We start from the raw sequence: 57,671 nt of genomic DNA, 5'->3' as shown, positions 1-57,671 counted from the left end.
GCGCCCGCAGCCCACCGCGGCCGGGTGACATGGTCCGGGAGAACCTGCACCGGGAGGACCCGGACCGGTTGTACACCGTCACCGGCGGGCGCAGCCGCGCCGACGAGAGCGCGCTGGACCTGGTGACGCTGATCGTCAGCGAAAGCGATCCGGTGCCGGGCATGCAGTCCGAGCACGTCCGGATCCTGCGGCTGTGCCGCCACCCGACGGCAATGGTGGAGGTCGCGTCGGAGCTGGGTCTTCCGGTGAGCGTCGTGAAGATCCTGCTGTGCGACCTGCTCGACACCGGCCGGGTCACCGCCCGCCACCCGTCGTCGGCGCCCGCCGACACCGATCTGCCCGATCTCGAAACCCTGAAGCAGGTACTCGTTGGACTGCAGAAGCTCTGACCAGGACGTCCGCACCCCGCTGCCGAACACCGCCCGCGAGGGCCTGAAGATCGTGATCGTCGGCGGGTTCGGGGTGGGCAAGACGACGATGGTCCGCTCGGTCAGCGAAATCCGCCCGCTGAGCACCGAGGAAACCATGACGCAGGCGGGCGTCGGCATCGACGAGGGCGCCTCGCCGGGCAAGACGACCACCACGGTCGCGTTCGACTTCGGGCGGATCAGCCTGAACGAGCAGATGGTGCTGTACCTGTTCGGCGCGCCGGGCCAGGAGCGGTTCTGGTTCCTCTGGGACCGCCTGTTCGCCGGGACGCTGGGCGCCGTCGTGCTGGTGGACACCCGCCGGCTGGCCGACTCCTGGTACTCCATCGACCGCCTCGAGCACCACGGGACGCCGTTCGTGGTCGCCCGCAACAACTTCGGCGAGCCCGAGCACAGCCTGGACCGGATCCGCAAGGCGCTCGACCTGTCCGCCGACGTGCCGCTGATCGACTGCGACGCCCGGCGGCGCGATTCCAGCAAGACCGTGCTGCTCTCCCTCGTCCACCACCTCTTCGCCCTGTCCGCCGCCCGGGAGACCACGTCATGACCACCTCTCAGCCCGCCGTCGCGATCCCGTTGTCCGGGCCGGGGTTCCAGCAGAGCTCCGCGGAGCTCTACGCGGAGATGCGGCGCTCGCACGGGCCGGTGGCCCCGGTCCTGCTCGACGGGGACGTGCCGGCGTGGCTGGTCATCGGCTACCGCGAGCTGCAGTACGTCGTGACCAACCCGGAGACCTTCGGCCGGGATTCGCGGCGCTGGAACGCCTGGGACCGCGTCCCGCCCGACTGGCCGCTGCTGCCGCTGCTCGCCCACCAGCCGACGATGATGTTCGCCGAGGGCGCCGAGCACCGGCGGCGGTCCGAGGCCCTCGACGAGGCACTGGGCGCGGTCGACCAGTTCGACCTGGGCGCGCGGGCTCAGCAGGTGGCCGACCGGCTCATCGACGCCTTCGCCGGCAGCGGCGAGGCCGACCTGATCACCCAGTACGCCGACGGCGTCCCGCTGCCGGTGGTCACCCGGATGATCGGCGTGCCGGAGGCGGAGACCGCGGACCTGGTCCACGACGTCTACCAGACGCACGCGGCGGGCGAGGGCGCGAACGAGGCGTACGCGCGGGTCCGCGACAAGGTGCGGAACCTGGTCGCCGCCCGCCGGCGCGACCCCGGGCCGGACGTCACCTCACGCCTGCTGGCGCACCCGGCCGGGCTCGCGGACGAGGAGATCACCGAAGACCTGCTCCACCTGATGAACGCGGGCCAGCTCCCGACGGCCTACTGGATCGGCAACACCCTGCGCCTGATGCTCACCGACGACCGGTTCGCGATGACCCTGTCGGGCGGCCGCCGCAGCGTCGGCCAGGCGCTGAACGAGGTGCTGTGGGAGGACACGCCGACGCAGAACTTCCCGGGCCGGTTCGCCGCCCACGACCTCCAGCTCGGCGGCAGCCGGATCCGCAAGGGCGACCTGCTGATCCTGGGCCTGGCGGCGGCCAACCAGGACCCGCTGGTCCGCCCGGTCCCCCAGGCATCGACGGGCAACCAGGCGTACCTGTCGTTCAGCCACGGGGAACACCGCTGCCCGTACGCGGCCCAGGAGATCGCGAAGGTGATCGCCGAGGCGGCGATCGAGGTCCTGCTGGACCGGCTGCCGGACGTGTCGCTGTCGGTGCCGGCGGAAGAACTGGCCTGGCGGCCGTCGCCGCTGTTCCGCGGCCTGGCGGCGCTGCCGGTGCGGTTCACGCCGACCGCCTGATCGCCGCCGGACGGTCCGGCCCGGGGCCTGCGCTGGGTTCATACCGGCCTTTTCGGACATCTTGCTCGCCGCCTTCGGTTTCCGGGCGGCCACTTCGGTGCCCTGTGTCACGGACGTCACCTCCCCCGGTGGCGCCGCGTCACCCGCCGGACGACCCGGCTCCGGCGTTCGGGCTGGTCGGGCTCGGTGCCCGGTTCGCCGCCGGGCGGTGGCGAACCGGGCGGCGGCTTTGCCGTCGGCGAAGGGACTTCCGGGCAAACTTTTGTCAGCTCTCGTCATCACCCGATGGTGTGGTGTTAACTGGCGCGACAGACAGAGAGCGTTTCCCCGACTCGGCTGCGACGGCACAAAGCAGTACCGGTGCGCCCGCCCCGCCTGGAAAGGCCGTCCTCGATGCGTGTGTCCGCCCCGCTGTCGTCCGGTCAACAGCGCCTTTGGACCGTCTCCCAGCTGGACGGGGCCGGCCCGGCCTACAACGAGACCATGGCCTTCACCCTGCGGGGACCGCTGGACCGCGAGGCGCTGCAGCGGGCCTTCGACGCGCTCGCCGACCGGCATGAAGCCCTGCGGACCCGGATCGTGGTCGAGGACGGCCGGCCCGTGCAGGTGGTCGAACCCGCCGGGCACGGGTTTCCGTGCGTGGTCACCGACGTGACCGGGCGGCCCGACGAGGCGGCCGAGCTGCGACGGGCCGAGCCTTCGGCAGCCTTCGACTTGACGCGGGCGCCGCTGGCGCGGGCGCGGCTGCTGGTCGGGGCCGATGGCGGGCCTCTGCCCCCCGGTCTCCACGTTACCGGCGAGGACCGACGGTTTTCGGATGACCGGTACGTCCTGCTGATCACCGTCCACCACGTCGTCTTCGACGGGTGGTCGCGGACGCTGCTGCTGCGGGAACTCGGTGTCCTCTACGCCGTCCAGCTCGCCGGCACCGAGTCCGGCCTGTCGCCCGCCCGGCCCTACCGGGACCACGCCCGCGCCCAGCAGGCCTGGCTGGCCGGCGACGGCCCGGAACGGCACGAAACCTACTGGCGCGCGCAGCTCGACGGGGTGCCGCCCGTTCTCGACATCCCCGCCGACCGGCCGCGGCCCGCCCAGCAGGACTTCCGCGGGGCGCGGGTGCCCGTCGCTCTCGGGCCGGAGCTCACCGGGCGGCTGAAGGCGGTGGCGCGCGAGCACCGGGTCACGCTCTACTCCACCATTCTGACCTGCTGGTTCATTCTCCTGAACCGGCTTTCCGCGCAACCTGACATCGTTGTCGGCGTGCCCACCGCCAACCGGGGCGCCGGCGGCGAGCACCCCGGCACGCTCGGGTTCTTCGTCAACACCCTGGCCGTGCGGGCCGACCTCTCCGGGGCGCGGACCGGGAACGTCCTGCTCACCGCAGTCCGCGCCGCGCTGCGGGGTGCCATCGAGCACGCCGAGCTGCCGTTCGAACGGGTCGTCGAGCTGGTGAACCCGCCGCGCAGCCCGGCGCACACCCCGCTGTTCCAGACCATGTTCGCCTGGGTGCCGACCCAGCACGACCTGCTCGACCTGCCCGGTGTGGCCGTCGCTCCCCTCGACGTCGAGCACGCCCCGGCGAAGTTCGACCTCGCGCTCGGCCTCGCCGACGAGGACGGCGACGTCCTCGGGCACCTCGACTACGCCGTCGCCCTGTTCGACCACGCCACCGCCGAACGGTACGCGCGCTACCTCGTGCGGCTGCTGGAGCAGCTCGCCGCCCGGCCGGGGGCCGACGTCGCGAGCTACGAGCTGCTCGACGACGCCGAACGCCGCGAAATCCTCTCCTCCTGGAGCACCGGTCCCGAGCCGCGACGGCGGCCCGGCGGGCTCGTCGAGCGGTTCACCGCCGTCGCCGACGCCACTCCGGACGCCCCCGCGCTCGTCTGCGACGGGGAGACCCGCAGTTACCGCGAGCTGGACCGGCGCAGCACGAAGCTGGCCAACGCCCTCCGGGCGCGCGGGGCCGGGCGCGGCCGGGTCGTCGGTGTCCTCAGTGGACGGTCGGCGGAGCTGGTGACCGCCGTGCTGGCCGTGCTGAAGACCGGGGCCGCCTACCTGCCGCTGGACCCCGCCCAGCCGGCCGCCCGGCGGGCGGCGATGGTCGAGGACGCCTGCCCGGTCCTGGTCCTCGGGGAGAGCGGAAACACCGCCGCACTCGAAGCCGAAGGCGACGAGACCCGGCTACCGGTCACCACCGGGCCCGCCGACACCGCCTATGTCATCTACACCTCGGGCTCGACCGGCCGCCCCAAGGGTGTCGCCGTCACCCACCACAGCGTCCTCGCCCTCTTCGACCAGTGGCTCGACCGCTTCGGCGCCACCCCGGGTGAAGCGACGTCGGCCTGGTCCAGCATCGGCTTCGACGCCTCGGTGCACGAACTCCTCCTCCCCCTGACCACCGGGGCCGTGCTGCACGTCGTCCCCGAGGACGTCCGGCCCGACCCGGCCGCGCTGATGGCGTGGCTAAGGGAACACCGGGTGGTCCAGGCGTTCCTGCCACCCGCCTACGTCCGGTGGGTCGACGAAGACCCCACCCGCGTCCACGGGCTGGCACTCCGGCAGCTGCTGACCGGCGTCGAACCGCTGACCGGCGCCGCCCTCGCCCGGTTCGCCGCCGCGCTGCCCGGGCTGCGGATCTGCTTCGGCTACGGGCCGACCGAAGCCACCCTCTACGCCACCGCGCACTTCGACCCCGAACCCGTGGACCGGCCGGCGCCGATCGGGCGGCCGCTGCCCGGCTCGCGGCTCTACCTGCTCGACGAGCGGCTGCGCCCGGTGCCGCCGGGGGTGGCCGGCGAGGTCTTCCTGGCCGGCGACTGCCTGGCCCGCGGGTACCTGCACCGGCCGGACCTCACCGCCGAACGGTTCGTCGCCGACCCGTTCGCGCCCGGCGAGCGCATGTACCGGACCGGGGACCTGGCGCGGTGGCTGCCCAGCGGCGAAGCCGAGTACGCGGGCCGCCGCGACGACCAGATCAAGCTGCGCGGCTTCCGCATCGAGCCGGGCGAGGTGACGGCCGCGCTGCTGGCCGTGCCCGGTGTCCGCGAGGCCGCCGTGCTGGTGGACCGCGAAGGCGAGCCGCGGCTCGTCGCCGGGATCGCGGGCGGAAGCCGGACGCCGCACGAATGGCGGGCCGCACTGGCCGGCCGGCTGCCGGACTACATGATCCCGTCGGTGTTCGCCGAGTTCGACCGGCTGCCGCTGAGCCGCAGCGGCAAGCTCGACCGCGACGCCGTCCTGGCGCACGCCCGCACCAGCGCCCCCACCGCGGTCAACACCGCCGCCCCGCGCGACCACGTCGAGCTGGCGCTGCTGACGATCTGGCGTGACCTGCTGCTGCACCCGTCGATCGGGGTCTCGGACGACTTCTTCGCCGTCGGCGGCACGTCGATCTCGGCGATCAAGCTGGCCCACGCGATCGGCGCGGAGTTCGGCCGCGAGCTGCCGATCCGGGACGTCATCCTGCACCCGACCATCGAGGCGCAGGCCGCGCTGGTGCGCGCGGACCGTCCGGCGGGCGGCGGCAGCCTGATCGAGTTCCGCCGCGGCGACGGCGCGGGCCGCGTCGTCTGCGTGCACCCGGCGGGCGGCACGGCGTTCTGCTACCTGCCGCTCAGCGCCCTGCTCCCGGCGGAGGCCGGGGTGCTCGGCATCCAGTCCCCCGGCCTCGACCCCGGCGAAGAGCCGCTGCCGAGCGTCGAAGCGATGGCCGAGGAGTACCTGCGGCTGGTCGACCCGCGGCCCGGAGAACCGCTGGTCCTCTGTGGACTTTCCTACGGCGGCCTGGTGGCCTACGAGATGGGACGGCGGCTGGCCGGGCACCACCCGCACGTCAGCGTGGTCCTGCTCGACACCGCGGCGACCGACGACCCGGCCGCGAAAGCCGCGATCGAACCCGTTCCGGCGGCCGAGTTCCGGGAGAAACTGGTGCGGTTCAACGGGATGTACCCGGGCATCGAGGACGCGCAGATCGAGCGCTACCACCGCACCTACAACCACAACCGGCTGACCGCGCGCGAGCACGACCCCGGCGAGTCGGCGGCGCGGGTGGTGTTCGTCCAGGCCGTCGGCGAGGACCCGGTACCCGGCGCGGTGGAGTTCTGGCGCCGCCGCGCCCGCGGCGAGTTCGAGGTGGTTCCTGCCGACTGCGGGCACTGGGACATGCTGGAAAGCGACGCGCTGCCGCTGGTCGCCAAGATCGTCACCGCCGAACTGGTGGCCCGATGACCTCGATCGCCCGCCGCGTCCACGACCGGGCCCTGCGGCACCCGGACGCCCTCGCCGTGTCCGACGGCCACCGGCAGCTGACCTACGCCGAGCTGAACGCCGGTGCCGCCGCCGTCGCGGAAGCGTTGTCCCGGCGGGGAGTCCGCCCGGGTGACGCGGTCGCCGTCGGCCTGCCGCGCTCGCTGGAGCTGGTCCAGGTCATGCTGGGCGTGCTGCGCCTCGGCGGCCAGGTCGTCCCGCTGGACCGGCAGAGCCCGCCCGCGCGCCGGGACGTCATCCTCGCCGACGCGGGTGCGGTCGCGGTGATCGAGGCCGAGCTGCCCGGCTTGACGCCGGTCGAGGCCGGGCTGCCCGCGGAGCCCGCGCCGGCGTCGTTCCTCTTCTCCACCTCCGGCACCACCGGACGGCCGAAGGGCGTCGAGGTGCGCGACGCCGGGATCCTGCGCCTGGCCGAACCCGGCTGGCTCGACATCGGCACCCGGTTCGCCTGCCTGGCCAACCCCGCCTTCGACGCGATCAGCTTCGAGGTGTGGGTGCCGCTGCTGACCGGCGGCACGTGCGTGATCCTCGACGACGAAACCGTCCGCGACCCGCAGGCGTTCGCCGACGCACTGGTGGCCGAGCGCATCGACACGATGTTCGTCACCGCGACCCTGTTCAACGCGGTCGCCGAGACCGTGCCGGGCAGCTTCTCGACCGTGCGCCGGGTCGTCATCGGCGGCGAGCAGCTCAACGCCCCGCTGATCCGCCGCTGGTACCGGGCCAACCCGGACTCCCCGACGCGGCTGCAGAACGGCTACGGCCCGACCGAGACGACGACCTTCGCGCTCAGCTACGCCATCCCGCGCGGCTTCGACGGCGACGTCGTGCCGATCGGCCGCCCGCTGCCGGGCACCGGCGCCGTGGCGGTCACGGCCGACGAGCGCGTCGCCACCGAAGGCGAGGTCGCCGAGCTGTACCTCTCCGGCGCGGGCGTCGCGCTCGGCTACCGGGGCCTGCCCGCGGAGACCGGGCAGCGGTTCGTCCGGCTGCCGTGGCTGGACGAGGGCCGCGCGCGGTTCTACCGCACCGGCGACCTGGTCCGGGTGCTGCCGGGCGGCCGGTACGCCTACGTCGGGCGCACCGACCGCCAGGTCAAGGTGCGCGGGTTCCGGATCGAGCCGGGCGAGCTGGAGCAGCGGCTGCTGGCGCACCCGGAGATCCGGCAGGTCCACGTGGCCGTGCGCCGCGCGGCCACGGCCGAGCTGCTCGCCTTCGTGGTGGCCGGCGACCTGTCCTTCGAGGCGTTCGAGGCGCACCTGGCCGCGACCGTGCCCGCCTACATGCGGCCGCACCATGTCTTCCGCGTCGGCGAGCTGCCGCGCAACGCGAACGGGAAGGTCGACGAACCCGCGCTGCTGGGCGGCGGCTTCCCGCCGTGGCGACCGGACACCGGCGGCGAGGCGACGCCTTGGGAGCGCGAAGTCCTGGACGTCGTCACGGCAACGCTCGACGTCCCCGATCTGCGTCCGGGTGACACCTGGCTGCGCTCCGGCGGCGACTCGCTCAAGGCGTTGCGGCTGCGGTTCGCCCTCCGGGAACGCTGGGGCGCGGACCTCGCGCCTTCGGCGGTGCAGCGCGGGACCTTCGCCGACCTCGCCGCCGCCGTCGCGGCCGCGGGCCGGGCGGCCTATCCGGACGTGGACCCGCCGTCCGGCGCGACGGCGGCCCCGGCCACCAGCGAGCAGCAACGGCTTTGGCTGCTGCAGCACCGGAACCCGGCGTCCACGGCCTACCACGTGCCGCTGGCGTTCCGGCTCACCGGCGCGCCCGACGTCGACGCGCTGCGCCGGGACGTGCGGGCCCTGGTGGAGCGGCACCCGGCGCTGCGGACGGCGTTCGAGGCGACCCCCGACGGCCTGCGGCAGGTCGCGAAGGCCCCCTACGACCCGTGGACCGAGCCCGGCGAAGATTTCTTCACCGCGCCGTTCGACCTGGCTTCGGGCCGGGTGCTGCGCGCGGCCTGGCGGCCCGACGGGACGTTCCTGCTGTGCCTGCACCACATCGCGGTCGACGGCTGGTCCTTGAACATCCTCTTCCGCGAACTGTCCGGCGCGCCCCCGCGGCCGGAGGCGCACACGCCGTTCGACTTCGCCGCGTGGCAGTCCCGCTGGTTCGCCTCGCCCGGCTACCGCGCCCAGCTGACCGAGCGGGCCGACGACGCCGAGTCCCTCGGCGAAGCCTCGCCGAAGGGGCGGCTGCACACGACCCGCATCGACCGCGAGCGCGTCGACGAGTGGGCCGCCGAGCTGGGCCTGACGCGCTTCCAGCTCCTGCTCGGCGTGTTCGCCTGGAGCCTCCACGCGGTCACCGGGCACCGCAGGCCCCGGATCGCCGCGCCGGTGGCGAACCGGCCGGTGCGGGAGTTCGAGGACGGCGTCGGGATGTTCGCCAACACCGTCCGGGTGCCGGTCGCGGTGGACCCGGACGAGGACCTCGGCGACCAGCTCCGGCGGCTCGGCGCCGCGGCGGGAGCGGCCCTGGACGACCAGGACGTCGCCTTCGCCGACCTCGACCCGGCGTACGCGGCCTTCGACTACCTGTTCGTCCTGGAGAACACCGACTTCGCCGCGCTGCGGCGGCCCGGCTGCTCGGTCAGTCCACAGTGGATCGAGGCGGCCGAGGCGAAGTGCGCCCTCACGCTGTCGGTGGTCGAACGTCCCGACGGCTTCGACTGCCTGTGGGAGTACGGCGAAGGCCACTTCACCGAAGCCGAGGCGACCGCACTCGGCGAGGTCTTCGACCGCGCCCTGCACGGCGACGCCCGGATCCCGGACCGCCACGACCACGGCCGCGGCGCCGAGGCCGGGCTGACGTGGGAAACCGTCGCCGAAGGCTTCGCGCGGCAGGTCGCACGCACACCCGGCGCGCCGGCGTTGACCGGTGACACGACGCTGACCTACGCCGAGCTGGACGCGCACGCGGCCCGGCTCGCGGCCACCCTGCCCGCCGACGCCACCGACATCGCGCTGTACTTCCGGCCGTCGGCCGAGCACGTCGTCGCGTTGCTCGCCCTGGCCCGGCTCAACATCACCGCCGTGCCGCTGGATCCCGCGTACCCGCCCGAACTGCTGCGCGCCATGCTCGACCGCGTCCGGCCGCGGTGCGTCCTGCTCGCGCCGGGCGAAGCGTTCGAGACCGACGTCGAGCGCCGGTTCGTGACGCTCACCGGCGGCCCGGTGCCGGACGTCCCGGCCCGGCACACCGGACGGCCGCTCTACACGCTGTTCACCTCGGGCTCGACCGGCGTGCCGAAGGGCGTGCGCGTCCCCGACCGCACGCTGGCCAACCTCCTGCAGTGGCAGGACCTGCCGCCCGCGGCGACCCAGCAGTTCTCGATGCTGTCGTTCGACGTGTCGTTCCAGGAGATCTTCACGACGCTCTGCGGCGGCGGACGGCTGCACCTGATCCGCCCGGAGTGGCGGCACGACGTCCCGGCGCTGCTCACCCAGCTCGACACCGCCGGGATCGAACGGATCTTCCTGCCCTACGTGGCCCTGCAGCTGCTCGCCGAGCACGGCGTCCGGCTCGGCCGGTACCCGGCTCGGCTGCGGGACGTCGTCACCGCCGGCGAGCAGCTCGTGTGCACCCCGGCGATCCGGCGGTGGTTCGCCGGGCTGCCGGGCGCGCGCCTGCACAACCACTACGGCCCGACCGAAACCCACGTCGTCAGCGCGCTGACCCTCGACGGCGATCCGGCGGCCTGGCCCGACCGGCCCGCCATCGGCCGCCCGGTGGCGAACGCCGTCCTGCGGGTCGCCGACGCCACGGGCGCGGCCCTGCCGCCGGGACAGGTCGGCGAGCTGCTCATCGGCGGGCTGCCGGCGAACCGGTGCTACCTGGGCGAAGCGGCTCCGGAGAAGTTCGCCGAGCTGCCCGGGCTGCACTACCGCAGCGGCGACCTCGCGCACTTCGACCGCGCCGGGCTGCTGCACTTCGACGGCCGGGCCGACCGGCAGGTCAAGCTCAGCGGGCACCGCCTCGAACTCGGCCAGGTCGAGGCCGCGCTGCTGCGGCACCCGGACGTGGTCAACGCGGTCGTCACGGCCGAAGACGGCAGGCTGACCGCGTTCCTGGAGTGCCGCCGGACGCCGTCGGCCACGGAGCTGGCCGGCTTCCTGGTGCCGTTGCTGCCGCCGCACGCGCGGGTCGACCGCTTCCGCGTGGTCGACACGCTGCCGCGCACACCGAGCGGGAAGCTGGACCGGGACGCCGCGGCCCGGGCTCCGGGCACGGAGCTGCGCCGGACGGCGGTCCGGCCGTCGAGCGAGCTGGCGGCCTTGTTCGAGGAGGTGACCGGCCTGGCGATCGGTCCCGACGAGACGTTCTTCGCCGCCGGGGCCGGCTCGCTGTCGCTGATGCGGTTCCACCTGCGCTGCGCCGAGGCCGGGTACCGGTTCACCGTCGCGGACCTCTTCGAGCACGTCACGCTCCGGGACCTGACGCGCCACCTCGAGAGCGGCCCGGCCGCGACCGCCGCGGCCGCCCGGTCCGCGGCCGACGAGCCGGTGGCCGTCGTCGGCATGGCCGTGCGGCTGCCCGGCGCGCGGGACCTGGCGGCGTTCTGGGACCTGACCGTGTCCGGCCGCCGGGGCATCGAGGAATTCCCGGCCGCCGACGGCCTGGTCGGCGCGCGCAGCCTGCTGGCCGATCCGCTGGCGTTCGACCCCGCGCACTTCGGGATCAGCCCCCGGGACGCGGCGCTGATGGACCCGCAGCAGCGGCAGCTGCTGATGGCGTGCGTGGAGGCGCTGGCGCACGCCGGGCTCACCTCGGGGGACGGCGTCGGGCTGATCGCCGGCTGCGGCGAGGACACCTACCTCCGGCAGCTGCTGCGCGAGGCCGATCCGGCGGCGCTGCCGGACGACTTCCAGCTGGCGCTGCACCACGAGAAGGACTTCCTGGCCACGAAGGTGGCCTACCACCTCGACCTGACCGGGCCCGCGCTGACGACCCAGACGGCGTGCTCGAGCTCGCTGGTCGCGGTGCACCAGGCCGCGGCGATGCTGCGCGGCGGCGAGGCGGAGGTGATGCTGGCGGGCGGCGTGCTCGTCGACGTCACCCTGGCCGAGGGGTACCGGTACCGGCCGCAGCACATCTTTTCCCGGGACGGGCACTGCCGCCCGTTCAGCGACGACGCCGACGGCACGGTGGGCGGCAGCGGCGTCGGCGTGGTGGTGCTCAAGCCGCTTTCGGCAGCGCGCCGCGACGGCGACACGGTGTATTCGGTGCTCACCGGCTCCGCACTGACCAACGACGGCGCGGTGAAGCAGGGCTACAGCGCGCCGTCGCCTGCCGGGCAGCGCGCGGCCGTCCAGGCCGCGCTGCGGCGGGCCGGACGTTCGGGCGCCGACGTCGGGTACGTCGAGACGCACGGGACAGGGACCCGGCTCGGCGACCCGATCGAGGTCGCGGCCCTGCGCGAAGCGATGCCCGATTCGGCGGGCTGCGCGTTGTCGTCGGTGAAGAGCCAGGTCGGCCACCTCGGCGCGGCGGCCGGCGTGGTGGGGCTGATCCGGGCGACCCTGGCGGTGTACCACGGCGTCCTCCCGCCGACGGCGGACTTCCGCGCGCCCAACCCGGCGCTGGACCTGGGGCCGTTCCGGGTGCCGACGGCCGCGGAGCCCTGGCCGGCCGGGCCGCGGGTGGCCGGGGTGAGCAGCTTCGGCATCGGCGGGACGAACGCGCACGTGGTGCTGGAGGCGGCCCGCCCGGCCGCGCCGTCCCGGCCGGATCCGGTGCGGTGCCTGGTGTTGTCGGCCCGCAGCGCCGAGGCCCTTCGCCGGGACGCCTCCCGGGTGGCGGAGTACCTGGCGGCGCACCCGGAGTCCTATGTGGACGTCCTCCGGCACCTGCAGTCGGGTCGCCCGGCGGACCGCTGGCGCCTCGCGGCGGCCTGCGAGGACGCCGCCTCGGCGGTCGAGTGGCTCCGCACCGCCGAACCCCGTGAGGTGACGGCCGAGGAGTCCGAAGCCGCCCTTTCCGCCCCGGCCGAAGCCTGGGTACGCGGAGCGGTCGTGGACTGGGGCACGGCGGCCGGGCCCGCGCCGTGGGACTTCCCGCCGCCCGCCTTCGCCACCCGCGACTTCGACTTCCCGCGGAAGGCCGCCGTCACCCGGCGGCCCGAAACCGAGTGGCTGCACCAGCCCACCTGGGTGCGCCTCCGCCGGGCGAACACCGCCGTCACGACCGAACGGGTCCTCGTCATCTCCGGCGAAGGGCCGCTGACCGCGCCCGCTCTCGACGCCGTCTACGCCCGCGTCGTGCGCGTCCACGCGGCGGACCGCTTCTCGCAGCGAGGTCCCGACACCTTCGACGCCGACCCGGCCGACACCGCGCACCTGCGCCGGATCCTGGACGCGCTGCCGGGCACCGGGATCGACTGGCTCCACACGCTGCCGCTCGGCATCACCGGGCCGCTCGGCGAAACCGCACTGGACCGGGCGAAGTGGGCGTGCCTCGACACCCCGGCCGCGCTCCTGCGGGCCGCCCACGACCGGCCGCTCCGGACGTGGTGGGTCTCCGCCGGTGCCGCGCCCGCGAACACCGCCGTCACCCGGCCCGAAGCCGGGTTGCTCGCCGGGATCACCGCCGTCGGCCCGCAGGAGTCCGGCGTCCCCGGCCACTGGGCCGACCTCGACGGCCCCGATCTCGACCGGCTCGCCGACCTGCTCACCGGGCCGACCCCGCCCGGCCGCGTCGCCCTGCGCGCCGGGTTCTGGTGGGCGCAGGACACCGCGCCGGTGCGCCCCGGCGAGTTCCCGGTGCCGGACGGGACCCACCTCGTCCTCGGCGGCACCGGCGGCATCGGCACCGCCGTCGCCGAAGAACTGCTCACCCGCACCGCCGGCCGGGTCATCCTGCTGGCCCGCCACCCGCACGTGCCCGAGGCGCTCAAGCCGTGGGCCGACCGCGTCGACCTGCTCGCCGCCGACCTCACGAAGGCGTCCGCCGACGACATCCCCGGGCCGCTGGCCGGGATCGTCCACGCGGCCGGGACCACCGGCGGCGGCCTGATCGCCACCCGCGGCGAAGGCACACAGGACGGCAAGCTCGCCGGTGCCCTCCTGGTGGAACGGCTCATCGAACGCGACCGGCCCGCGTTCGCCGTCTACTGCTCGTCGCTGTCGGCGCAGTTCGGCGGGACCGGCCAGCTGGACTACGCCGCCGCCAACGGGTTCCTCGACGCGCTCGCCCACCGCGACGGCCCGACCGCACGGCTCTCCCTCGGCTGGGACGTCTGGCGCGACAGCGGCATGGCCGTCACCGCACTGGAGACCGACGCCCGGCACCAGGCCCACCTGGCCGTCGGCCTCAGCGACGAGGAAGGCAGGCGCACGTTCGCCCGCGCGCTGGGCACCGGGCTCCCCCAGCTCCTGGTCGCGACGACCGGCCTCGAAACCGCCCGGACGTTCCACGAACGCGAAGCCCCGCCGTCGGTGGCACCGGCCGGCGCGGACCTGACCGAGGAGGTCCGCGCCCTGCTGGGGGTCGCCGAGCTCGACCCGGACGTGCCGCTCTACGACCTCGGTGCCGACTCCCTGACCCTGCTGGACGTCGTCGAGTCGGTGAAACGGCTCTACGGCGTCGACCTCGACCTCGCCTGGCTCGGGCCCGAGGTGACGATGGCGGCGCTGCTGGCCAAGCTGGCCGAAGCCGCCGGCCCCGGCGACGTCGAGGTGCAGGTCTGGCGCGAAGGGACCACGCAGGACGCCGTCTGCCTCGTGCACCCGGTCGGCGGCGACGTCCACGCGTACCGCCCGCTCGTCGAGGCGCTGCCGCCCGGGCTCGGCGTCTGCGTGATCGCCGACCCCGCGTTGAGCCGGCCGGAACCGCCCGGCTGGTCCATTGTGGAGCGAGCGCGCCGGTACCACGCCGCGCTGCAGGCGAAACGACCCGGCCGCACCTGGCAGCTGGCCGGGTGGTCGTTCGGCGCCTGGGTGGTGGCCGGCATGGCCGCCGAAGCGGAACGCGCCGGGCAGCCGGTGCGCGCGGTGCACCTGATCGACCCGCCGCCACCCGGCGCGAGTGCCGCGGACTACAGCGACGCCCAGCTGGAAGCGGTGTTCGAGCGTGAGCTGGGTGCTTCCGGCGGCACCGCGGGCGAGCACGCGCAGAAGCTCGCCCGCGCCTGCCGGGCCAACCTGCGCAGCATGGCCGGGCACGCGCTGCCCCGCCTGGCCGCGACACCCAGCCACGTCTGGCTCGCCGTCGAAGCCGAGCCCGGCCTGCCGGTGGCCGGCCGCGACGGCTGGCGCGACCTGCTGCCCGAGCCGAGCCACTGGCACACCCTGCCCGCCACCCACTACGGCATCGTGCGCGCCCCGCACGTCACCGCGGTGGCCGCGGCCATCGAACCGTGAGACCCCACGAGGGAAGGAAACCATGGAGCAGTACGAACTCGACGCCGTCAAGCGGATCACCACCCGGCCGGCGCGCAGCTACCGGACCCTGGCGGTGCGCGGCCTGACCCCGGTGCTCGGCGCCGAGGTCACCGGCCTCGACCTGACCCGGGACCTGACCGAGGACGAGCTCACCGAGCTGAAGACGGCGTTCCTGGACCACCACGTGCTGGTGTTCCGCGACCAGGACATCACGCCGGACGACCACCAGCGCCTGGCCGCGCACTTCGGCGAGCTGCGGCCGGTGAACCCGCCGCCCGAGCACGGGAACCCCTACATCCTGGAGGTCGCGACCGCCCCCGAGGCGGTCACCGTGTTCGGCAACGGCTGGCACGCCGACGGCACCGCGGACGAGGAGCCGTCGCTCGGGTCGATGCTGCACATCACCGAGATGCCCGAGCCGGGCAGCGGCGGCGACACGCTCTTCGCCAACATGCACCTGGCCTACGACATGCTTTCGCCGCAGCTGAAGGAGTTCCTGACCGGGCTGACCGCGATCCACGACGGCGCGCACGCCTTCCGCGGCCACAAGATCCCGGACGGCTACGTCCCGCCGGTCAGCGAGCACCCGGTGGTCGTGCGGCACCCGGAAACCGACCGGCCGCTGCTGTACGTCAACCCGGCCTACACCTCCCGCATCCCGCAGCTGTCGGCCGACGAGAGCCAGGCCGTGCTGGACCTGCTGTTCTCGATCGTGCCGAACCGGCCGATGCTCGCCTGCCGCGTCCGGTGGGAGCCGAACACGCTGGTGTTCTGGGACAACCGCTGCGTCCAGCACCACGCGACCTACGACTACTACCCGCACACCCGCTTCGGTCACCGCGTCGCCATCAACGGCGGCCCGCTCAAGGGCTGACCCCGCTTCCCCGAGGAGCCTCATGTCGTCCGAACCCGTGGTGGACGTCCGCGATCCGGCCGTCCTCGACGATCCGATGCGCGGCTACGACCGCATCCTGGCCACCGCACCGGTCTGCCGGGCCCGGCTGCCCGGCGGCCAGGAGGGCTGGCTGGTCACCGGCAGCGCCGAGGTCCGCGCCGTGCTGGCGGATCCGGCCGTGCGCAACGACCCCACCGGCCTGCCCGGCCAGGGCGCGCAGACGCAGGAGGAGACGTTCCTCGCGCTGGGCACACCCCCGGAGCACCTGCCCTACCTGCGCGCGAGCCTGCTCAGCCTCGACGGCGCCGAACACGCGCGGCTGCGCCGGAGCATCAGCCACGCGTTCGGCGCGGCCCGGGTCGCCACACTGCGCCCGCGGGTGCAGCAGATCGTCGACGAGCTGCTCGACGGACTGGGCGCGACGGCGAACCTGCTCGACGAGTACGCCTACCCGCTGGCCATGGCCGTGGTGTGCGAGCTGGTCGGCGTACCGGAAGCGGACTGGGCGGACTGGTGGCGCTGGGGCAAGGTGCTCGTCGACAGCGACCCGGCGCGGATCACCCCGACGCTGGGCGAGATGTTCGCCTACTGCCACGCGCTGGTGGACCGCCGCCGGGCCGAGCCGCGCGCGGACCTGCTCAGCGAGGTCGTCGCCCAGGACGACCTGACCGACGTCGACGCGGTGGCGCTCGTGGTGTTCCTGGTGCTCGCCGGGCACGAGACGATGGCGAACATGCTGGCCAACGCCGCGTTCGCGCTGATGCGCGACCCGGCCCAGCGGGAGCTGCTGCGGGCGGAGCCGGAGCTGTGGCCGGCCGCGGTGCGCGAGCTGGTCCGCACCGACGGCCCGGTCCAGCTGGCCCGGTTGCGGTACGCGGCCACCGACCTGGAGGTCGGCGGGGTGCAGGTCAAGGCGGGCGACGCGGTGCAGGCGGTGCTCGGCGCGGCCAACCGCGACCCGGCGCAGTTCGCCCACCCGCACACCGCGGACGTGCGGTGGCAGGCCGAACACGGCGGCCGGGAGGGCAGCGTCGGGTTCGGCTGGGGACCGCACTTCTGCCTCGGCGTCGCGCTGGCGAAGCTGGAGGCGGAAGTCGCGCTGCGGAGCCTGTTCGAGCGGTTCCCGGCGGTGGAGCCGCTCGGCGAAGCGGCGTGGGTGCCGCTGCCACGGGCCCGGCACCGGGTCGCGCTCGAGGTGCGGCTGCGGTGAACGCCCCCGATGTTTCGGTCATCCTGCCCTGCGCCGGGTTCGGGACGCGGTTCGGAGCGCCGTACGCGAAGGAGCTGCACTGCCTGGCGCCCGGGGTCACCGTGCTCGACCGCAGCCTGGAAGCGGTGGTGGAGCTGGTGAAGAGCGGGCTCGGCGTGCGCGTGGTCGTCGTGATCGGCCCGCACAAGCTGGACACCGTGAAGTACCTGGCGCGCTACGCCGGGACCTTCCAGCTGGTCTTCGTCTACCAGGACGACGTGGCCGCGCCGGGGCTCGACGGGGCGATCCGGTGCGCCCTGCCGCTGACGTCCGGCCCGGTGGCGCTCGTGCTCCCCGACATCGTCGTCAGCGGCGTGGGCAGCTTGTGCTCCGCGGTGCGGGAGGCGGCCGTGACGGGCTGGAGCGTGGTGGCCGCCGAAGAGCGGGATCCCGGTGTGCTGCGGCAGATGGGCGCGCTGGCGGTGACCGGCGGGGACGGCGTCGTGACCGTCGAGGCCGCCGCCGAGAAGCCGGCCGACCCCGCGGGCTTCAACGCGCTCTGGGGCATGGTCGCGGTCACCGAGGCGCAGGCGCACCGGCTGCCGGACGTGGCGCGCCGCGACGCGGCCAGCCCGCTGGCCGGGGCCCGCGCGCTGATGGTGCGGCGGATCGTCAACTACAACACCACCGAGGGATGAGCATGCTCGACGACGTCATGGCGGCGCTGGAGGCCGTGCTGCCCCGGCTGGCCGCGGTCACCGGCACGCCCGGGGTCGCCGTCGCGGTGGCGACGAGCGACGAGCTGCGCACGGCCGCGACCGGGTACGCGGACCTGGCCACGCGCACGCCGATGACCGCCCGGACCGTCGCGCCCGCGGGCTCGCTCACCAAACCCGTCACCGGCCTGGCGTTCCTGCAGCTCGTCGAGGCCGGGATGGCCGGGCTGGACACCCCCGCCGACCAGGTGCTGCCCGCGGGACTGCGCGGCCCCGATGCGGTGCCCGCCACCACCGCGATGCTGGCCGCCCACCAGGCCGGCTACTCCAGCGACATCGTCACCGCGGTCGCACCGACGGCGCCGGCCGAGCCGATCCTCGACTACGTCCGGCGGCGGCACGAGACCGGCCGCGCCGTCGAGTACGGCGGCGCGCGGCCGCTGGCGACGGCTCCGGGGTCCTATGTGTACTCCAGCTTCGGGGTCGGCGTGCTCGGCGGCGTGGTCGAGCACCTGGCCGGCGAGCCGTACGCGGCCCGCGTCCGCCGGGACGTGTTCGCCGCGGCCGGGATGGCGGACACGAGCATCGACGACGGCACGGGGACCCCCGGCGGTGCCACCGGGTACGCCGCCTTCGGCGACTGGTGCGTGCCGAGCCCGCCCCTGCGGACCGCGGCGCACCCGGGCGTCGGGATGCACACCAGCGCGGCGGACTTCGCGCGGCTGCTGCAGTCCCTGCTGCGCACCGCCCGTGGCGAGCGCGGGCTGGTCGAGCCGGAGTCGCTGGCGGCGATGGTGACCCCGCGGGCCGAGCGCCCGAGCCCGCACGGTGTCCGCTCGTTCTCCGGCCTGACCCTGGAGCTGGCCGATCCGGAGCTGGGCGAGGACTGGTGGTGGGGGCACACCGCCGCGTTCCCCTGGGGCTTCTGGTGGGAGGCGCGGGTCTGGCCGCACCGGGACCTGGCCGCGGTCGCGGTCGGCAACCGGTGGGACATGGCCCGGTTCCACAACCCGGCGACGCGCAGCGCACCGGGGCTGGCCGTCGAGTGGGCGGGCCGCTGGGCGGTGTCCGGCGCGCCGGCGAAGCTCCCCGACATGGACGGGCGGCCCCGGTGGACCGGTCCCCGGCCCACGCCGGAAAGCTCGCACTGGATGGGAGTCCTGCTGGGCGAGCGCACGCACGGCCTGCTCGGCGTGCCCGACCGGCTGCCGGTGGCGGCGCTGGCCGGCGGCGCGCGGTCCCTCGGCGACGGCGACACCGGCGGCTGGGACCCGGCCGCGTTCGAGCGCGGCGTGGACCAGGCCCGCGCGGTGGCGCCGGACCCGGCCGCGCTCGGGGCGCTGGGCCGCGAGCTGGGCCCGGCCGCGGCGCTGTGGATGCTGGAGTGCGGCGCGGCGGGCGCCGACGTCACGATGCCGGTCGGGTTCTACGCGGGAGCACCGCGGTGACGCGGGTGCTGCTGTCGACGTACGGGACACGCGGCGACGTCGAACCGCTGGTGGCGCTCGGCGTCGAGCTGCGGGCCCTCGGGGTGGCCGTGCGGATGTGCACCCCGCCGGACGAGGAGTTCACGGACCGGCTGGCCGGGCTCGGGATCGAGCCGGTGCCGGCCGGCCCGCCGGTGCGGGCGCTGATGAGCGCGGCGGCGCCCCCGACACCGGCGGAACTGACCCGCTACCGCACCGAGCTGCTCGAAACCCAGTTCGACGTCCTCCCCGCGGCGGCCTCGGGGTGCGCTGCGCTGGTGGCGGCCGGCCTGGCGCAGGTCGCCGCCCGGTCGGTGGCCGAGGCCGCGGGCATCCGCTACGTCTACGTGACGTACGCGGCGGTCAACCTGCCGTCGCCGCACCACGCACCGCCCCCGCGGCCGGGCTGGCCGGAGCCGGCGGACGCGGACAACGCGGCGCGGTGGGCGCTCGACGCCGAGCGGGTGAACGAGCAGTTCCGCGAGCCCCTCAACACCCACCGCGCCGCGCTCGGGCTGTCCCCGGTGGTCGACGTCCGCGGCCACGTCTGTTCGGACCGGCCGTGGCTGGCGGCGGACCCGCTGCTGGGCCCGCCGCCCCCGGGTCTGCCGGTCGTCCGGACCGGCGCGTGGACGCTGCCGGACGAGCGGCCGCTGCCGGAGGACCTGGCGGAGTTCCTGGCGGCCGGGCCACCGCCGGTGTACGTCGGTTTCGGCAGCATCATCCCGGCGCCGGACATCGCGCGCTGGGCGGTGGAGGCGTGCCGCGCCCGCGGGTACCGGGTGCTCGTTTCCCGGGGCTGGGCGGACTTGGCGGTGGACGGCGGTTTCGCGATCGGCGACGTCAACCACCAGAGCTTGTTCGCAAAGCTGGCGGCGGTGGTCCACCACGGCGGCGCGGGCACGACCCAGACGGCGGCGCGGGCGGGGGTGCCGCAGGTGGTGGTCCCGATCCGGTTGGCGGACAACCCGTATTGGGCCGGCCAGGTGGCGGCCCACGGGACCGGTGTCGCCCTCGACGGTCCGACGCCTGAGTCTCTTTCCGCGGCTTTCGACGTGGCGTTGGCGCCGGAGACCCGCGTGCGGGCGAAGGCACTGGGTGAGCGGATGCGGGCGGATGGCGCGAAGGTGGCCGCGCGGAGGCTGCTCGACGAGCTGCGCTGAGCCGATCGGGTGATTCCCGGGCGGGCGCCTCAACCGGAGGCGGGCGTCCCGGGTGGACGGTGTGCTCTGCCACCGACCTCCCAGGAGGACGCATGCCGAACCACCGACTGCCCACCCTCGCCGGAGCGGCGCTGCTGGCCGCGTTCGGAACCGTCGCGGTGGCCCCGGCCGCGTCGGCGCACGACGCGTACGCGGACATCGTCAACTGCAGCTACCAGGGAGCGATCCGCTGCGGCTACGGAGGGGTGACGAACGGCCACACCCGCGTGTACGCCTGCGACACGTTCGGCGACGGCTACGGATTCCGCACGGAGTGGCGCACCCGCAGCGGCGGCGGTAGCGGCGTGGACGACGCCAACGGGAGCAGCTCGGGCTGCAGCGCCAAGGTGCCGGGCACGTCGGCCAACCCGGTGACCATCTTCCGCGTCTGCCAGAAGACGCCGAACTGGCAGTGCTCGAACTGGCAGAACGCCTGAGCCTGCCGGGGGGTGGCCCCCGGCAGGCTCAGGCCGGGGGTCAGCCCGTTCTACCGTCCACAGAGGACCTCGTGGGAGAGAGGTGCCAGACCTCTTCCATCGGCGTCCACCCCGAACTACCGTCACCGCCCGAAAGCGACTCCTGACAAGGATCCGTGAACGTCCACCACCGCTGCGTCTCCGGATCCGCCGCGATCCGCGCCTGGTCCGCCTCGTGGTCCTCACCGACGTACTCGTAGTACCCGAACAGCAGATCGTCGTGCAGGAAGATGCTGAAGTTGCGGATATTGGCCTTCCGCAGCATCTCCTCCACCGACGGCCAGACCGCGGCGTGCAGCCGCAGGTACTCCTCCCGCTTCTCCGGGCGCAAGCGGATCAGCATGCCGTAACGCTGGGCCATGGAACTCCTTCGCAACGAACCTGCGGTCAACGCTCGAGACGGCCGGCGTCGCCGGCGGAGGCCGGGCGGCGGGCCAGCCATGCTTCGGTGATGTGGTCGAACATCGCCTTGCCGGCGCCGTCCGCGTCGCCGGCCGCGATGCGTTCGTACACGCGGCGGTGTCCCTTGTTCGACTCCACGCACAGCGCTCGCTCGCTCGGGCCCACGTACCGGGCCGTGTTGACCACCTGGCTCTCCAGCGCGCGCACCACGCCCCGGGCCAGGCGGTTGCCCGACACCTGCATGATCGTGTCGTGGAAGGCGAGGTCCTGCTCGCGGTAGGCGGCGGAGTCGTCGACGAGCTCGTCCATCAGGTCCACCAGCGCGCCCAGCCGGTCGACGACGTCGCGGCCGGCGGTCCGGGCGGCGACCTGGGCCATGTCCGCTTCGAGCAGCCGGCGGGTCACCACCAGGTCGTCCAACACGGCCGAGGTCTCGTCCTCGGTGATCACCGCGGCCAGCACCAGCTCGTCCAGCATGTTCCACATCGACGCCGGGTTCACCACCGTGCCCGCGCCCTGCCGGACCTGCACCAGCCCCTTCGCCTGCAGCAGCTTCACCGCTTCGCGGACGACCGTCCGGCTCACCGAAAAGCTCTCGCACAGCACCGGTTCGGCGGGCAGCGACGTCCCCGGCGGGTGCACCCCGCGCACCACGCGTCCCACGAGTTCGGCGGTGACCGCGCTGGCCAGGTTCGCCGGGCGGCGGACCCAGTCGGGAACAGCGGGTTGCGCGTCGGATGCCGTCATCGTTCCTCCGGTCGTACGTGCGCCGACCTCCGTCGAACGCAGCTGGAGTTTACACAGCGGGAACGTTGACGTCATACGTCATACGAGTTACCTTTCTGCGCACTGCGCCGGGCCACTCCCCGTCCGGCCACCGTCTGGAGAAGTGAGCAGCGATGAAGCGCACACTGTTCTCGGCCGCCCTGACCGTGGCGTTGGCGTTGACCGCGGGCTGCGGCAGCGCCGCCGGCCCGGCCGCCCCCACCGGTGACGCGAGCGGCAAGCTCGTGGTCTGGGACTGGAAGTCCGGCGACGCGAAAGCGGCGAGTTACGTCGCGAAGGCCAAGGCGGACTTCGCCAAGCAGCACCCCGGCGTCACCGTCGAGTTCGTCGCCCAGCCCTACGACCAGTACTACACACTGCTCGGCGCCGCGGTCCAGGCCAAGCGGGGGCCGGACGTCATGCTCTTCAACGGCGGCGGCCAGATCCGCGACCGGGTCGCCGACCTGGTGCCGCTGGACCCCTACGTCGCCGACGACCGCTCGCGCCTGAGCGGCTGGGACGCCTTCAGCAAGGACGGGAAGACCTACGCCGAGCCGGTCACCCTGCAGGGCCACCCCGTCTACTACGACAAGGGGCTCTACGAGAAGGCCGGGCTGGACCCCGCCGCCCCGCCCAGGACCTGGGAGGAGTTCGTCCGCGACTGCGGCACCATCTCCGCCAAGACCGGCGCGAAGTGCCTCGCCCTCGGCAACAAGGAAGGCGCCGGGATCCAGTTCTGGCTGTCGGCCATGGGCACGGCAAGCCTGACGCCCCAGGAGTACACCGACTGGATCGCCGGCAAGCGGAACTGGACCTCGCCGGACGTCAAGCGGGTCTTCGAGCTGTGGAAGCAGGCCAACGACTCGGGCCTGAACACCGACGGCCCCAACTCCACCGCGATGTTCAACGACGCGTTCGCGCTCTTCCAGTCGAGCAAGGCCGCCAACGTCATCGGCCTGATGTCCGACGTCGGGCACTGGAAGGACTTCGCCGAGTTCCTCGGCGCGGACAAGGTCGGCGTGATGACCGCGCCGCAGGTCAACCCGGCCGCCACCCCGAGCCTGCCCTACGACGGCGGCATCGGGTACGCGGTCGCGAAGAGCACCAAGGACCCGAAGCTGGCCGCCGACCTGGTCCGGTCGCTCAGCTCGACCGACGCACTGAAGTCCTTCTACGCCGACAGCGGCGCGATCGCCGCGGACACCTCGATCGACGTCTCGGCGGCCGGCCCGGCCGTGGCGACGATCGTTTCGGAGGTCAAGACCGGCAAGCCCGCCCTGCACGTCGCCCTCTCGTCGAAGACGCTCGACCTGATGGGACGGCTCTCGCAGGAGCTGCTGAGCGGGTCGATCGGCGTCGACGAGGTGCTGCAGCAGCTGGCCGCCTCGGACAAGGGCTGACCAGCGTGCCCGGGTACTCCCCCGCCCCGGTGGACCGGGCCCCGGCCCGGCCTGCCGGGCGGCCCGCGCCGGCCCGCCGCGCGCCCCGCGGGACGCGGCTCGAGCGCTGGGCGCCGCTGGTCCTGGTCGCCCCGGCCGTGCTGATCGTCCTGCTGCTGCGGCTGTGGCCGCTGCTGCTCGGCGTCAACTTCTCCTTCACCGGGGACGGCGACCGCAACGGCACGGCCGTCGGCTTCGACAACTACGTCGCGCTGTTCGGCGATCCGCTCTTCCGCACCGCGCTGCGCAACGTCGGGCTGCTCGTGCTGCTGCTCCCGGTCGCCGTCGCGATCCCCGGCCTGCTCGCCACCTTCATCCACCTGAAGGTGCCGGGCCACCGGGTCTACCGCGGCGTCTACTTCTTCCCGGCCGTGCTGTCGCCGGTGATCGTCGGGGCGATCTTCAACCTGCTGCTGGCCTTCGACGGGCCGGTCAACGCGCTGCTGGGGCTGGCAGGCCTCGGCCCGGTGGACTGGCTGGGCAACCCCGGCGTGGCCATCTTCACCGTCGTCGGGGTGCACGTCTGGGCGACGTTCGGGATGGCGCTGGTCGTCTTCCTCGCCGGGTTCTCCACTTTGGACTCCTCGCTGCTCGACGCGGCCAAAGTGGACGGTGCGTCGCTGCTGCAGACCCTGCGGCACGTGATCGTCCCCGGCCTGTCGCGCACCATCCAGTTCGTCTTCGTCACCACCATGATCGGGATGCTCACCTCGATGTTCGGGCTGCTGTACGTGATGACCAGCGGCGGCCCGGCGGGGTCGACCTACCTGCCCGAGTACTACGTCTGGATCCAGCAGGGGCAGCTGAACCAGCCCGCGCTCGCCTCCGCGGCGTCCACCGTGCTGTTCCTGATCATGCTCGTGGTCGGCCTCGCGCAGATCGCCGTCCTGCGCCGCACCGGTAAGGAGGACTGATGACCGGTTCCCGGCTGACGAAGTGGCTCGCCGCGGTCCCGATGGCCGCGCTCGCACTGGCCACGATCTACCCGCTGGTGTTCACCGCCAACGTCGCCATGAAGGACCGCCGCGAGTACACCCTCGACCGGTTCGCCCCGGCCGGCGCGCTGCGCTGGGACAACATCGCCCGGGCGTGGACGAGCGTGGGGATGTCCCGGTACTTCCTCAACTCGGTCGTCGTCGTGGCCTGCTCCGTCGCGGTCCTGCTGCTGCTGGGGTCGATGGCCGGGTTCGCGCTCGGCCGGCTGCGCTTCCGCGGGTCGTCGGCGGTCTTCCTGGGCATCCTCGCGGCGTTGTTCGTGCCGTTCCAGGTGATCATGGTCCCGCTGGCGCGGATCATGGCGGGCTCCGGGCTGATCGACACCTACCCGGGACTGGTGCTCGCCTACGTGGCCCAGTTCCTGCCGTTCACGGTCTTCCTGATGACCAGCTTCTACGCGGCCGTGCCGCCGGAGATCGTGGACGCGGCCCGCATCGACGGCTCGACCGTCTACGGTGTCTACTGGCGGATCATGCTGCCGCTGGGTGCCCCGGCGCTGCTGTCGGTCGGGGTGCTCAACGCGCTGTTCTGCTGGAACGACGTCCTGATTTCGCTGCTGCTGATGCCGTCCGCGGAGCACCGGACGCTGATGGTCGGGGTGACGGCGCTGCGGGGGCAGTATTCCGCGGACATCCCCACCTTCGCCGCCGGGGTGCTGATCGCCGCGGTGCCGGTGCTGCTCGTCTACCTGTTCCTGCAACGCCAGATCGCCGACGGGGTCACCGCCGGGTCGACGAAGGGATGAAATGCGCATCACTGGTTTCCGGGCCCTCACGACCGTCCAGGACTGGGGCCGCCCGGTCGGCGACGCCAACGGCGTCCACGCCGGCGGCGTCGTCCGGATGCCGCTCGTCGTGGTCGAGACGGACGAAGGCGTCACCGGTGTCGGGCTCGGTTCGCACGTGCAGGCGGAGACCGTCTTCGCCGCGATCGAGGGCGAGGACCCGCGCGGCGTGACGGCGCTGTACGACCGGATGCTGCGGCGGACGTTCAAGGCGGGGCACGCCGGCGCGGTGTTCGGCACGATCGGCGCGTTCGACACGGCGTTGTGGGACATCAAGGCGCAGCTGGCGGGCGAGCCGCTCTGGCGGCTGCTGGGCGGGCGGGACCGCCGCGTGCCCGCGTACGCCTCGGGGCTCGACATCGCCCTGGACGACGACGAGCTGGCCGAGCTGTACCGCACGTACGCCGCACACGGGCTGCGCGCGGCGAAGCTCAAGGGCGGCCTGGACATCGACCGCGACCGCCGCCGCCTGACGCTGGTCCACGACATCCTGTCCGAGGCGGGCGGCGGCCGGCCGGGGCTGATGCTGGACGTCAACGAGAACTGGACGCGCAAGCAGGCCGTCCGGCACGTCGCCGAGCTCGAGCGGACCCTCGACCTGACCTGGATCGAGGAGCCGGTGCGGCGCTGGGACGTGGACGGCCACGCGGCCGTCGGCCGGGGCGTGCGCGCCTCGGTCGCCACCGGCGAGAACCTGACCGGGCTGGAGCAGCACCGCCCGCTGATCGCGGCGGGCGCGGTCGACGTCGTCCAGACGGCGGCGGGCTGGGGCATCACCCACTTCCTGCGGGTCGCGGTGCTCGCCCACGCCCACGACCTGCCGGTGAGCCCGATCGGCACCACCCCGGTCGGCCTGGTCCACGCGGCGACGGCGGTGCCGAACCACCTGGTGACCGAGCTGCAGGACCTCACGCCCCCGGTGGGGATCTCCCTGGACCACGAGCTCGGCGACGGCGCGTTCCTGCTGAGCGAGAGCCCCGGGCTGGGTGTCCACCTGGACGAGGCGGCGATCGCGGCGGTGGGACACCGGTTGCCGGACCCGGAGTCGGGAGGGTCCCACATCAGACCGGACCGCGCGGGCTACCACCTCCTCCCGGCGGCCGGCGCCTGAAGCGCCCGGACGGCGCGAAGGCTCGAACCACGCCTTCGCGCCGGACGCCGATGCGTCCACAGTGGACGGAGTCACCACGGCACTTCGCCGTGCTCGTCGAACAGTCCCCCGCTGGGCCCGTCGTCCGGAAGCGTCGCCAGCCGGATCGCGATCCTCGCGCCCTCCGCCGGGGTGCTCGTGCCGCGGAACCCGTTGAGGTCCGTCGCCACGTAGCCCGGGCACGCGCCGTTGACCTTGATCCCCGTCCCGCTCAGCTCCTTGGCGTACTGGACCGTCACCGCGTTCAGGAACGTCTTCGACGGCGCGTACGCCCCGCTCACCCCGCCGAGGTCCACCCCCGGCGTGGTCTGCAGCGTCAGCGACCCCACGTGGCTCGAAAGGTTCACGATCCGCGGCCGCGCGGAGCGGCGCAGCAGCGGCAGCAGCGCGTTCGTGACCCGGACGACCCCGACCACGTTGGTCTCCACCACCGCACGCAGGCTCGCCGCCGTCACCGTCGACGGCTCCTCCGGCCACGCCCCGGCGACACCCGCGTTGTTGACCAGCACGTCGAGCCCTCCGGCGAGCAGCCCGGCCGCCGCCGCGGCACTCGCGTCGTCCGTCACGTCGAGGGGGACGCCGAACGCGTCGACGCCGTCCGCGACCAGCTTCGCCACCGCCTCCTCGCGACGCCGCTCGTCGCGGGCGCCGATGCCCACCCGCCAGCCCAGCGCGCCGAGGCCGGCCGCGATCTCGTACCCGATTCCCTTGTTCGCACCCGTGACCAGTGCGATCGTCTGTTCGCTCACGTCGCCGATCGTGGCCGGGGCGGCGCCGGGAACCAACACCGTCCGCGTCCGGCATCGATACCCGGACGACATCGATTACCCTGGCCGGGTGGAGACGCGGGAGCTGCGGTACTTCGTCGCGGTCGCCGAGGAGCTGCACTTCGGGCGGGCCGCCGAGCGGCTCGGCATCGCGCAGCCGCCGCTGTCGCGGGCCGTCGCGCGGCTGGAACGGCGGCTCGGCGTCACCCTGCTGGAACGCACCAGCCGCCGGGTCTCGCTCACCGACGCCGGTGCCGTGCTGCTGGCCGAAGGCCGCGCGATCCTCGCCGCGGTGACCGCTGCCGAACGGCACGCCCGGCTGGCCGCGACGAGCCGGCCCACGCTCGTCCTGGCCGCCAAGGCCGGCGCCGCCGGCGACCTGCTGCCGAAGCTGCTCGACCGGTACGCCGCCGAGCCGGACGCCGCCGACGTCGAGCTGCTGCTGTGCGAATCCCAGCCGCACCGGCCGCTGCTCGACGGCCGGGCCGACGTCGCCCTGCTGCACCGGCCCTTCGACCCGGTGACCGGGTTGGACACGGAGGTGCTGGACACCGAGGGGCAGTTCGCCGTCCTGCCCGCCTGGCACCCGCTCGCCCGCCGGGCCGAGGTCCGGCTGGCCGACGTCACGGCCCTGCCGGACCTCCCGCTCGCCCGCTGGCCGGGTCCCGGCGGTGCCTATCCCGACGGCCCCGGCGCCGAGGTCCGCAACCTGACGCAGCTGTTCCAGCTGATCGCCCTCGGCCGCACCACGGTGGTCATGCCCGCCTCCGGCGGCGCCCACCGGATCGAGGGCCTGGCCACTGTGCCGGTCGTGGACGCACCCCCGGTGACGACGGTCGTCGCCTGGCCGCCGCACAGCCGCTCCCGCACCGTCGCGGCCTTCGTCCGGGTGGCCACCGGCCTTTGAGCCGCGGCGCCGGGCTCAGCCGATCGGGAACTTCACCGCGGTGAGCTCCTCCGACACCGCCCACAGCCGCCGCTGGATCGACGCGTCGTAGGACTGCGGGCTCGAGGCCACCACCTCCGGCCGCCCGCGGTAACCACCCGGTCCCGCCGGCCCGTAGTACTGGCCTCCCAGCGCGGACGGATCCGTCGCCGCGCGCAGCACCGGCAGCGCCCCACGCTCCGAGCTCTGTGTGAACAACGGCGCCACCAGCGGGAACACCGCCCGCAGCGCCGCCGGTGAGTTGCGCATCAGCTCCGTCCGGGCCACCCCCGGGTGCGCCGCGATCGACGCCGTCGTGCCGTGCGGGGCCAGGCGGCGTTGCAGCTCGTAGGCGAACATCAAGTTCGCCAGCTTCGCCTGCCCGTACGCCGCGACGCGGTCGTAGGACTTCTCCCACTGCAGGTCGTCGAACCGGATCCCGGCGCGGATGCGGTGGGCGATGCTGGCCACCGTCACCACCCGGGACCCCTCGACCGGCAGGAGCAGGTCCAGCAGCAGGCCGGTCAGCGCGAAGTGCCCGAGGTGGTTCGTGCCGAACTGCAGCTCGAAGCCGTCGCGGGTGGTCTGGCGGGGCGGGTACATCACGCCCGCGTTGTTGATCAGCAGGTCGATCTTCGGCAGCGTCGCGTGCAGGTCGGCCGCCGCGGCCCGGACCGACTCCAGGGAGGCCAGGTCCAGCTGCTGCACGGTGACGTCGGCGTCCGCGCCCAGCCGGGCGGCCGCCTGCTTGCCCTTCGCCACGTCGCGGACCGCGAGCACCACCGTGGCGCCGCGCTCGGCCAGCACCTTCGCGGTGTCGAAGCCGAGGCCGGTGTTGGCGCCGGTGATCACGGCCACGCGGCCGCGCTGGCTCGGGACGTCGCGTTCGGTCCAGGTGTCGCTCATGGGGGTCCTCCGGGTTCCCGGTCCTTGCGGACCGTCGGTCTCTTATGCTTCCGACGCTAAGGAACCGTCGGTCTATTGTCAAGAGACTGCCGGTCTTCAATATCTCCGCACGGGCGTTACGCTGGTCTCATGACGTTCCAGCGGGCGCGCAGCGCCGAGCAGCGGGAGGAGCGGCGCCGCACCATCCTCGACACGGCGCTGAAGATGCTCGGCGAGATGCCGGTGGCCGAGGTCAGCCTCAACGAGCTCAGCCGCCGGGTGGGCCTGGCCAAGTCGAACGTCCTGCGCTACTTCGAATCCCGCGAAGCCGTGCTGCTCGAGCTACTGGACAGCGCGCTGCGCGACTGGCTGGCCGACGTGGCGGGCGAAGTGACCGCGGGCGTCGACCCGGAGCTTCCGGCGCCGGAGCGGGCCACGGCGTTCGCCTCCGTCATCGCGCACTCCCTGGCCGGCCGCACCGTGCTGTGCGACCTCATCGGCGCGCAGGCCGGCGTGCTGGAGCACAACGTGTCCACCGACGTCGTCGTGCGGTTCAAGCGATCCGCCCTCGGCGGGCTGGACGCGATGGCCGAACTGCTCCGCCGGTCCGTGCCCGAGGTCGGCGGCGAGGCCGGGCCGGTGTGCTTGCTGGCCATGATCCTGGTCGGCGGCCTGTGGACCCACTGCCGCCCGTCGCCCAGCGCCCTCGCGGCCTACGAGGCGGACCCGGCGCTGGCCGCGCTCCACCTCGACCTGGCGCCGGCCCTGGAGCACGGCCTCGCGCTGCTGATCACCGGGGCGATGGCCCGCACCGCCTGAGACGTCACACCCGCCCGAGCTCGCCCGCGACTTCGACGGCGATCTCCCGGGCCCGCGCGGCCAGCGGGGATTCCGTGCGCCCGGACGGCCGGTACAGGGCCAGCTCGCGGGCCGGGGACGGCGTCAGCGGGTGGATGTCCAGCCGGTCGTCGGACCAGGCGTCCTGGCCGTGCAGGGCCAGCCACGGCAGCACCGCCCAGCCGATGCCCGCCCGCACCATCGAGAGGATCGTTTCGTGGCCCGGCGTGCGGAACACGAACCGCGGCTGCGCGCCGGCGCGGGCGAACGTGCGCTCCAGCCACCGCTGGTGGTGGGTGCGCGGCCACGCCACCATCGGCACGCCGTCGAGCCGCTTCACCCGCACCGGGCCGTCCGGCAGCGCGCCGGCCCCCGTCACCAGCAGGTACGGCTCCTCGAACAGGGTGACGCGCTCGACGTCGCCGTCGACCGGACCGTCGTGGAAGAGCAGGTCGAGCTCGCCGAGGCGCGGCTCGTCCGGCGGCACGTCGGACAGCCGGATGTCGCAGCCGGGGTGCTCGTCCAGCAGCCGGCGGATGACCGACGGCAGGATCACGTTCGACACACCCGGGAAGGTGCCGATGTCGATCCGGCCGTGCCCGGCCCGGAACCGGTCGACCGCGTCGGTGAGCGCGCCCGCCTTCGCCAGCAGCTCACGGCCGTGGGCCAGGACGACCTCGCCGAGCCGGGTGATCCGGACCGGCCGCGGCCCGCCGGGCCGGTCGAAAACCGGGCCGCCGACGGCCTTCTCCAGCGCGGCGATCTGCTGGCTCACCGACGACTGCGTGTAGCCGAGCCGCGTCGCCGCCTGCCCGAACGTGCCTTCCTCGGCGATCGCGGCCATGGTCCGCAGGTGCCGCAGCTCAAAGTCCGCCATAGCGCCTAACATAGCCAGAGCCGATCGATTCGATCGGAATTCATCGCTTTTCGCGATGCTTTCGCCGCCTTAGCGTCGTTCCCATGACAGCCACCACCGCTCCGGTCACCACGGCCTCCCGGCTCGTCTGGTCCCTCGCGGCCACGCACTTCGTCGGCCGCGCCGGCGGTGTCGTGCGGTCGTTCCTGGTGCTGTACCTGACGCAGGCCCGGCACCTCTCCCCCGCGACGGCGGGCGCGGTGGTCGCCGCGGTGGGCCTGGGCGACATCGGCTCCCAGGTGCTCGGCGGCTGGCTCGGCGACCGGATCGGCCGGCGCACCACGATGCTGGCCGGGTTCGCCGGCTCCGCCGCGGCGCTGACCGCGCTCGGCTCGGCGGAGTCGCTGCCCGCGATCTGGGTGGCCGCCGTCGGCGCCGGGCTGACGCTGGAGCTGTTCCGCCCGGCCGGGTCGGCCGCGGTGGCCGATCTGCCGTCGTCACAACGGATCCGCGCGTTCGGCTTGCTCTACTGGGCGGCCAACCTCGGCTTCTCCGTCGCCACCGTCACGGCCGGGGTCCTGGCCCGCCACGGGTACGGCCTGCTGTTCTGGATCAACGCGCTGACGTCACTGGCCGCGGCGCTGATCGTCTGGCGCCTGGTGCGGAAACCCGGCCGGCAGGACCGGCGCGGACACGGCCGCCACTGCTGCCCGTCGTGCTTCGCGACCGGCTGATGCTGGCCATGCTCGCGCTGCACGTCGGCTACTTCACGCTGTTCCTGCAGACGTTCACGACGTTGCCGCTGCTGATGACGGACGGCGGTCTCGGCCCCGCGGCCTACGGCGGCGTGCTGGCGCTCAACGGGATCGCCGTCGTGGCCCTCCAGCCGCCGGCGGTCCGGCTGCTCGCGGGCCGCAACGGCACCGCGGTGTCGGCCGTCTCGATGCTCCTGGCCGGGCTCGGCGCCGCCCTGGGTGCGGTGAGCCACGGCACGACCGCCTTCGCCGGTTCGGTCCTGGTGTGGACGCTCGGCCAGATCGGGATCGCCGTCCGCTTCGGCGACACGTTCGCCGGTCTCGCCCCGGCCGGGCTGCGCGGTGGCTACCTGGGCCTGGCCTCGACCACCTGGAGCGTCGGGGCGGTCCTCGGCCCGCTCGCCGGGACCGCGCTGTTCGCGCTGGGCGGCGCGACCGTCCTCGGCGTCACGTGCGCCCTCGGCGGGATCGCCCTGTTCGCCGCCCGGCGGGCGCTCGGCCCCGCCCTGCGCCGCCGGAATCCCCGACCCACCGACGAAAGGAAGCGCCCATGAGCACCTACGTCCTGATCCACGGCGCCGGCGACGGCGGCTGGTCCTGGCACCGGGTCGCCGCCGAGCTGGAGGCCCACGGCCACCAGGTGGTGGCCCCGGACCTGCCCGCCGGCGACGACACGGCCACGCTCACCGGCTACGCCGACGCGGTGGTCGCCGCCGCCGGCCACCGGACGGACGTGGTCGTGGTCGGCCACTCCTTCGGCGGCTTCACCGCACCCCTGGTCGCCGACCGGCTCGCGGCGGACCGGCTGGTCCTGGTGGCGGCCATGATCCCGGCGCCCGGCGAGTCCCCGGACGACTGGGGCCGGAACACCGGCTGCGGCGAAGCGGTGCGCGCCCGGTCGGCCCGCGACGGCGGCCTCACCGGCCACACCGACCCGTACGTCGGCTTCTACCACGACGTTCCGCGCGCCCTCGCGGACGAGGCGATGAGCCGGGAACGGGCCCACCCCTCCCCCGCCGCGATGAAGCAGCCGTGGCCCTTGGACGCGTGGCCGGACGTGCCGACGCGGTTCGTGCTGGGCCGCGAGGACCGCTGCTTCCCACCGGAGTTCCTCCGGAAGCTGGCGGCCGAGCGACTCGGCGTCGTCCCGGACGAACTCACCGCCGGGCACTGCGTCGCGCTCAGCCGCCCCGCCGAACTGGCCGGCCTGCTCGAGAGCTACCGGTGACTCAGAAGCCGGGGAACACCCGGCGCAGCTCGTCCAGCGTGACCGCGCCTTCGACGGTGACACCCTTGTCGTACGGCGCCTTCAGCCGGCCGTTCACCAGCCGGACGAACGCCTCCGCGGGCCCGGCGAACGTCGCGGACGGTGCCTCCAGGTGGTCCACCACCGTGACCGCGTCGTCGATCACCAGGCCGGCGCCCGGCAGCGCCACGGAGACCGGGTTCGCCAGCTCGGCCGGCTTCGCGAGGAAGCCCAGCATGAACCCGGCCGGTCCGGCCAGCAGGTCGACCACCGCCGCGGCCGAATCCTCGGCCACCCCGGCGCTCTCGTCGAACGCCGCGCGCACGTCCCACGAGTGGTTGGCCACCTCGTTGAGCCGCAGGCCCAGCGCCGTCACCAGCGGGACCGGCTCCGGCAGGAAGCCGAGGTCGACGGTCAGCGAGGACCGCTGCTCCGGCGTGATGGCCTCGACGGTTTCGAGCCAGCGGGCGTTGTGCTCCAGGAAGCCCTCGGCCTGCGCGCGCGGCGCGGAGGCGTCCCAGCGGGCCCAGATCGTCGGGTTGTCTTCGGCGGCCACGGTTTCGCCGAGCGCCCGCGCGATCGGCGCGCGGCCGATCTCGGCCCCGCTGCCGAGGTGGGACAGCACCTGGGCGACGGTCCATTCGGCGGCGCCGCTGGGCGCACCCAGCTGGTCGTCGGTGAGGCCCCGGACGAGGGCGGCGAGCGTGTCGTGCTCGGAACGGAGGGCGGTGATCGTGCGGTCCACAAGAGGGCTCATGTGACCCACAACTCCGCCGGGAGCACGTCTGTTCCGCGCGGTGGACCCGCGACCGGCACCCGTGGTAGAAGTAGAACCTGTTCCACTTTTGCCGCCGGTGCGTGGAGGTGCGCGGATGAGCGTCCCGACGGTGACCGGGCTGCTGCTGGCCCGCGCCGGCGACGAGCGGCCGGGCCTGCGGTTCGAAGACGAAACGTGGTCATGGGCCGAGCACGTCCGGACGTCCGCGCGCTGGGCGGCCGGCCTCCGCGAAGCGTTGCGCCCCGGCGAACCACCCCACGTCGGCGTCCTCGCCGACAACGTTCCCGCCTTCTCCTTCCTCCTCGGCGCCTGCGCCTTCGCCGGAGCGGTCCTGGTCGGCCTCAACCCCACCCGGCGCGGCGCCGCCCTCGCGCGCGACGTCCGGCTCGCCGACTGCCAGTTCGTGCTGGCCGAACCGAAATACCGGCCGCTGCTGGCCGGGCTCGACCTCGGCGGCGCCGCCGTGCGGGACCTGGAATCGTGGGCGCCGGCGAACGACCCGGTCGAGCCCGTCCCCGTCACGGCCGACGACCTGCTGATGCTCATCTTCACCTCCGGCACCAGCGGCGACCCGAAGGCCGTGCGCTGCACCCACGGCAAGATCGCCTTCCCCGGCGCGATGCTCGCCGACCGCTTCGGCCTGTCCGCATCGGACACCGTGTACGTCACCATGCCGCTGTTCCACTCCAACGCCGTCATGGCAGGCTGGGCCGTCGGGCTCGCCGCCGGGGCGGGCATCGCGCTGCGCCGGCGGTTCTCCGCCTCGGGCTTCCTGCCCGACGTCCGGAAGTTCGGCGCGACCTACGCCAGCTACGTCGGCAAGCCACTGTCCTATGTGGTCGCTACGCCGCCGCGGCCGGACGACGCGGACAACCCGCTTCGCCTCGTCTACGGCAACGAAGGGGCGAGCGCCGACCTGGCCGCGTTCGGGGAACGGTTCGGCTGCAAGGTCGTCGACGCGTTCGGCTCCACCGAGGGCGGCGTCGGGTTCGCCCGCACCGACGACACCCCGCCCGGCTCGCTCGGGCGCCCCACCGGCGACGTGGCCATCCTGCACCCGGACACCGGCCTGCCGTGCCCACCGGCCGAGTTCGACGGCGACGGCCGGCTGGTCAACGCCGCCGAGGCCGTCGGCGAGCTGGTCAACACCGCGGGCGCCGGCTGGTTCGCCGGGTACTACCGCGACCCGGCGGCCGACGCCGAACGGCTGCGTGGCGGCCGGTTCCACACCGGCGACCTCGCCTACGCCGACGCCGACGGCTTCTGCTACTTCGCCGGGCGGCTGGGTGACTGGCTGCGCGTCGACGGCGAAAACCTCGGCACCGCCCCGATCGAGCGCATCCTGCTGCGGCACCCGGCGATCACCGAAGCCGCCGTGTACGCGGTGCCGGACCCGGTGACCGGCGACCAGGTGATGGCCGCCGTCGTCACCGGCGGCGGGGCGCTGGACCCGGCCGGGCTGGGCCGGTTCCTCGCCGCCCAGGCCGATCTCGGGCCCAAGCAGGTGCCCCGGTACGTGCGCACGGTCCGCGAGCTCCCGCGGACGCCGACGTTCAAGGTCCTCAAGCGGCAGCTGGCCGCCGAGGGCCTCGACGGCGACGTCTGGGAACGCGCCGGGACCGGCATCGCCTACGCACCACTGGCGCCGGGGTCACGCCGGCCCGCCGCGCGGACGTGACCCCGGGGGCGGTCAGGCGGTGGTGCAGGCCGCGCCGTTGAGCGCGAACGCCGTCGCCGCCCCGGTGTTGCCGGTGTGGCCGGCCTGGAACCCGATGGTGGTCGACGCACCGGGTGCGAGCTCGGCGTTGTAGGCGACGTTGGTCGCGGTCACCTGCCCGCCGGCCGGCGCGTAGGTGGCGCTCCAGCCCGAGGTGATGGTCTGGCCCGCGGGCAGGGTGAAGGTCAGCGACCAGCCGCTGACCGCGGCCGAGCCGGTGTTCGTGATGGTGATGTTCTCGGTCAGGCCGGTGTTCCACGCGTTGACCGCGGTGCCGACCCGGCAGGCGCCGGTGCCCGGCGGCGGGTCGTCCGGCGGCGGCGTGGTCGAGCCGAACTGCGAGAAGAACTGCCAGACCAGGGCCGGTACCCAGGTCCGCGACCCGCTGTCCCCGGTCGCGCCGTCCTGCGGGGCGGCGATGTGGCCCTCGTCGAAGGCGGCCCACTGCACCGGGTACCCGGCCCGGCAGCCCGCGTAGCTCGTCACCCGGTGCGTCAGGCTGCCCTGCGCCGGCTCGGGCGGGTTCTGGGCGGTGCAGCCGTTGTTGGCCACGAACCGGTCCCGCAGCGACCGGCCGCCGGAGATGCCGAGCACGTTGTCCCGCAGGCCGTGCACGCCGAGGTAGGCGATGGGCTGCGTGCCGCCGCTGCACCCGCTGAGCACGCCGCCGGACTGCACGGCGACCGCGCGGAACACCGTGGCCCGCGAACAGGCCAGCGAGTAGCTCATCGCGGCGCCGTAGCTGAAGCCGACGGCGAACAGCTGGCTCGTGTCGACGCAGAGATCGCCCTCCAGTGCCCGGATGAGGTCGTCGACGAAGGTGACGTCCTCGCCGCCGGAGTTGGCCCAGCCGTTGTTGAACCCCTGCGGCGCCACGAAGATCGTGCTGTTGTTCGCCAGCTGCTGCAGGCCGTAGTAGGCCCAGGCCCCGGTTTGCACGGTCCGGCCGGTGTCGACGTCGGTGGCGGTGCCGCCCAGCCAGTGGAAGCCGAAGATCAGCCGGTAGGGGTGGGTGCGGTCGTAGCCGTCGGGGATGCGCAGGATGTAGTTGCGGCTCTTCCCGCTGGTCTGGATGGTCCGCGTACCGCTGGTCAGCGTCGGCGCCTTCCCGCAGCCGGCGGTCGCGGCCGCCGGTTGCGCCGGCGCGCTCTCGGCCACCCCGCCCACCACCGGCAGGAGCACGGCGGCGGCCAGGGCCACCAGGACCTTCCTCATCATCACGGGCTCCTTCCGGCGATCGGCAGGCCCGATGCTGAAACCGCCGCATCCGGGCTGTCAACCGGCCGTGGAGTCGTGGCAGGACAAGGGCTTCCGCCGGGGTGAAACTTTCAGCGGGCCGCGTCGGAAACCCTTGTCGCGAAAGCGATCCGGCCGTGACCGGTCACAGCTCCCCGACGGCCGCCTCGACCTTGCGCTGCAGCTTGTTCATCCCGCCGAGCCACCGGTCGGTCTCGGTGGCGCGCGCGGCGTAGTAGCCCGCGACCTCCGGGTGCGGCAGCACCAGGAACCGGTTCTCCGCCATCGCCGCGAACAGCGCGTCCGCCACCTGCTCCGGCTCGATCGCCGACGCGCCCATCAGCAGCTGGCCCGCCGTTCCGGTGTTCTCCAGCATCGCCGTGCGCACGCCCTGCGGGCAGATCGCCTGCACGGTGATGCCGCGGTGGCGGTAGGTCGCCGACAGCCACTCCGCGAAGGCCAGCGCGCCGTGCTTGGTCACCGAGTACGGCGCCGAGCCGAGGCTGGTCAACAGCCCCGCCGCGGACACCGTCGCGATGAAGTGGCCCTTGCCGCGCTCGAGCCACGCCGGCAGCAGCAGGTTCGCCGCGCGGACGTGGGACATGACGTTGACGTCCCAGGTGCGCGCCCACACCTCCTCGCCGCTTTCCGCGCCGCCGAAGGGCGCGATGCCCGCGTTGGCGCAGAAGACGTCGATCTCGCCCAGCGCCGAGCGGGCGCTGTCGATCAGCTTCGTGACGCCGTCCAGGCTCGCGACGTCGCCGGCGAAGGCCGTCCCGCCGACTTCGGCGGCCACCTCCGCGGCCTTGTCGCCGTCGAGGTCGGCCACCACGACCCGAGCTCCGTCGGCGGCGAAGCGGCGGGCCAGCGCGGCCCCGATGCCACCGCCGCCCCCGGTGACGACGACGCCGGTCACAGGCCACCGCCCAGGGTCACGCCGCCGTCGAGGACCACCGTCTGCCCGGTGATCCAGGCCGCGTCGTCGGAGAGCAGGAACGCCACCGCGCCCGCGATGTCCGACGGCACGCCGAGCCGCTTCATCGGGTACGCCGAGGCAACCTCCTCTTCGCGGCCCTCGTACAGCGCGGTCGCGAACTGCGTCTTGACCACGGCCGGTGCCACGGCGTTGACCCGGATCTTCGGCCCCAGCTCGGCACCGAGCTCGACGGTCAGCCGCAGCAGCGCGGCCTTGCTGACGCCGTAGAGGCCGATGCCCGGCGAAGCGCGGATCCCGGCGACGGAGGAGACGTTGACGACCGCGCCGCCGTGCTCGCCCATCCACGCGTCGCGGGCGCGCTTGGTCCAGCCCAGCGGCGCGAGCACGTTGACGGCGAGGATCTTCGCCGCGGCGGCCGGGTCGATGTCCAGCGTGGGGCCGTAGGCGGGGTTGATGCCGGTGTTGTTGACCAGGTAGTCGAGCCGGCCGAAGGTCTCGATCGTCCGGGCGACCGTCTCGTCCTGGTGGTCGGTGTCGTCGGCCTTGCCGGCCACGAACATGGCGACGTCCGGGCCGCCGAGGGAGCTGACGGCCTCTTCCAGGGCCTCCGTCTTGCGCGCGGTGAGGCAGACCTTGGCGCCGCGCTCGACGAGCGTCTTCGCGATCCCGAGGCCGATGCCCCGGCTGGCCCCGGTGACGATCGCGACGCGATCCTTGAACGAGTTCACGTCAGTGTGTCTCCTTCGGGTGTGGTGCCCGGCACATACCAAGCAGTCGGTCAGTGGCCATTATGCGCGATGCGGCGGAGGTCTCAAGGTGGACACCCGTCACACTCTCACCGCCCGAACCGTGATCTTCACGCGCTAGCTTCCCCGGATCACGACTCCGAGGAGGCCCCGTGCGCAGAACCGGTCCCGCCATCGCCGCGGCGGCACTCCTCCTGGCCGCCTGCGACCCCGGACCCGGTGGCACCGCGCCGGCCGGCCCCGCCACCCCGGCCGCTCCGGTCACCGACGTCGCCCAGCTCGTGGCGGCCGCGCGGGCCGGCATCGCCGAGGCGCCGTCGGCCGCCTTCACGACGACCGCGGTGCTGGGCACGAACACCACGGACACCCCGGGCTCGCTCGGCTTCGACGGCAGCACGTGCCGTCTCACGATGACGGTGGACGGCAGCGAGCTCCGCGTGATCGGCAAGAAGACCTTCACGCACGCACCGGCGGGAATCCCGGGGAAGGAGTGGGTCGGCACCGACCCGGACAGCACCGACCCGATCGCCCGGATGGCGGGCGGGGCGATCCCGGTGGTCGCGAAGCTGCCCGACCTCTGCGTGGCGCTGGCGGAGATCGAGCGGACCGGCCGGATCGTGTCCGCGGAGCAGACCCGGCTCGGCGACCTGCCGGTCGACCACTACCGCCTCGAACTCGACACCGCGAAGGCGCCGGAGCTGTTCCCCGAGTTCGCCACGCCGCCGCTGGACGGCAAGCCGGCCCGGACGAGCACCGCGAAGCTGCCCGCCGAGCTGTGGCTGGACGCGGCCCGGCGGCCGGCGCGGTTCACCGTCGACCTGTCCACCGGGTTCCCCCAGGGCGACCCGGCCAGGGGTACCACCGACTACCGCGACTGGGGCAAGCCGGTGGACATCCAGCCGCCGCCCGCCGACCAGGTCGCCGACCTCGGCGAGCTGATGAAGAAGATGGGCACCTGAGGCGGTTCACCGCACCCGGAGCACGAGCTTGCCGGTCGTCGCCCCGGACTCGAGGCGGCGGTGCGCGGTCACCGCGTCCGCCAGCGGCAGGGTTTCGACGTCGACGCGCAGGGTGCCGTCGGCGACGGCCGCGACGGCGCGGCGCAGCGCCCGGCCCGCGGCTTCCGGGGCCACCGCGGAGAACGCGGCGAGGTTGAAGCCGGACACGGTCTTGCCGGTGAACCAGAGCTCGTTGGCCGAGACGCCGACGTCCTCGGCGCCGGAGGCGTTGCCCATGACCACCAGGCGGCCCATCGGGGCGAGCCGGTCCAGGCTCGCGCGGCGCGCCGGCCCGCCGACCATGTCGACCACGACGTCGAACTCCCCGGTGTCCCCGGCCTGGTCGCGCAGGACGGCTTCGTCGTAGCCGAACGCCTTCGCGGCGGCGATCTTCGCTTCGCTGCCGACAGTGCCGACCACCCGCCCGGCCCCGAGCAGCCGGGCGACCTGGCCCAGCTGGCTGCCGACCCCGCCGGCGGCGGCGTGCACCAGCACGCGCTCGCCGGGGGCCAGCCGCGCCACCCGCTCCAGCACGAGGAACGCGGTGGTGCTGTTGGACGGCACCGCGGCCGCCACGGCCAGGTCCGTCTCCGGCACCGGCGCGACGAGGTGGGCCGAGGTGGTGACGACCTCGGCGTAGCCGCCGCTCGCCACGATCGTCAGCGCGGCGACCGGCTGGCCCACCGACAGACCCTCGACGCCGTCGCCGAGCGCGCGGATCCGGCCGGAGACCTCGATGCCGGGGACGAAGGGCAGCGGGACGTCGACCACGCCCTGCCGGTAGAGGACCTCGGCGAAGTTGGCGCCGGCGAAGGCGACGTCGATCGAGACCTCGCCGGGCCCGGGCTCCGGAACGGCCACGGTGCCCAGCCGCAGCACTTCGGCCGGGCCGAACTCGGGGATGGTGACCGCGTTCATGGTGTTCGTCATGCGCCGATCGTGCGGCGGCCGCGCCGGCCGGACCAGGCCCGGCCCAGCCTGGGTCGGCCAGGACCAGGTTGACCGCGCCGGACCGTTCCGTCACGGGAAACAACCACGCCTCGGCCACGTTGTACGGGGTGATGACTCCACCACTCGATTTCTGTGTCCTCGGCGACTCACTGGCGGCCGGCGTCGGCAGCATCCGCGAGGACGACACCCTCGGCCGCCGGCTCGCCGTCCGCCTGCGCGACGCGGGCCACACCGTGCGCCTGCGGACGTTGGGCGTGCCCGGAGCCCGCTCGGCCGACCTCGAACGCCAGGTCGGCGTCGCCCTCGGCGAGCGCGTCGACCTGGCGCTGATCGTGATCGGCGCCAACGACCTCGCCGGGTTCGTCGCCCCCGCGGTCGGCGCCCGGCAGCTGCACGACGCCGTGGCCAGGCTGGTCCGCGCGGGCGCGCGCGTCATCGTGGTGCCGGCGCCCGACCTGGGGATCGTGGCCAGGGTGCCGGGCCCGTACCGACAGCTGGTCTCGGCGGCCAGCGGCCACTACGCGCAGGCTCAGACCGAAGCGGCCGTCCGGGCGGGCGGTGCGGTGGCGACCGCGGGCCCCGAGCTGGCCGCCCGGTTCGCGGCCGAGCCGGCGTTGTTCTCCGCCGACCGGTTCCACCCGTCGTCGGCCGGCTACGCGGTGATCGCCGACGGGCTGGCCCCGCACGTGCTGGCGGCCGCCGCCGACCGGGCCGCCTGAGCCGGTTCGCTCGGCTTCACCCCGCGGTGGCGAGGATCGCCACCTTGAGCGAACTGTCCACAGTGGACGACTCCACCCCGGCGGCCCGGGCGACGGCCGCCCTGCCCGCAACCGAGGCGGGCGGGTTCCGGCTGTCGGTCGAGCAGTCGCTGACCGGGTGTCGTTCACCGCGGGTGCCCCGGTTCTCGCGGCGGCGCAGGCGCTACTGGACCCGTCAGCGTCGCGCGGACAGCTCCGCCGGGTGCAGCTCGTACAGCGCGTAAGCCTTCCGGATCACCGGCTGGGCCACGTTCCGCACCCGCACCCCGCCCGGTGTCACCCCCTGCTCGCACCCGAAGTGCGCGTGCCCGTGCACCGCGAGATCCGCCCCCACCTCGTCGATCGGCTCGCACAGCAGGTACGAACCCAGGAACGGGTGGATCTCGGGCGGCTCGCCGTGCAGCGTGCCGGGGATCGGCGCGTAGTGCGTCAACGCCACCACGACGTCCGTGTCGAGGTTTTGCAACGCTTTGCGCAGCGAATCCGCCGAGGCCATCGTCGTCTCGACGAAGTCCTTCATCTCGCGCTCGCCGAACCGGCTGGCGCACTTGCCGGCGAACCCGCCGCCGAAGCCCTTGACGCCCGCGACGCCCAGGGAGCCGTCCGGCAGGTCGAAGCGGACCGCGTCGCCCTCCAGGACCTCGACCCCCGTCTCGCGCAGGAGGTCGGCGATCATCTCGCCCGCGTCGCTGTGGTGGTCGTGGTTGCCGAGGACCGCGGCGATCGGCACGCCGAGCCCGGCCAGCTCCTCGGCCACCACGCGGGCTTCCTCGACCGTGCCGTGCCGGGTCAGGTCCCCGGCCAGCAGCAGGACGTCGGCGGTGCCCGCCAGGTGCTCCAGGGCCGGCCGGAGCAGGCCGCGGGAGTCCTCGCCCAGGTGCACGTCCCCGACCGCGGCGATCCTCATCGGCCGATCTCCTCCGCGCTCGCCGGTTCGCGGACGTCGGCGACCCGGACGTCGTTGTGCACCAGCTCTCCGGTCAGGTACTCGCCGACGACGGCGTCCACCTCCGCCTTCCGCTCGGGGCAGACGACTTCGCCGGTCAGGTGGACGTGCTCGCCCCGCACGGTCACGTGCACGCCGAGCTCGGCGGTGCGGGGGTCTTCGGCCAGCGCCCGGCTCAGCCGGGCGACGAGGTACTGCGGTGGTTCGGGCACGAGAGCCTCCTTCGGATCGATCACGGCCAGGTCACCCAGCAGCGTCAGGAACGCCCGGGCGTAGGGGGACGCCGACACCTGCACGGCGACGTCGGTCCAGTCGACCTGCTCGCGCAGGTCGCGGGCGATCCGCAGCAGCGGCGCGAAGTCGCAACGGTGCGCGCTGAGCACGAGCAGCTTGTCCACCAGCAGGTCGGTGCCGGAGACGACCGGCGCCGCGGTGGAGCCGATGCGCATCAGCGCCGCGCGGTCGAGCAGCTCGTCGGTCACCGGCCGCTGGTTGGGGCCGTGGATCAGGTCGATGAGGATTTCCCCGTCGTAGACCTTGGTCAGCCAGTCCTCCGGCGGGTGCACGCGGCGCAGGCCCGCGGCGGTGAGCACCTCCGCGGCCCGGTCCGCGTCGCCGGGCTTGAGGAACAGGTCGACGTCGTGGTCCGACGGCGGCCCGCCGCGGGCGTACACGGCCAGGCCACCGGCGACGGCGAACCGGATGTCCGTGCCGTCGAGCGCGGTCACCACACGGGTCAGGCTCTGCAGCAGCGCCTCCGCTTCCATGGCGGAGGACTACCCGCGACCGGGCAGGCCCTAACCGCCGCCGCCGGGCCGCTGCCGGATCCACGCGCGGGCGCCCTCGACGGTCGGGTGCAGCGCGAGCGCGCCGTCCATGCGGGTGACCTGCAGGGACCGCACCACCGGGCGGCCGTCGGCGACCACCGCGAACGGCAGGTCCGCGGCCTCCGTCTCGTCGAGGAGTTCGGCGAGGACCTGCAGCCCGGCCGAGCCGCAGAAGGTGACCGCACCCAGGTCGACGATGAGCGCATCCGGCGCACCGGCCAGCGCGTCGCGCGCCCCGGTGCGCAGCTCCGCCGCGGTGCCGAGGTCCAGGTCGCCTGCCGCCACGACCACGACGGCCTCGGGGACGGAACGGACCCGCACCGTGAGTGCCGGCGTCCGGTCGTCGGTCACGGGGCTCCCCTCTGTCGCTGCCAGGTCCGACTTTAGAGGTGCTGCATCGTTTTGTCATCGATTTGCCGGGTAATCGGAGGACAGACCAGCCCTGAGCAGAGAGGACAGGCCGCGATGAGCACCGTCACCGAATCCGTCGACGTCGAGACCGACGTCACCACCGCCTACAACCAGTGGACGCAGTTCGAGTCGTTCCCGCACTTCATGGAGGGCGTCGACGAGATCCGGCAGCTCGACGACACCCACACCCACTGGAAGATCAGCGTCGGCGGGCAGACCCGCGAGTTCGACGCGACGATCACCGAGCAGCACCCGGACGAGCGGGTGGCCTGGAAGTCCGACTCCGGCCCGACGCACGCCGGTGTCGTGACGTTCCACCGCCTCGACGACCGGCACACCCGGGTCACCGCCCAGCTGGACATCGACCCGGAGGGCTTCGTCGAGAACGTCGCCGACAAGCTCGGCATCCTCGACCGCCGCGTCAAGGGCGACCTGGGCCGGTTCAAGACGTTCATCGAGGAGCGCGGCGGCCGCGAAACCGGCGCCTGGCGCGGTGACGTCGCCCGCCCGGGCAGCTGACCCGGCCGCAAGGCCAGCCCCGCGACCGCCCCCGCCGTCACCTGAACGGCGGGGGCGGTCGCATGCCGCGGTGAGACGAATTCCTGTCGCTGCGAAACCGATTCACCGCCGGTCCGGTGAAGACTTTTCCGGATGCACCCGGGCGGAGCAGCGGGCGGACGGCGCGTGCACCGGACGTCTCCGGGGACAGGCCCGATCGGGCGGCCCCGGCGTCGCCGGTTTCCGCCGTTCAGTATTCGTTCAGTTCGCCTGCGTGCCGGAAAGTGTTGTCCCGCAACGGTTTCCGAAGATCGGAAGGTGGCCGGGCGCGGCCGCGGCCGCGTATGGTCGGGCCGGCACGAGCTGGGAGCGCTCCCCATCCGGCCCCGACGAAGGAGGACAGCGTGGTTCCCCGACGCAAGACCCTGCTTTCCCTGGTGGTGACGGCGGTGACCGCCGTGCTGCTGGGCGGCGTGCTCACCGGTGTCGCCGCCGCGCACGGCTCGGCCACCGACCCGCCGTCGCGCAACTACGGCTGCTGGAACCGCTGGGGCAGCGACTTCCAGAACCCCGCGATGGCGACGAAGGACCCGATGTGCTGGCAGGCCTGGCAGGCCGACCCGAACGCGATGTGGAACTGGAACGGGCTCTACCGCGAAGGCGTGAAGGGCAACCACCAGGGCGCGATCCCCGACGGGACGCTGTGCAGCGGCGGCCGCACGCAGGCGCCCCGGTACAACGCCCTGGACACGGTCGGCGGGTGGCAGACGGCCGACAAGGACAACCGGTTCACCCTGACCATCACCGACCAGGCCCGGCACGGCGCCGACTACCTGCTGGTGTACATCACCAAGCAGGGCTTCGACCCGGCGACCCAGCCCCTGACCTGGGGCAGCCTCGAGCTGGTCGCCCAGACGGGCCGCTACGCACCGGCCGGGCAGTACCAGGTCGCGGTGAACGCGGGCACCCGGACGGGGCGGCACGTCGTCTACACCATCTGGCAGGCGAGCCACCTCGACCAGTCGTACTACTTCTGCAGTGACGTGAACTTCTCCGGCCGCTGACCGTACCGCGCGAACCACGCGGCGGCGGCCCGCAGCGGGACGTCGACCGGCGGGAGCTCGGGGTACCAGGCTTTCTCCCATTCGAGTGACACCCAGCCGGACCACGAGCGCAACAGCTCACCGCACTCGTGGAGCGGGACGACGCCCTCCCCCGGCGGCACCGGCGTGGGTGTTCCGCGGCCGGCGACGTCCTTGACCTGGAAGTAGCCGAGGTAGGGGCCGAGCCGTTCGTTCGTGACGGCCGGTGGTTCGCCGGCTCGCCAGGGGTGCACCGCATCCCAGAGGACGGCGGCGAGTTCGGGTGCGCCGAACCCGGCGACGAGGTCCAGGGCGGCGGCGCCGGTGGGGTGCGAGTCGTGGGTTTCGACGAGCAGCCGGACACCGGCGCTTCGCAGGTCGTCGAGCACGGCGGCGATGCGGGGCCGGGCGTCCCCGTCGCCGCCGGGGAAGACGCGGATCTGCGGGGCGCCGATGCGGTGGGCGAGGTCGATCAGGGCCTTGAGCTCGTCGACGACGGGGCGGTCGTGGCCGGGAGAGGTGATTTTGGCGTAGCCGGCCAGGCACGAGACGGCGAGGTTTTCGCCGTCGAGGAGGGTCCGGACGGCTTTGGCAGCGGAGGCGGAGAGTCCCAAGTGGACTTCTTCGTCCGGGTGGACGCGGAGTTCGAGGCCGGTGCAGTGGTGGGATTTGGCGGTGCGGGCGGCTTCGCGGACGGGGAGGCTGGGCATGCCCAGCGTGCTCACGGCGAACTGCCAGCTCATCAACGGCCTCCCCTGGTTGCCCGGAGGCGATTGTAAGCGCTTTCTGGCGGCCTGCGCTGCACGATGCCGTGGGCGCGGTGATCCGGGTGCCCTGGCCGGAACCGCGGTAGGCCACCCTCGCGCGAACGCCTGCCGGCCGGGCCTCGCGTCGCCCCCTCGGCCGGGGAGAGACCGAGCCTGCGTGCACCCGTTCGAACCAAGGGCAGGCCACCCCGGCCCCGAACACCCGCCGGGCAAGCCTCGCATCGCCACCCATCCGCCGGGAGAGGCCGCGTCCGCGATCACTTCCGGCGCGAACTCCCGCCGGGCGTCGCCCGTTCCGGCCGTTGGCAGGCCGGTGCCCGCGCCCCGTGATCACCTCGGGGCGCGGGTACCGGTCCGGCTCAGTGGGACTTCTGCTGGCCGCGGCCCGCGGGCGCGCGGCCGTTCGCACCCTCGGCGGCCTTGGCCGCCTGCTGGGCCGGCTTCTCGGCCGGCGTCGGCTTGGCCGGAGCCGGCTTGGCCGCCGGCTGCGAAGCCGGAGCCGAGCCAGAAGCCGCGCCCGAGCCCGAAGCCGAGCCCGAGCCCGAAGCCGGGGCCGAGCCCGAAGCCGGCGTCGGAGCGGCAGCCGTCGTCGGAGCCGAAGGCGGGGTCGGCTTGGCCTCCGGCTGGGCCGACGCGTCCTCGGCCAGCGGGTTCGGCCGCCGGATCTTGGTCACCGTCACGATCGCCGCCGCCAGTGCTCCCAGCGCCAGGAACCACGGCCAGCGAGCCCGCTTCGAACGCTCGCCGCGGGCCACGCTCTTGGCCTCCTGGAGCGCCACCGCCAGGTCGCGCTTGGCCGTCGCCACCGCCTTGCGGCGGCTGCGGCCCGACTCGCCCGCCGAACCCACCACCGTGGCCACCGCCTGGGCCGCCTTGCGGCCCGGGTCGCGCAGCTTCGCCGCGCGGGCGAGGACCTCGTCGCGGGCCGCGCCGGAGTGGGTCAGCACGTCACGGCGGGACGACCGGGTGCTCTTGTCGAAGTCCTTGCTCGCCGCCCGGCCGACCTTCGCGAGTTCGTCCTTGCCTTCGGCCAGCTTCCGGTCGGTGATTTCGACCGCCCGTGCGGCCGCGGCCGCACCCACCCGCGCGGCCTCCGCGGCGAGGTCCCGTACGCCGGCCGCCGCCGTCTTCACCGATCGCCCGACCGGGGCGTCGCCCTGGCTCATGTGATCACCTCTCACTCGTCGCAGCAGGCATCACCTGCTCACCTCACCTCCATGGGCTACCCAGCGAGAGCGCATCCGGAACATCAGGCCTGTTCCACGTCCAGCGCCAGGTGCCGGACGCTCACGATGACCGCCGGGTTCTGGAACTCCACCGGCACGCCCGGCGCGACCGCCAGGTCCCGGTACCGCGAGAAGAGCACCTCGAACGCGATCCGGCCCTCCAGGCGCGCCAGCGGCGCGCCGAAGCAGAAGTGGATCCCGTGGCCGAACGTCAGGTGCGGGTTGGGGCTCCGCCCCGGCTCGAACACGTCCGGCCGCTCGAACAACGCCGGGTCGCGGTTGGCCGAGGCCAGGTCCGCCATCACGATCGCGTTCTCCGGGATCCGGTGGCCGCCCAGCTCGACCTCCCGGGTCGTCCGGCGGCCCAGCTCGGGGAACGGCGGCAGCATCCGGAGCACCTCCTCCAGCGCCGCCGGCAGGCGCTCCGGCGCACTCCGCAGGGCCGCCGCCTCGGCCGGGTTCCGGTCGAACGTCAGCACGGCGTTCCCCAGCAACGCCGTCGTCGTGATGTGCCCGGCGATCAGCAGCAGCGCGACGAACCCGACGATCTCCTGGTCCTCGAGCCGCTCGCCGTTGAACTCCGCCTCCACCAGCCTGCTCGTCAGGCCCGGGCCGGGGTGGGCGCGGTGGTGGCGGATGTGGTCGAGGATGTAGGCGTTCATCTCGCGGATCGTCGGCGCGATCGCGTCCAGCGCGCGCTGGATGTCCGCCATGTCGGCCGATTCGCCCAGCTGGTCGCCGCTGAACAGGACCTGGGCCCAGCGGGTGAACAGCGGGCGGTCCGCCACCGGCACGCCGAGCAGCTCCGCGATCACGATGATCGGCAGCGGGTACGCCAGCGCGTCGACCACGTCGAAGCGGGACGTCCCGGCCACCTCGTCGAGCAGCTCGCCCGCGATGGCCCGGATCCGCGGCTCCAGGCCCGCCACCACCCGCGGGGTGAACGCCTGGCTGACCAGGGTGCGCAGCTTGCGGTGGTCCGGCGGGTCCATCCCGACGAAGTTGCCCTTGCGGAAGGTCTCGAAGTCCTCCTGGACCGGCGTGAGCCCGCTGAAGTCCGACGAGAACGCGGCCGGATCGGACAGCACCCGGGAGACGCCCGGGTGGTCGAGCACCCGCCACGTGCCCGCTTCCTCGTCGTGGTGCACCGGGCCGCTGCGGTCGCGCAGCTCGGCCGCACGCGCCAGCATGCCCTCGAAGGCGAACGATTCCTGGGTGGTCATGACGTCTTCTCCTCGGTGGTCGTCGGCTCGGGTGCGGGCATCAAGGTGTCGGCGCGGGGGAACCGGCGCAGCGTCGGGCTGATCGTGACGACCAGCGTCACCAGTGCGATCCCGGCCGCGCACAGCACGACGGCGCCGGTGCCGGGGAACGCCTGCACGACCAGGCCGCCGAAGGCGGGCCCGGTCGCCGCGGACACGCCGCCGATCACGCCCATCACGCTGGTCAGCCGGCCACGCAGGCGGTCGGGGGTGAGCAGCAGCTGGTAGGTCCCGATGGTCGTGTTGGCGGTCGGCGGCAGCAGGGCCATCGCGACGAACAGCGCGCCCAGCAGGTAGCCGTCGTGGATCACCGCCGCGAGCGGGGTGAGCAGCGTCAGCACCCAGAACACGCTCATGATCGACACGTACGGGCTCAGCCGCCGCTGCAGGTAGGGCGCGATCAGCGACCCCACCACGCCGCCGACGCCGAGCATCGCGGCCATCACGCCGATCTCGCCCGAGGTGACGCCGCGTTGCCGGGCCAGCACGATGATGACGATGTAGTACGCGCTGAAGAAGAAGTTCAGGCTCACCGCGCACGCCACCGTGACCCGCACGTGCCGCTCGCTCCACACCCAGCGCAGTCCCTCCGCCATCTCCCTGCCCAGGTGGCCGCCCTCGGCGGGCTCGGCCGTGCGGCGCGGTGCCCGGACGAAGGTCAGCGCGACCAGCGAAACCAGGTGGACGAGCACGTCGAAGGCGAACGGCACGGCCCGGCCGAGGCCGTAGAGGAACCCGCCGACCGCGGTGCCCGACAGCTGGCCGAGCGCGCCGCGCGCGGAGTTCATCGCCACCGCCGTCGGCAGCTGGGCCGGGGGCACGACGCCGGCCAGCAGCGCGCCCTCGGCCGGGCCGAACAGCGACCGGCAGCAGCCCATCACCGCCGCGACCGCGACGAGGTGGGGCACGCTGACGCGGTCCCACCAGATCGCCGCGACCAGGCTACCCACCGCCACCGCGTACACCGCTTCGCAGCCGAGCAGGATCTTCTTGCGGTCCCACCGGTCCGCCAGCGCGCCCGCGGGCAGCCCGGCGACCAGCTGGGCCATCGCGTCCACGCCGAGGACCAGCCCGGACAGCGCGGGCGAGCCGGTCACCGCCAGCACCAGCAGCGGCAACGCGATCATCGACGCGCTGAACCCGGCCTCGGACAGCGCCTGGCTGCCCCACAGCAGCCGGTAGTCGCGGTTCCGGGACAGCCGCGCGGTCACCGCCGCTCCTTCCGGCGGGCCGGGGCCAGTACGGCGGCGGCGATGCGCCGCAACGCGGCCGCGAAGTCGCGCACCAGCGCCTCGGCGGTCTTCCGGTCGTGGCGGCCGGGCTGGTAGATGAGCGAGAACACCAGCTCGCCGTCCTGGACCGCGCCGACCAGGTCGAGCAGGTGCGGGTGGTGCTCGTCCGGGTCGTGGTCGCGGCCGAGCGAACCGCGGACGGCGGCGTAGAGCCCCTCGGCCGTCGACGCCCCGCCCGAGCCGTCCCACTGGCCGAGGTAGTTGAACGAGATCTGCGGGGTGGCCCCCGCGAGCCGCGCCCGGACGTCCGGGTCGCCGAGGTGGCGGAGGGCGCCGTAGCCGAACCCGTTGCCCGGCACGGCCCGCAGCTGCTTGCGGACGGACTTGACGAGCGCCCGCCAGTCCGGGTCCGCCCCCACACCGTCCGCTGTGGACAGTGCCACCGGGAACAGCGTGGTGAACCAGCCGACGGTCCGGGTGAGGTCGACGCCGTCGAGCACGTCCTCCCGGCCGTGGCCCTCCAGCGCGATCGCCGCGTCCGGGCGGCCGGTCCAGCGGGCCAGCGCCCAGGCCAGCGCGGTGAGCAGGACGTCGTTGACGCGCGTGCGGTAGGCCGCGGGTGCCGAGCGCAGCAGGGCGTCGGTGTCGCTCGCGTCGAGCACCACGGTGACCTCGGCCGTGCCGGTGGCGCCGCCGTCGTGGTCCACCGGCAGTGCGCCCGCCGCGGGCAGGCCGGTCCAGTACGCCAGTTCGTCGTCGAAGCCACCGGCGCGGACGTGCTCGCGCAGGCGGTGCGCCCAGTCCCGGAACGACGTCGTGCGCGGGCCGAGGTCGACCGGGAGGTCCCGGGCGGCCTGGCGGTAGGCGGTGTCGAGGTCGTCGAGCAGGATGCGCCAGGAGACGGCGTCGACCACGACGTGGTGCGCGGCCAGGAACAGCCGCGGCCGCCAGCCCGGATCGGCCGTCACCAGCACCGCCGCGAGCAGCGGACCCCGGGTGAGGTCGAACCCGGCGTGGACCGTGTCGGCGATCCGCTCCAGTGCGGCCGTCCGGTCGGAGTCGGGCACGGCGGTGAGGTCCTCGTGCCGCAGCTGCGGCAGCGGCTCGACGTCGGCGTTGTGCTGCTGCCAGCCCTCTTCGGTCCGTTCGAACCGCATCCGCAGGGCGTCGTGGTGGGTCCACACCGCGGCCAGCGCCGTGCGCAGCGCCCCGGCGTCGAAGCCGTCGGCCAGCTCGACCAGCATCGACTGGTTGAAGTGGTGCGGGTTGACGGTGTGGGTGGCGAAGAACCAGTCCTGGATCGGGGTCAGCGGCACCGGCCCGACGACCGGGCCGTCCGGCTCGGCGGTTTCGGCCACCGCGCCGGCTTCCGGTGCCAGCGCGGCGACCGTCTGGTGCAGGAAGATGTCCTTGGTGGACAGCTGGAGCCCGGCCTGCCGGGCCCGGGACACGACCTGCATGCTGAGGATGGAATCGCCGCCCAGCTCGAAGAAGTTGTCGGCGGTGCCGACCCGGTCCAGGCCGAGGACCTGGGCCCAGATGTCGCAGAGCACGCGCTCGGCCGGGGTCGACGGCTCGACGTGCCGGGCGGCGGGTTCGGTCGCGGCGGCCACCACGGGCAGCGAACGGCGGTCGACCTTGCCGCTCGGGCCGATCGGCAGGGCGGCCAGCTCCTGCAGGGCCGAGGGCACCAGGTGGGCGGGCAGGGAGCGGGCGAGGAATTCACGCAGCTCGCCGGCGCCGACCGGGTCCGTCCCGGGTTCGGTGACGTAGCAGGCGACCAGGCGTTTGTGGCCGGAGCCGTCCTGCTGGACCGCGGCCACCGCGGCGGCCACGCCGGGGTGGCGGGTCAGTGCCGCCTCGGCTTCGCCGAGTTCGATGCGGAAGCCGCGGACCTTGACCTGGTCGTCGGCCCGGCCGGTGAATTCGAGCTGCCCGGCGGCGGTCCACCGGACGACGTCGCCGGTGCGGTACATCCGCTCCCCCGGCGCACCGAACGGGTTGGCGGTGAACCGGTCGGCGGTCAGGCCGGGCCGGTCGAGGTAGCCGCGGGCCAGGCTCGGCCCGGCGACGTACAGCTCGCCCGCCACCCCGATCGGCACGGGCTGGAGCGCGGCGTCGAGCACGTAGCCGCGGGTGTTCGGGATGGGACGGCCGATCGGCGGTGGCGTGCCCGGTGCGAGGGGGTCGCTCCAGGTCGCGACGATCGTCGATTCGGTGGGGCCGTAGGCGTTGATCATCCGCCGTCCGGGGGCCCACCGGTCGACGAGCTCGGGCGGACAGGCGTCCCCGCCGACGACCAGCGTGCGCAGGTCCGGCAGGTCGGTGGCCGGCACGGTGGCGAGCGCCGCGGGCGGGATCAGGGTGTGGGTGATCCGGTGGCCGGCCAGGAACTCGGCCAGGGGTTCGCCGAGCAGCGGTTCCGGCGGGACGACGACGAGCGCGGCACCCGAAGGCAGGGCCAGGCAGAGTTCGAGGATGGAGGCGTCGAAGCTCGGCGAGGAGTAGGCCAGGACGCGGTCGCCTTCGGTGACCTGCAGGTGCTCGGCTTCGGCCGCGGCGAAGGAGGCCAGCCCGGCGTGGGTGACGACCACGCCCTTGGGCCGGCCGGTGGAGCCGGAGGTGTAGATGACGTAGGCGGGGTGCTCCGGCCGCACGGCGACCGGTGAGGCGGCCTCGCCTTCGAACAACCGCGGGTCGTCCAGCGTGAGCACTTCCACGCCGTCCGGCACCGGCGGGGCCAGGCCCTCCAGCGTGAGGACCAGTACCGGCCGGGCGTCCGACAGCATGAACGTGATGCGCTCGATCGGGTAGGTCGGGTCGACCGGGACGAACGCCCCGCCGGCCCGCCACACCGCCAGCTGCGCCACCACGAGCTCCACCGAGCGCGGCAGCGCCAGCGCCACGATCCGCTCCGGGCCGATGCCTCGCTCGGCGAGCAGCCGCGCCAGCCGGGCCGCGCGGGCCTCCAGCTCGGCGTAGGTGAGCGTCTCGCCCGCGATCACCGCCGGCGCGTCCGGTGTCCGCCGCGCGCGGGCCGACACCAGCTCCGGCAGGGTGCGCGGCTCGACCGCGACCGCCGTGTCGTTCCACGTTTCCACGACCTGCTCGCGTTCGGCCGCGCCGAGCAGCGGCAGCCGCGACACCGGACGGCCCGGGTCGTCCGCGACGCCCGCGAGCAGCACGCCCAGGTGGGCGGCCAGGCGGTCGATCGTGGCCGCGTCGAACAGGTCCGTGTTGTAGGTCAGCGCCGCCCGCAGCACGTCCCCGTCCGGCTGGAACTCCAGCGTGAGGTCGAAGTTCGCCGCCGTCGCGGTCTGGGCGATCTCCTCGGTTTCCAGGCCGGGGAGCCGGGTCGTCTCGCGGGGGCTGTTCTGCAGCACCACCATCACCTGGAACAACGGCGTGCGGCTCGGGTCGCGGCCGGGCTGGACGGCGTCGACCACCCGGTCGAACGGCAGGTCCTGGTGGTCGAAGGCCGCGCGCACCCCGGCCGCGACCTCGTCCAGGAACGCCGTGAACGCCAGGTCCGGGCGGACCCGCGAGCGCAGCACCAGCGTGTTGACGAAGAACCCGACCAGGCCTTCGAGCTCCGGGCGCTCCCGGCCGGAGGTGACCGTGCCGACGGCGACGTCGTCCTGCCCCGCCCAGCGGCCCAGCAGCACCTGGCAGGCCGCGACGAGCGTGCTGAACAGGGTCGTCTCGCGCTGCCGGCTCACCTGCTCGAGCCGCGCGGTCACCGCGGCAGGGACGACGATCTCGCGGGTCGCGCCGCGGGTGGTGCGCACCGGCGGCCGGGGCCGGTCGGTGGGCAGCTCCAGCGGGGTGAGGTCGCGCAGGCGCTCGGTCCAGTACTCGGTCTGGCCGGCCAGGACCCGCTCGGCGAGGCGGCCGCGCTGCCAGGCCGCGAAGTCCGCGTACTGCACCGGCAGCGGCGGCAGGTCCGCCGGTTCGCCGCGCAACGCCGCCGCGTAGCACGCGCCGACCTCCTCGGCGATCAGGCCGTTCGACCAGCCGTCGGTGACGATGTGGTGCACCGCCACGGTGAGCACGTGCTCCCGCGGGGCGAGCCGGATCAGCTTCGCCCGCAGCAGCGGCCCTTCTCTGAGGTCGAAGGGCTGCTCGCCGTCGGCGCGCAGGAGGTCGTCGAGCTCCTCCTCGCCGGCGTCGACGACCGGCAGCGGCACCGGCGACGGCGGGTGCACGAACTGGACGCCGTGGCCGTCGGCCGAGCCGAACGTCGTGCGCAGCGGCTCGTGCCGCTCGACCAGCGCGGTGAACGCCCCGGCCAGCGCGTCGACGTCCAGTTCGCCGCGCAGGCGCACGGCCGAGCTGGTGACGTACTCGGTGCCGCCCGGCTCGAACTCGTCGAGGAACCACAGCCGCTGCTGCGCGAAGGACTGCGGCAGCTCGCCGTCGCGCGGCACGGCCGGGATGGGATCCCGGTCGGTGGCGCCGACGGTTTCGACCGCGGCGGCGAGCCGGGCGACCGTCGGGTGGGCGAAGACCGCCCGCGGCGACAGCGAGACACCGCATTCGGCCAGCAGCCGGGACACCAGGCGGATGCTGAGGATCGAATCGCCGCCCAGTTCGAAGAAGTTGTCCTGGGCACCGACCCGCTCGACGCCGAGCAGCCGTGCCCAGATCCGGGCGACCGCGCGCTCGGTCGCCGTGGCCGGCTCGGCGTACGGCCGTTGCGAGGCGAGCGGGCCGTCCGGAGCGGGCAGCGCCCGGCGGTCGACCTTCCCGTTGCGGTTCAACGGAAGGGCGGGCAGCACCAGCACCACGGCGGGCACCATGTACTCCGGCAGGGACGCGGCCGCGTGCCCGCGCAGCTCGCCGGGATCGGCGGGCCGCTCGAGGACGACGTGCGCGATCAGGCGCCGGGTGCCCGAGGGATCCCGGTGGACGCTCGCGACCGCCTGGGCGACCGCCGGGTGCGCGGCCAGCACGGCCTCGACCTCGGCCGGCTCGATCCGGAACCCGCGCAGCTTGACCTGGTCGTCGGACCGGCCGAGGAACACGAGCTCGCCGTCGGGTCCGCGCCGGACGACGTCGCCGGTGCGGTACATCCGCTCCCCCGGCGCGCCGAACGGGTCGGGCACGAACCGCTCCGCGGTCAGGCCGGGCCGGCCGAGGTAGCCGCGCGCCAGTCCGGCGCCGGCCAGGCACAGCTCGCCGGGTGCCCCGGCGGGCAACGGACGCAGCTCCGCGTCGAGCACGTACGCGCGCATGCCGTCCAGCGGTCGCCCGATCGGCACCGGCTCGGGCACGGCCTCCCCGGCCATCCGGTACGAAGTCGCAAAGGTGGTCGTCTCGGTGGGGCCGTAGCCGTCGACCACGACGAGACCCGGGCACGCGGCCTGAACCGCCCGCACCACGGCGGGCGGGACGACGTCGCCGCCGGTCCACACCTCGCGCAGGCCGCGCAGGCCGTCCGGGGCGTCCTGGGCGAGCAGCCGGAAGAGGCCGGCGGTCAGCCACGCGGCCGTCACGCCGTGCGCGGACACCGCGCGCCGCAACGCCTCCACGGTCAGGTCCGGCGTGCCGGGCAGCACCGTCGCGCCGCCGGTGAGCAGCGGGACCCACAGCTCGTAGGTGGAGGCGTCGAAAGCCAGCGGCGAGTGCGCGAGCACCCGGGTGTGCGCGCCGCCGGCGAACCGGCCGTCCTGGGCCAGCGCGGTGATGTCGCGGTGGCGCACCGCGACACCCTTGGGCACGCCGGTGGAGCCGGAGGTGTACATGACGTAGGCCAGGTTCTCCGGGTCCACGACCGGGTCGGGCGCGGTGGCGGACCGCTGCTCGCCGACGGTCAGCACCGGTCCACTGTGGACGGCTTCGGCGGTCGCCACCCAGGTGTCGCCGGCCACCACGACCGACACGCCCGCTTCGGCGAGCACGGCCCGCAGCCGCTCGTGCGGTGCCCGGGTGTCCAGCGGCACGTAGGCCGCGCCGGCCTTGAGCACGGCGAGCTCGGCGACGACGTGGTCCACCGACGGTTCGAGCAGCAGCCCGATCCGGTCCTCGACGGCGACGCCGAGCCCGGCCAGCCGCCCGGCCAGGTGGTTCGCCCGCTCGTCGAGCCCGGCGTAGGTCAGCGTCCGGTCGACGGCGAGCACGGCCGGGTCGTCCGGGTGCCGCCGCACCCGGTCGGCGAACAGCGCGGGCACCGTCGACGGCACGCCCGCGGCACCCGGGCCGTGGGCGTCGGCCAGCACGCGGGCGCGTTCGGCGGTGCCGGTCCACGGCACCCGGGCCAGCGGCCGGTCCGGGTCCGCGGTGACGGCGTCGAGCAGGTGGACCAGCCGGTCCGCCACGGCCGCCGTGGTGACGGCGTCGAACAGCGCCGGGTCGTAGGCGAGGTCGAGCACGAGACCGTCGTCCAGGGACGCCCGCAGGCACAGCGGGAAGTTCGTGGCGTCGGCCGAGGAGACCTCGACGACCCGGGGCGCCCCCGCGGTGGCGGGCTCGCTGATCGGGTAGTTCTCGAACACGACCATGCTGTCGAACAGGTTCTGCCCCGCGGGGACGTCGCTGAGCGGGCGCAGCCGGGCCAGCGAGACGAAGTCGTGGTCGCGGGCCTCGCTCTGGGCCGCCTGCAGCCGCCGGAGCCACCGCGCGACCGGCTGGCCGCCGTCCACGCGGACGCGGGTGGGGACGGTGTTGATGAACAGCCCGATCATCGTCTCGACCCCGGGCAGGTCCGCCGGGCGGCCGGACACCGTGGTGCCGAAGACGACGTCCCGGTCGCCGGAGAGCATGGCCAGCAGCAGCGCCCAGCCGCCCTGCACCACGGTGTTGACGGTGAGGCCGTGGTTCCGGGCGAACTCGCGCAGCCGCAGCGTCGCGGCCGGCGGCAGCTCGAGCCGGACCGAATCGGTGGACCGGGACTGGTGGGCTTCGGACGGCGGGCGGTCGTAGGGCAACGCGGTCGGTGCGTCGAAGCCGGCCAGGGTGTCCCGCCAGAACCGGTCGGCGGCGGCCTGGTCGCGGCCGGCGAGCCAGCCGAGGTAGTCCCGGTACGGGCGCCGGGCGAGGAGTGCGGGCCGGACACCCGCGGTCGCGGCGGCGTACTCCTCGCAGGCCTCGGCGAAGACCTGCGCCGAGCTCCAGCCGTCGAACAGGACGTGGTGCGAGGTCCAGATCAGGTCGACCTCGTCGCCGGGCCGGGCCGCGATCGTCAGGCGGGTCAGCGGCGTCCGGGTCAGGTCGAACGGGACGGCCCGGTCTGCCGCCAGTGCCTCCGCCAGTGCGGCTTCCCGCTCCGCGTGGCCGAGGTCGCGCCAGTCGTGGTGCACGACCGGCAGGGTGGCGGTGCGGGCCACCACCTGCACGGGTTCTTCGACACCGGTCCAGACGAGCCGCGTGCGCAGCACCGGCGTCCGGTCCACGACCCGCTGCCACGCCGCCGCGAGGGCGACCGGGTCGGTGACGCCGGCGAGCCGGATCCGGACCTGCTCGAAGTAGGCCGGGGAGCCGGCGTCGACCAGGGTGTGGAACACCATCCCGGCCTGCAGCGGGGTGAGCGGGTAGACGTCCTCGACCGCGCCGCCGTCGCCGACCAGCGCGTCCACTCCTGCCTGGTCGAGGCCGGCCAGCGGGAAGTCCGACGGCGTGCGGCCGCCGGCGCCCGGGGTGGCGCAGTGGGCGGCGATCTCGCGCAGCGCCGTGAGGACCTGCTCGGCGAGCCCGCGCACGGTGTGCTCGTGGTGGACGCCGGGCGCGTAGGTCCAGGCCAGTTCGAGCCGGCCGCCGTCGACGATGCCCACCACGTCGAGCAAAGCCGTGCGCGGCCGCTCGGGGTCGATGTCGGCGCCGAGGTCGCCGCCGAAGCCGCGGTACAGCCCCTCGGCGTCACCGCCGGTGGTCCACTGGCCGTGGTAGTTCAGGGAGATCTGCGGCACCGGGTCGTCGTGCCGTCGCAGCGATCCGTAGCCGAGACCCTTGCCGGGGACGGCCCGCAGCTGCTCCTTGACGGCCTTCAGGGTCGGTCCCCAGTCTTCGCTCGCGGGGAGGGTGAGCGCGACCGGGTACTCGGCGGTGAACCAGCCGACCGTGCGCGAGAGGTCGAGGTCGTCGAAGATCTCCTCGCGGCCGTGGCCTTCCAGGGAGATCAGCACGCGGTCTCGGCCGGTCCACCGGGCCAGCACCCGGCCGAGCGCGCTGAGCAGGACGTCGTTGACCTGCGTGCGGTAGACCTCCGGCACCTGGTGCAGCAGGGCGTCGGTGGTCTCGGCGTCCAGGCCGACGGTCACCGTGCGGGCGCTTCCCGCGGTGTTCTCCCCGGCCGCGTCCACCGGCAGGGCGGGGTCGACGCCGTCGAGCGCTTCGGTCCAGTACGGCAGTTCGGCGGCGAAGCTGTGCCCGGCGAGGCGGTCCGCCCAGCGCAGGAAGCTCGCCGGGGCCGGGCCGAGGTCGACCGGCTGCCCGGCGGCCACCTGCCGGTAGGCGGTCTCGAGCTCGTCCAGCAGGATCCGCCAGGACACGCCGTCGATCACCAGGTGGTGCACCACCAGCAACAGCCGGGGCGGCTGTCCGGGGGTGGTGATCAGCACGGGGGCGACGAGCGGGCCGTCCCCGACCTTCAGCGTGGCACGGGCTTCGGCCGCGACCGCGGCGATGTCCACAGTGTCCATTTCGGACACCCGCCGCAGGGCCGGGAGTGCGGCGCCGGGCCGGAACTCCTGCCGTCCGTCGCCGGTGAACCGGGTGCGC

General features: G+C 74.1%; 42 protein-coding genes and 1 pseudogene (2 of these 43 cut by a window edge). 25 read left to right on the top strand and 18 right to left on the bottom strand.

Features of this window, described 5'->3' with window-relative positions:
- From ABZX11_RS10680 to ABZX11_RS10625, 12 genes are all read left to right on the top strand, one after another.
- Positions 1-28, top strand: partial view of a roadblock/LC7 domain-containing protein gene (locus ABZX11_RS10680; protein ID WP_354911859.1) — the final stretch only. The gene continues 386 nt to the left of window position 1, outside the view; 28 of the gene's 414 nt are visible here — the last part of the coding sequence; its start codon lies off the left edge, out of view; its stop codon occupies positions 26-28.
- A gap of 1 nt (position 29) precedes the next feature.
- Complete coding sequence (locus ABZX11_RS10675) at positions 30-389, top strand: DUF742 domain-containing protein (RefSeq protein ID WP_354911857.1); 360 nt, start codon at positions 30-32, stop codon at positions 387-389.
- Positions 390-441: 52 nt separating this feature from the next.
- Positions 442-975 carry an ATP/GTP-binding protein gene (locus ABZX11_RS10670; RefSeq protein ID WP_354912022.1) on the top strand — a complete coding sequence of 178 codons (534 nt, stop codon included), beginning with the start codon at positions 442-444 and terminating at the stop codon, positions 973-975.
- Positions 972-2,180, top strand: a complete 1,209-nt coding sequence (locus ABZX11_RS10665; RefSeq protein ID WP_354911854.1) for a cytochrome P450 — start codon at positions 972-974, stop codon at positions 2,178-2,180. Before ABZX11_RS10670 ends, ABZX11_RS10665 begins: the two co-directional genes overlap by 4 nt.
- Before the next feature lie 393 nt (positions 2,181-2,573).
- The gene (locus ABZX11_RS10660; RefSeq protein WP_354911851.1) at positions 2,574-6,410 is read left to right on the top strand and encodes an amino acid adenylation domain-containing protein; all 3,837 of its coding nucleotides are present in this window, start codon (positions 2,574-2,576) and stop codon (positions 6,408-6,410) included.
- Positions 6,407-14,812, top strand: a complete 8,406-nt coding sequence (locus ABZX11_RS10655; RefSeq protein WP_354911848.1) for an AMP-binding protein — start codon at positions 6,407-6,409, stop codon at positions 14,810-14,812. Before ABZX11_RS10660 ends, ABZX11_RS10655 begins: the two co-directional genes overlap by 4 nt.
- Before the next feature lie 22 nt (positions 14,813-14,834).
- On the top strand, positions 14,835-15,707 hold the full coding sequence (locus ABZX11_RS10650; protein WP_176176559.1) for a TauD/TfdA family dioxygenase: 873 nt from the start codon (positions 14,835-14,837) through the stop codon (positions 15,705-15,707).
- Positions 15,708-15,729: 22 nt separating this feature from the next.
- Entirely contained in the window at positions 15,730-16,938 is a 1,209-nt protein-coding gene (locus tag ABZX11_RS10645) for a cytochrome P450 (protein WP_354911845.1), read from the top strand.
- The gene (locus ABZX11_RS10640) at positions 16,935-17,615 is read left to right on the top strand and encodes a hypothetical protein (protein ID WP_176176557.1); all 681 of its coding nucleotides are present in this window, start codon (positions 16,935-16,937) and stop codon (positions 17,613-17,615) included. Before ABZX11_RS10645 ends, ABZX11_RS10640 begins: the two co-directional genes overlap by 4 nt.
- A 2-nt stretch (positions 17,616-17,617) precedes the next feature.
- Entirely contained in the window at positions 17,618-19,081 is a 1,464-nt protein-coding gene (locus ABZX11_RS10635) for a serine hydrolase domain-containing protein (RefSeq protein ID WP_354912020.1), read from the top strand.
- Positions 19,078-20,262, top strand: coding sequence for a glycosyltransferase (locus ABZX11_RS10630; protein ID WP_354911841.1), 1,185 nt, complete (start codon positions 19,078-19,080; stop codon positions 20,260-20,262). The genes ABZX11_RS10635 and ABZX11_RS10630 overlap by 4 nt, the downstream gene beginning before the upstream one ends.
- 92 nt (positions 20,263-20,354) lie before the next feature.
- Entirely contained in the window at positions 20,355-20,738 is a 384-nt protein-coding gene (locus ABZX11_RS10625; RefSeq protein WP_354911839.1) for a hypothetical protein, read from the top strand.
- A gap of 40 nt (positions 20,739-20,778) precedes the next feature.
- Here the strand turns inward: ABZX11_RS10625 and ABZX11_RS10620 are convergent, their stop codons facing one another.
- Both ABZX11_RS10620 and ABZX11_RS10615 read right to left on the bottom strand, forming a co-directional pair.
- The gene (locus ABZX11_RS10620; RefSeq protein WP_354911836.1) at positions 20,779-21,138 is read right to left on the bottom strand and encodes an L-rhamnose mutarotase; all 360 of its coding nucleotides are present in this window, start codon (positions 21,136-21,138) and stop codon (positions 20,779-20,781) included.
- Positions 21,139-21,164: 26 nt separating this feature from the next.
- Complete coding sequence (locus ABZX11_RS10615; protein WP_176176554.1) at positions 21,165-21,926, bottom strand: FadR/GntR family transcriptional regulator; 762 nt, start codon at positions 21,924-21,926, stop codon at positions 21,165-21,167.
- A gap of 152 nt (positions 21,927-22,078) precedes the next feature.
- Between ABZX11_RS10615 and ABZX11_RS10610 the strand changes: the two genes are divergently transcribed.
- From ABZX11_RS10610 to ABZX11_RS10595, 4 genes are read left to right on the top strand one after another with little or no spacing between them, the layout of a single operon-like run.
- On the top strand, positions 22,079-23,344 hold the full coding sequence (locus tag ABZX11_RS10610; protein ID WP_354911834.1) for an extracellular solute-binding protein: 1,266 nt from the start codon (positions 22,079-22,081) through the stop codon (positions 23,342-23,344).
- 5 nt (positions 23,345-23,349) lie between these two features.
- Positions 23,350-24,297, top strand: a complete 948-nt coding sequence (locus ABZX11_RS10605; protein WP_354911831.1) for a sugar ABC transporter permease — start codon at positions 23,350-23,352, stop codon at positions 24,295-24,297.
- Positions 24,297-25,124: a carbohydrate ABC transporter permease gene (locus tag ABZX11_RS10600; RefSeq protein WP_354911828.1), complete on the top strand. Its 828-nt coding sequence runs from the start codon at positions 24,297-24,299 to the stop codon at positions 25,122-25,124. Before ABZX11_RS10605 ends, ABZX11_RS10600 begins: the two co-directional genes overlap by 1 nt.
- A 1-nt stretch (position 25,125) precedes the next feature.
- Complete coding sequence (locus ABZX11_RS10595) at positions 25,126-26,274, top strand: mandelate racemase/muconate lactonizing enzyme family protein (protein ID WP_354911825.1); 1,149 nt, start codon at positions 25,126-25,128, stop codon at positions 26,272-26,274.
- Positions 26,275-26,345: 71 nt separating this feature from the next.
- On the opposite strand, the gene ABZX11_RS10590 is transcribed toward ABZX11_RS10595, so the two are convergent.
- The gene (locus tag ABZX11_RS10590; protein WP_354911822.1) at positions 26,346-27,062 is read right to left on the bottom strand and encodes an SDR family NAD(P)-dependent oxidoreductase; all 717 of its coding nucleotides are present in this window, start codon (positions 27,060-27,062) and stop codon (positions 26,346-26,348) included.
- A gap of 88 nt (positions 27,063-27,150) precedes the next feature.
- Between ABZX11_RS10590 and ABZX11_RS10585 the strand changes: the two genes are divergently transcribed.
- Positions 27,151-27,987, top strand: a complete 837-nt coding sequence (locus tag ABZX11_RS10585; RefSeq protein WP_354911819.1) for a LysR family transcriptional regulator — start codon at positions 27,151-27,153, stop codon at positions 27,985-27,987.
- A 15-nt stretch (positions 27,988-28,002) separates the two neighbouring features.
- Here ABZX11_RS10585 and ABZX11_RS10580 read toward each other — a convergent pair whose 3' ends face one another.
- On the bottom strand, positions 28,003-28,911 hold the full coding sequence (locus tag ABZX11_RS10580) for an SDR family NAD(P)-dependent oxidoreductase (protein ID WP_354911816.1): 909 nt from the start codon (positions 28,909-28,911) through the stop codon (positions 28,003-28,005).
- Positions 28,912-29,040: 129 nt separating this feature from the next.
- Here ABZX11_RS10580 and ABZX11_RS10575 point away from each other — a divergent pair, with 129 nt between their 5' ends.
- On the top strand, positions 29,041-29,709 hold the full coding sequence (locus ABZX11_RS10575) for a TetR family transcriptional regulator (RefSeq protein WP_176176547.1): 669 nt from the start codon (positions 29,041-29,043) through the stop codon (positions 29,707-29,709).
- Between the two features lie 4 nt (positions 29,710-29,713).
- Here ABZX11_RS10575 and ABZX11_RS10570 read toward each other — a convergent pair whose 3' ends face one another.
- Positions 29,714-30,604 carry a LysR family transcriptional regulator gene (locus ABZX11_RS10570; RefSeq protein WP_176176546.1) on the bottom strand — a complete coding sequence of 297 codons (891 nt, stop codon included), beginning with the start codon at positions 30,602-30,604 and terminating at the stop codon, positions 29,714-29,716.
- A gap of 83 nt (positions 30,605-30,687) precedes the next feature.
- On the opposite strand from ABZX11_RS10570, the pseudogene ABZX11_RS10565 reads away from it, so the two are divergent.
- A pseudogene (locus ABZX11_RS10565) lies at positions 30,688-31,892 on the top strand (MFS transporter).
- Complete coding sequence (locus tag ABZX11_RS10560; RefSeq protein ID WP_354911813.1) at positions 31,889-32,566, top strand: alpha/beta fold hydrolase; 678 nt, start codon at positions 31,889-31,891, stop codon at positions 32,564-32,566. Before ABZX11_RS10565 ends, ABZX11_RS10560 begins: the two are co-directional and overlap by 4 nt.
- Position 32,567: 1 nt before the next feature.
- Here ABZX11_RS10560 and ABZX11_RS10555 read toward each other — a convergent pair whose 3' ends face one another.
- The gene (locus ABZX11_RS10555; RefSeq protein WP_176176544.1) at positions 32,568-33,341 is read right to left on the bottom strand and encodes a maleylpyruvate isomerase family mycothiol-dependent enzyme; all 774 of its coding nucleotides are present in this window, start codon (positions 33,339-33,341) and stop codon (positions 32,568-32,570) included.
- Positions 33,342-33,456: 115 nt separating this feature from the next.
- Here ABZX11_RS10555 and ABZX11_RS10550 point away from each other — a divergent pair, with 115 nt between their 5' ends.
- Entirely contained in the window at positions 33,457-35,040 is a 1,584-nt protein-coding gene (locus tag ABZX11_RS10550; protein ID WP_354911810.1) for a long-chain-fatty-acid--CoA ligase, read from the top strand.
- A 12-nt stretch (positions 35,041-35,052) separates the two neighbouring features.
- Here the strand turns inward: ABZX11_RS10550 and ABZX11_RS10545 are convergent, their stop codons facing one another.
- The 3 genes from ABZX11_RS10545 to ABZX11_RS10535 form a co-directional block, all read right to left on the bottom strand.
- Positions 35,053-36,297, bottom strand: coding sequence for a cellulose binding domain-containing protein (locus tag ABZX11_RS10545; protein WP_354911807.1), 1,245 nt, complete (start codon positions 36,295-36,297; stop codon positions 35,053-35,055).
- Between the two features lie 163 nt (positions 36,298-36,460).
- On the bottom strand, positions 36,461-37,231 hold the full coding sequence (locus ABZX11_RS10540; protein WP_176176541.1) for an SDR family oxidoreductase: 771 nt from the start codon (positions 37,229-37,231) through the stop codon (positions 36,461-36,463).
- Positions 37,228-37,980 (bottom strand): SDR family oxidoreductase, encoded by a 753-nt coding sequence (locus ABZX11_RS10535; RefSeq protein WP_176176540.1) that lies wholly within the window; start codon positions 37,978-37,980, stop codon positions 37,228-37,230. Before ABZX11_RS10535 ends, ABZX11_RS10540 begins: the two co-directional genes overlap by 4 nt.
- Positions 37,981-38,150: 170 nt before the next feature.
- Here ABZX11_RS10535 and ABZX11_RS10530 point away from each other — a divergent pair, with 170 nt between their 5' ends.
- Positions 38,151-38,957, top strand: coding sequence for a hypothetical protein (locus ABZX11_RS10530; protein ID WP_354911803.1), 807 nt, complete (start codon positions 38,151-38,153; stop codon positions 38,955-38,957).
- Between the two features lie 6 nt (positions 38,958-38,963).
- Here ABZX11_RS10530 and ABZX11_RS10525 read toward each other — a convergent pair whose 3' ends face one another.
- Positions 38,964-39,926, bottom strand: coding sequence for a zinc-binding dehydrogenase (locus tag ABZX11_RS10525; RefSeq protein ID WP_354911800.1), 963 nt, complete (start codon positions 39,924-39,926; stop codon positions 38,964-38,966).
- A 131-nt stretch (positions 39,927-40,057) separates the two neighbouring features.
- On the opposite strand from ABZX11_RS10525, the gene ABZX11_RS10520 reads away from it, so the two are divergent.
- Positions 40,058-40,666, top strand: coding sequence for an SGNH/GDSL hydrolase family protein (locus ABZX11_RS10520; protein WP_354911797.1), 609 nt, complete (start codon positions 40,058-40,060; stop codon positions 40,664-40,666).
- Between the two features lie 214 nt (positions 40,667-40,880).
- Here ABZX11_RS10520 and ABZX11_RS10515 read toward each other — a convergent pair whose 3' ends face one another.
- The 3 genes from ABZX11_RS10515 to ABZX11_RS10505 are packed head-to-tail and all read right to left on the bottom strand — an operon-like array spanning position 40,881 to position 42,829.
- Complete coding sequence (locus tag ABZX11_RS10515) at positions 40,881-41,612, bottom strand: metallophosphoesterase (protein ID WP_354911794.1); 732 nt, start codon at positions 41,610-41,612, stop codon at positions 40,881-40,883.
- Positions 41,609-42,418 carry a nucleotidyltransferase family protein gene (locus ABZX11_RS10510; RefSeq protein ID WP_354911791.1) on the bottom strand — a complete coding sequence of 270 codons (810 nt, stop codon included), beginning with the start codon at positions 42,416-42,418 and terminating at the stop codon, positions 41,609-41,611. The genes ABZX11_RS10515 and ABZX11_RS10510 overlap by 4 nt, the downstream gene beginning before the upstream one ends.
- A 30-nt stretch (positions 42,419-42,448) precedes the next feature.
- Positions 42,449-42,829: an STAS domain-containing protein gene (locus ABZX11_RS10505; RefSeq protein ID WP_354911788.1), complete on the bottom strand. Its 381-nt coding sequence runs from the start codon at positions 42,827-42,829 to the stop codon at positions 42,449-42,451.
- A 114-nt stretch (positions 42,830-42,943) separates the two neighbouring features.
- Here ABZX11_RS10505 and ABZX11_RS10500 point away from each other — a divergent pair, with 114 nt between their 5' ends.
- Together ABZX11_RS10500 and ABZX11_RS10495 are read left to right on the top strand one after the other, a co-directional pair.
- Positions 42,944-43,408 carry an SRPBCC family protein gene (locus ABZX11_RS10500; RefSeq protein WP_176176533.1) on the top strand — a complete coding sequence of 155 codons (465 nt, stop codon included), beginning with the start codon at positions 42,944-42,946 and terminating at the stop codon, positions 43,406-43,408.
- Positions 43,409-43,791: 383 nt separating this feature from the next.
- The gene (locus ABZX11_RS10495; protein WP_354911784.1) at positions 43,792-44,451 is read left to right on the top strand and encodes a lytic polysaccharide monooxygenase; all 660 of its coding nucleotides are present in this window, start codon (positions 43,792-43,794) and stop codon (positions 44,449-44,451) included.
- Here ABZX11_RS10495 and ABZX11_RS10490 read toward each other — a convergent pair.
- From ABZX11_RS10490 to ABZX11_RS10470, 5 genes are all read right to left on the bottom strand, one after another.
- On the bottom strand, positions 44,415-45,212 hold the full coding sequence (locus tag ABZX11_RS10490; protein WP_354911782.1) for a sugar phosphate isomerase/epimerase family protein: 798 nt from the start codon (positions 45,210-45,212) through the stop codon (positions 44,415-44,417). The genes ABZX11_RS10495 and ABZX11_RS10490 overlap by 37 nt on opposite strands.
- A gap of 383 nt (positions 45,213-45,595) precedes the next feature.
- Positions 45,596-46,402, bottom strand: a complete 807-nt coding sequence (locus tag ABZX11_RS10485; protein WP_354911779.1) for a hypothetical protein — start codon at positions 46,400-46,402, stop codon at positions 45,596-45,598.
- A gap of 83 nt (positions 46,403-46,485) precedes the next feature.
- Complete coding sequence (locus ABZX11_RS10480; protein WP_354911776.1) at positions 46,486-47,685, bottom strand: cytochrome P450; 1,200 nt, start codon at positions 47,683-47,685, stop codon at positions 46,486-46,488.
- Positions 47,682-48,935 (bottom strand): MFS transporter, encoded by a 1,254-nt coding sequence (locus ABZX11_RS10475; RefSeq protein WP_176176528.1) that lies wholly within the window; start codon positions 48,933-48,935, stop codon positions 47,682-47,684. Before ABZX11_RS10475 ends, ABZX11_RS10480 begins: the two co-directional genes overlap by 4 nt.
- On the bottom strand, positions 48,932-57,671 hold the 3' end of the coding sequence (locus ABZX11_RS10470; RefSeq protein WP_354911773.1) for a non-ribosomal peptide synthase/polyketide synthase. Its footprint extends 10,907 nt past the window's final position; the window shows 8,740 of its 19,647 coding nt (coding positions 10,908-19,647); the start codon falls outside the window, past its right edge; its stop codon occupies positions 48,932-48,934. Before ABZX11_RS10470 ends, ABZX11_RS10475 begins: the two co-directional genes overlap by 4 nt.

It is taken from the genome of Amycolatopsis sp. NPDC004169, assembly GCF_040610315.1.
In the GTDB taxonomy this organism is placed as follows: Bacteria; Actinomycetota; Actinomycetes; order Mycobacteriales; family Pseudonocardiaceae; genus Amycolatopsis.
This window is presented reverse-complemented; position numbering and strand designations above follow the sequence as displayed.

What these genes read in the sequence shown, in the direction of transcription:
- ABZX11_RS10610 (WP_354911834.1), top strand. Translation starts at nt 22,079, where the DNA reads ATGAAGCGCACACTGTTCTCGGCCGCCCTGACCGTGGCGTTGGCGTTG.
- ABZX11_RS10615 (WP_176176554.1), bottom strand. Translation starts at nt 21,926, where the DNA reads ATGACGGCATCCGACGCGCAACCCGCTGTTCCCGACTGGGTCCGCCGC.
- ABZX11_RS10675 (WP_354911857.1), top strand. Translation starts at nt 30, where the DNA reads ATGGTCCGGGAGAACCTGCACCGGGAGGACCCGGACCGGTTGTACACC.
- ABZX11_RS10515 (WP_354911794.1), bottom strand. Translation starts at nt 41,612, where the DNA reads ATGAGGATCGCCGCGGTCGGGGACGTGCACCTGGGCGAGGACTCCCGC.
- ABZX11_RS10580 (WP_354911816.1), bottom strand. Translation starts at nt 28,911, where the DNA reads ATGAGCGACACCTGGACCGAACGCGACGTCCCGAGCCAGCGCGGCCGC.
- ABZX11_RS10570 (WP_176176546.1), bottom strand. Translation starts at nt 30,604, where the DNA reads ATGGCGGACTTTGAGCTGCGGCACCTGCGGACCATGGCCGCGATCGCC.
- ABZX11_RS10665 (WP_354911854.1), top strand. Translation starts at nt 972, where the DNA reads ATGACCACCTCTCAGCCCGCCGTCGCGATCCCGTTGTCCGGGCCGGGG.
- ABZX11_RS10500 (WP_176176533.1), top strand. Translation starts at nt 42,944, where the DNA reads ATGAGCACCGTCACCGAATCCGTCGACGTCGAGACCGACGTCACCACC.
- ABZX11_RS10520 (WP_354911797.1), top strand. Translation starts at nt 40,058, where the DNA reads ATGACTCCACCACTCGATTTCTGTGTCCTCGGCGACTCACTGGCGGCC.
- ABZX11_RS10660 (WP_354911851.1), top strand. Translation starts at nt 2,574, where the DNA reads ATGCGTGTGTCCGCCCCGCTGTCGTCCGGTCAACAGCGCCTTTGGACC.
- ABZX11_RS10655 (WP_354911848.1), top strand. Translation starts at nt 6,407, where the DNA reads ATGACCTCGATCGCCCGCCGCGTCCACGACCGGGCCCTGCGGCACCCG.
- ABZX11_RS10510 (WP_354911791.1), bottom strand. Translation starts at nt 42,418, where the DNA reads ATGGAAGCGGAGGCGCTGCTGCAGAGCCTGACCCGTGTGGTGACCGCG.
- ABZX11_RS10490 (WP_354911782.1), bottom strand. Translation starts at nt 45,212, where the DNA reads ATGAGCTGGCAGTTCGCCGTGAGCACGCTGGGCATGCCCAGCCTCCCC.
- ABZX11_RS10545 (WP_354911807.1), bottom strand. Translation starts at nt 36,297, where the DNA reads ATGATGAGGAAGGTCCTGGTGGCCCTGGCCGCCGCCGTGCTCCTGCCG.
- ABZX11_RS10650 (WP_176176559.1), top strand. Translation starts at nt 14,835, where the DNA reads ATGGAGCAGTACGAACTCGACGCCGTCAAGCGGATCACCACCCGGCCG.
- ABZX11_RS10645 (WP_354911845.1), top strand. Translation starts at nt 15,730, where the DNA reads ATGTCGTCCGAACCCGTGGTGGACGTCCGCGATCCGGCCGTCCTCGAC.
- ABZX11_RS10595 (WP_354911825.1), top strand. Translation starts at nt 25,126, where the DNA reads ATGCGCATCACTGGTTTCCGGGCCCTCACGACCGTCCAGGACTGGGGC.
- ABZX11_RS10560 (WP_354911813.1), top strand. Translation starts at nt 31,889, where the DNA reads ATGAGCACCTACGTCCTGATCCACGGCGCCGGCGACGGCGGCTGGTCC.
- ABZX11_RS10625 (WP_354911839.1), top strand. Translation starts at nt 20,355, where the DNA reads ATGCCGAACCACCGACTGCCCACCCTCGCCGGAGCGGCGCTGCTGGCC.
- ABZX11_RS10575 (WP_176176547.1), top strand. Translation starts at nt 29,041, where the DNA reads ATGACGTTCCAGCGGGCGCGCAGCGCCGAGCAGCGGGAGGAGCGGCGC.
- ABZX11_RS10600 (WP_354911828.1), top strand. Translation starts at nt 24,297, where the DNA reads ATGACCGGTTCCCGGCTGACGAAGTGGCTCGCCGCGGTCCCGATGGCC.
- ABZX11_RS10555 (WP_176176544.1), bottom strand. Translation starts at nt 33,341, where the DNA reads ATGAGCCCTCTTGTGGACCGCACGATCACCGCCCTCCGTTCCGAGCAC.
- ABZX11_RS10550 (WP_354911810.1), top strand. Translation starts at nt 33,457, where the DNA reads ATGAGCGTCCCGACGGTGACCGGGCTGCTGCTGGCCCGCGCCGGCGAC.
- ABZX11_RS10620 (WP_354911836.1), bottom strand. Translation starts at nt 21,138, where the DNA reads ATGGCCCAGCGTTACGGCATGCTGATCCGCTTGCGCCCGGAGAAGCGG.
- ABZX11_RS10485 (WP_354911779.1), bottom strand. Translation starts at nt 46,402, where the DNA reads ATGAGCCAGGGCGACGCCCCGGTCGGGCGATCGGTGAAGACGGCGGCG.
- ABZX11_RS10635 (WP_354912020.1), top strand. Translation starts at nt 17,618, where the DNA reads ATGCTCGACGACGTCATGGCGGCGCTGGAGGCCGTGCTGCCCCGGCTG.
- ABZX11_RS10480 (WP_354911776.1), bottom strand. Translation starts at nt 47,685, where the DNA reads ATGACCACCCAGGAATCGTTCGCCTTCGAGGGCATGCTGGCGCGTGCG.
- ABZX11_RS10525 (WP_354911800.1), bottom strand. Translation starts at nt 39,926, where the DNA reads ATGACGAACACCATGAACGCGGTCACCATCCCCGAGTTCGGCCCGGCC.